Origin of the sequence: Pseudomonas moraviensis subsp. stanleyae (genome assembly GCF_036283065.1) — a bacterium.
In the GTDB taxonomy this organism is placed as follows: Bacteria; Pseudomonadota; Gammaproteobacteria; order Pseudomonadales; family Pseudomonadaceae; genus Aquipseudomonas; species Aquipseudomonas stanleyae.
Map to the genome: position 1 here is coordinate 1 of NZ_JAADJI010000019.1, position 56,508 is coordinate 56,508.

A 56,508-nucleotide genomic window follows, 5' to 3' on the forward strand; every position below is an offset into this window, starting at 1 on the left:
GTTGGAATGCTATCCCCTGTAGGAGCTGCCGAAGGCTGCGATCTTTTGCTCTTGCTGTTTAGCGACGACGTTCGAGCGAGTAAACAAACGGCGCAACAATTTCGATCGAGCCGTTGTTGAGCATGTCGGCCGGTGGCTTGGGCAGCGGTTGCGCGCGGCGGATCATGTCCAGGGTGGCCCGGTCCAGATCAGCGTTGCCGGAGCGGCCCACCAGTTCGAACGACAACACGTTACCTTCGCCATCAACCACGAAGCGCAGACGATTCAAACCTTCCTTGCCGCGCGACTGTGCACTTTGCGGGTACTTCTTGTACTTCTGCAGATGCGCGAGCAGGGTGCCTTGCCAACTGGCCTTCGCCGCGAGTTGAGCTGGCGAAGGGCCGGGTGCGGGCTGGGCGGATTTCTCCGTTGGTGCCTGGGTCGGTTGAGTGTCGGCCGGTTTCTCCTCGGAAGGTTTCTCCTTCGGCGGCTCGGGCAGCTTCTTCTCGACCGGCTTCGGCGGTTTCGGCTTGGGCTTCGGCTTGGGTTTCGGTACCGCGATTTCCGCTTTCGGTGCTTCAGCCAGTTTCGGAATCGGCAATTCTTCAACCGGAGCCGGTGGCTGCGGCGGTGTGACGACTTTCGGCGGAGCCGGCGGTGGCGGGGCGGGCAACGGAGCCAGCTCGACCATCATTGCCTGCGGCGGCAGTTCGATGGGCGGGCGGGCGGTCCAGTTCAGCGCCAGCGCGATGGCCAGCGCATGCACGCCCAGCACCACGGCCAGGCTACCGCTGTAACGCGTCAGCTTATGGCGCGTCGTGATCATTTCTTGGCTGCCGTCTCGAGACCGACCAGACCAACCTTCAGGTAACCGGCGGCGCGCAGGCTGTCCATCACGCTCATCAGGTCGCCGTAATCCACGCCTTTGTCGGCCTGGAAGAAGATGGTGGTGTCTTTCTTGCCCTGGGTCTTGGCGTCGAGGGTGGCGCCGAGGGTTTCGGCCTTCACTTCATCGTCACCGAGGAACAGGCGCTGGTCAGCTTTCACACTGAGGAACACCGGTTTCTCTGGCCGCGGCGCCGGTTTGGCGGTCGAGGCGGGCAGGTCGACTTTGATGTCCACGGTGGCCAACGGCGCGGCCACCATGAAGATGATCAACAGCACCAGCATCACGTCGATGAACGGCGTGACGTTGATTTCGTGGTTCTCGGCCAGATCGTCGTCTGCGCCTTCTTTCAAATGCAGGCCCATGGCCGATTACCCCACTTTAACCATGTGCGGCTGCGAGCTGCGCTCAGGCTGGTGGTCGAGATCGCGGCTGACCAGCAGCAGGACTTCTGCCGAGGCATCGGAGACCTGCGCCTTGTAACCGGCGATGGAACGGGCGAAGACGTTGTAGATCACCACCGCCGGAATCGCCGCGACCAGACCCAGTGCGGTGGCCAGCAGCGCTTCAGCGATACCTGGCGCAACGACGGCCAGGTTGGTGGTCTGGGTTTTGGCGATGCCGATGAAGGAGTTCATGATGCCCCAAACGGTACCGAACAGACCGACGAACGGCGCGGTGGAGCCGATGGTAGCGAGGACGCCAGTGCCGCTGCTCATGTTGCGGCCACAGGCAGCGACGAGGCGCTCGAGGCGGAAGCTGACGCGTTCCTTGATGCCTTCCTTCTCCCGGCTGTTGACCGACAGGCGCATCTCTTCGAGCGCGTCGTGCACCAGCAGGTTGGCGAGGGTGCCTTCCTTGCCGGCCGTGGCGCTGGCTTCTTTGAGGGTGGTGGCTTTTTTCAGTGCGGCGATTTCGCCTCGCAGACGACGCTTGGCGCCCATCAGCTCGAAGCCTTTGGCGATCCAGATGGTCCAGGTGATGATCGAAGCGATGGCCAGGCCGATCATCACGATTTTCACGATGATGTCGGCGTTCTGGTACATGCCCCACGGCGACAGGTCGTGGGCCATGCCCAGAGTGTTGTCGGCTTCGAGGACTTCAGGTGCGTCGGCCGCATCGACAGCCTGCACCGGATCGGTGGCGGCCGGTGCAGCCGGAGCGGCAGCGGGCGCGCTCTGCTCAGTGGCGGCCGGGGTGACTGGCGCTTGAGCGTCGGCGAAGGCGGCGGTCGGTGCCAGCATCAGGCTGAGCAACAGAGCCGCGACAGCGCTCCAGGCGCGAGGTCGAGTGGTTGGCGAAGCGGGAGTTTGATTACGTGTCATGCTGGCCGGACCTGAGATAGAAAAACGTTGTTGCTCTTCCAGGCCTCGTGAGGCCGAGAACAAAAGTGGCGTGCATTATTGCAAGTAATTCTTGTTAACAAAAGTAATAGAGTAACTTTTTTTCCTTCATTGCTAGCCGTTCGTCCTGTGCCAGAGCTAGTCTGTGCCTTTCCGAGGAGAGTTTTCTGATGTCCGCGCCTTCTGTTTTGATTGCCGGTTGTGGTGATGTCGGCAGTCGTCTGGCCAAGCAATTGCTGGCGGCTGGCTGGCAAGTCCATGGCCTGCGCCGGGATGTTTCCAAACTGCCGGAGGGTGTCATTGGCGTCGCTGGCGATCTGTTCAACGAAGAATGCCCGGCGACCTGGCCGGTGGGTGCCGTGGATTATCTGGTGTATTGCGCTGCGGCTACCGACCACGATGAAGACGGTTATCGCAAGGCCTACGTGCAAGGCTTGCAGAACGTGCTGAGCTGGCTGGACGACTATGGACAAGTGCCCGAGCGACTGATCTTCGTGTCCAGCAGCAGCGTGTATGGCCAGCAGGACGGAGCCTGGGTGGATGAGACCTCCGAGACTGTCGCGGCCGGCTATTCGGGGCGTTTGATGCTCGAAGCCGAGCAAATTGCGCTCAATAGCGGCATCCCGGCGAGCGTGCTGCGCCTGACCGGCATTTACGGCCCGGGTCGCGAATGGCTGCTGACCCAGGTGCGTCGCGGTTATCGCGTGGCGGTCGAGCCGCCGCTGTATGGCAATCGGATTCATGCCGATGATGCGGCGGGATTGCTGGCATTCCTGCTGGAAAAAGACCGCGAGGGCGTGGAGCTGGAGCACCTTTACATCGGTGTAGATGATGCGCCGGCGCCTTTGGCCGAGGTGGTGGGCTGGTTGCGCGAATATCTGGGTGTGACTGAATGGGCCGAAGACGCCAGCGTGCGCCGCACCGGCAGCAAGCGTTGCAGCAATGCGCGGGCGAAAGCGTTGGGCTGGGTGCCGAAGTACCCAAGCTACCGCGAAGGCTACGCAGCGATTCTTGAAGGTAAGTGCTGACTTTCTAACAACACAAAACAACTGTGGGAGCGAGCCTGCTCGCGAAAGCGGTGTATCAGGCAATATTACTTTGACTGACCCACCGCGTTCGCGAGCAGGCTCGCTCCCACATTTGATCTTCTGAGATTTCGGAGGCAGGTTACTGCTTCTCCAGCAACCACTTGCGCTCACCTGCGGCAAACTGCGGTTGCTCATCCGCCAGCGCAGCATTCACTGCCTGGAGAATCTCCAGTTCTTTGCCCTTGCGCACAAAGATCCAGTTGTTGCCCTGGCCATTGAGTTGCAGCCACATGCTGTCGTTGCCGTTGCTCATCGACGCGCAATCGCCGGCCAGGCACAAGGCATAACGATCAACGCCCGGCAGACCGGTCACCTGACCGTCAGCCTGAAACTGCACGGTGCCGCCTTCACCCTGACCGCTGGTGATGGTCCAGTTGCCGCCCAGATACGCCGAATACAGCGCGCGTTCGAAGCTCGCACCGATTGGCGCGCCTTCGGGCACCGGGATCTGCGCGCGATCGAAGACTTGTTCGGGTTCGTTGTCGCTGGCGGCTTGCTGCAAACGTCCGCCGTCGCGTTTCAGTTCACTGGCGGAGCTGCCATAGAAGTCGACTTTCCAGGCGCCGGACTCTTCGCCCAGCAGCCGTCCTTCGACATTTTCAAAACCGTTGGTGTAGCGGGCCTGACCGGCCTTGGTGTTGACGTCCCATTCCAGGTTCGGGCCGTAGGCCTGCAGCGCTTCACGCAGGGGGCCGCCCTTGGCGGCGGCATCGATCGCCACCTGGTTGATCCAGGTGCCGCTGATGTCACGGTCGGCAGGGTCGCTGGCACAGCCGCCGAGAAACAGGGCGAGCAGCGAGAGAGCTAGCGCTTTGCGCATGGTGGAATCCTTTCAAAACCTTTTTTGCGGCAGTCGGCGCGGCGTGAAGGCCGCGCCGTGCGCATCACTCGATGACCAGAATGGCATCCATTTCAACCTGCGCACCCTTCGGCAGGGCGGCCACGCCAATGGCGGCGCGGGCAGGGTAGGGCTGGTCGAAGTACTTGCCCATGATCTCGTTGACCTTGGCGAAGTGGCTCAGGTCAGTGAGGAAAATGTTCAGTTTGACGATGTCCTTGAACGAACCGCCGGCGGCTTCGGCTACGGCTTTGAGGTTCTCGAAGACCTGGACGGTCTGGGCTTCGAAGCCTTCGACCAGTTCCATGGTTTTCGGGTCCAGAGGGATCTGGCCCGACATGTAGACGGTATTGCCTGCCTTGATCGCCTGGGAGTAAGTGCCGATGGCGGCCGGGGCCTTGTCGCTGGTGATGACGGTTTTGGTCATGTAGGACTCCTTGTAATAGGCAGGTTTATGCACGCATGCGGGTGATGCGGATCACCCCGGTCAAGGCGCGCAGTTTCTTGATCACGCGGGCCAGGTGCACACGGTCGTGGACGCTGACCACCAACTGCACGACGCTGATGCGACCATCGCGTTCGTCCATGCTGATTTTCTCGATATTGCCGTCGGCGGCGTTGACGCTGCTGGCCAGCAGGGCGATCAAGCCGCGCTGGTGTTCCAGTTCGACGCGCAGCTCGACATTGAATTCGCCGGTGACATCCTTGGCCCACGAGAGCTGGATGCATTTTTCCGGGTTGTGGCGGATTTCGCTGATATTGCGGCAGTTGTCCAGGTGCACGACCATGCCTTTGCCCGCCGACAGGTGCCCGACGATAGGGTCGCCCGGGATCGGTGTGCAGCACTTGGCGTAGCTGAGCACCAGGCCTTCGGTGCCGCGAATGGCCAGTGGACCTTCCGGACTTGGCAACTGTTCGCCTTCGCCGAGCAGGCGGCGGGCGACCACGTAGGCCATGCGGTTGCCCAGGCCAATGTCTTCGAGCAGGTCTTCGATCAGTTCGAGACGATATTCGGTAAGCATGGCTTTGACGCGCTCGGCCGGAATCTTTTCCAGCGAGCTGTCGAAACCGTTGAGCACCTTGTTCAGCAGGCGCTCGCCGAGGCTGATGGACTCGGAGCGGCGTTGCAGTTTCAGCGCATGACGAATGTGCGTACGCGCCTTGCCGGTAACCACGAAGTTGAGCCACGCCGGGTTCGGCCGGGCGCCGGGAGCACTGACGATCTCGACCGTGGAGCCGCTCTGCAGCGGTTCGGACAGCGGTGCGAGACGACGGTTGATGCGGCAGGCGATGCAGCTGTTGCCGACGTCGGTGTGTACCGCGTAGGCAAAGTCGACCGCCGTGGAGCCTTTTGGCAGCTCCATGATCCGGCCCTTTGGCGTGAACACATAGACCTCGTCCGGGAACAGGTCGATCTTCACGCTTTCGATGAATTCCAGCGAGTTGCCAGCGCGTTGCTGCATTTCCAGCACGCCTTTGACCCACTGGCGGGCGCGGGCATGGGTGCCTTTGGGCTGTTCGTCACCGCTGGACTTGTACAGCCAATGGGCGGCGATGCCGTTGTTGGCCATCTCTTCCATTTCGCGGGTGCGGATCTGGATCTCGATCGGCACGCCATGCATGCCGAACAGCGTGGTGTGCAGCGACTGATAGCCGTTGGCCTTGGGAATCGCGATGTAATCCTTGAAGCGCCCCGGCAACGGTTTGTACAAATTATGCACAGCGCCCAGTACGCGGTAGCAGGTATCGACCTTGTCGACGATGATCCGGAACGCGTAGACGTCCATGATCTCGTTGAAGGCCCGACGCTTGCCGCGCATTTTCTTGTAGATGCCGTAAAGGTGTTTCTGTCGCCCGCTGACTTCGCCCTGGATGCCGTCGATGGCGAGGCAATGGCCGAGGGACTCTTCGATCTTGTTGACGATTTCCTTGCGGTTGCCCCGGGCGCGTTTGACCGCCTGGCAGATCCGCGCGGAACGCATCGGGTGCATGGCCTTGAAGCCGAGGTCTTCGAACTCGATGCGGATCGCGTGCATACCCAGGCGGTTGGCGATGGGCGCGTAGATCTCGAGGGTTTCCTTGGCGATGCGCCGGCGTTTTTCGCCGGACAGCACTTCCAGCGTGCGCATGTTGTGCAGGCGGTCGGCGAGCTTGACCAGGATCACGCGAATATCGCGCGCCATGGCCATGGCCATCTTCTGGAAGTTTTCCGCCTGGGCTTCGGCCTTGGTCTCGAAATTCATCTGGGTCAGTTTGCTGACCCCGTCGACCAGTTCGGCCACGGTTTCACCGAACTGCGCTTGCAGCGCTTCCTTGGCGATACCGGTGTCTTCGATCACGTCATGCAGCATCGCAGCCATCAGGCTCTGATGGTCCATGTGCATGTCGGCAAGAATATTCGCCACGGCAAGAGGATGCGTGACGTACGCCTCGCCACTGCGACGGCGTTGACCGTCATGGGCTTGTTCGGCGTAGAAATACGCTCGGCGGACCAGGTTGACCTGGTCATTGCCGAGGTAGGTCGATAAGCGATCGGCGAGGGCGTCTATGCTCGGCATGATGATTCCTGCCGAAAGCTGTGACCCCGCGCCGTGCTACGTCGACCAGGCATAGGCTTAGACGGCCTCGTTCGACTCGTCCTCGAACGCTGCGAACAGCGGTTCATCCTGGACGATTTCCTGCTCGGCGATGAACTCGTAGCTCATCAGACCTTCAGCAATTTCACGCAGCGCGACAACGGTCGGCTTGTCGTTTTCCCACTGCACCAATGGCTCTTTGCCGCCGGTGGCCAGTTGACGGGCACGCTTGGTAGAGAGCATGACCAGCTCAAAGCGGTTTTCCACGTGTTCTAGGCAGTCTTCAACGGTTACGCGGGCCATGGTATTCCTCGGAGCGAATGCAATATGCGCGCTGCCCGGTTGGGCGAGCGGACTGAGCAGTTTAAAAAATCACCAGCGATTAGGGAAGCGCTGATTTTTTGACCAGACCCTTCAACGCGCTGCAAGCACCAATGTAAAGCGCTTGCAGGCATTTTGGGAAGTGCTGTTTTAGCCGAGCAATTCAGCCAGCAATTTGCCGAAACGCACTTGCTGGCGTTTCTGTTGCAGCTGATTGGCGCGGAAAATCGCCTTTAGATCGTCCAGCGCGTGGGCAAAATCGTCGTTGATGATCAGGTAGTCGTAATCGACGTAGTGGCTCATCTCGCTGACTGCTTCGCGCATGCGGCCGTCGATGATCTCGTCGCTGTCCTGGCCGCGGTTGGTCAGGCGCTGGTGCAGGGCTTGCAGCGACGGCGGCAGGATGAAGATCGAGCGCGCTTGCGGCATCAACTTGCGCACCTGCTCGGCGCCTTGCCAGTCGATTTCCAGAATCAGGTCGTGACCTTCATCCAGCGTCTGTTGCAGGCGGCTTTGCGAAGTGCCGTAGAAGTTGCCGAAGACTTCGGCGCGCTCAAGGAAATCACCGTGCTCGCCCATTTTCACGAACTCTTCGCGGCTCACGAAGTGGTAGTTCACGCCGTCCACTTCGCCGGGACGCATGGCGCGGGTGGTGTGCGAAACCGAAACGCGGATCTCCGGATCGGCGTCGGTCAACGCCTTGACCAGACTGCTCTTGCCCGCGCCCGATGGCGCGGAAATGATGTACAGGGTGCCGGTGTGTTGGGTCATGTCGGGGTAGCCTTACTCAATGTTCTGCACTTGTTCGCGCATCTGCTCGATCAACACCTTGAGGTTGACGGCGGCCTGGGTGCTGCGCGGGTCGAAGGCTTTGGAGCCCAGTGTGTTGGCCTCGCGGTTGAGTTCCTGCATCAGGAAGTCCAGGCGCCGCCCGGCGGCACCGCCGGACTTGAGCACCCGGCGAACTTCGATGATGTGGGTGCTCAGGCGATCCAGCTCTTCGGCCACGTCGCTTTTTTGCGCGAGGATGACCATTTCCTGTTCCAGGCGCTGCGGGTCGAGCTCGGCCTTCATGTCGGCAAAGCGGTCGAGGACTTTCTGGCGCTGGGTGGCGAGCATCTGCGGCACCAGTTCGCGCAGGGTCACCACGTCTTCTTCGATGGACGTCAGGCGGTCGTTGATCAAGCGAGCCAACTCCGCGCCTTCGCGCTCGCGGCCAGCCTTCAGATCCTTCAAACCCTGATTGAACAGCGCCAGCGCTTCGGCGTTCAGCGCTTGCGGGTCCGTCGCATCGGCCACCAGCACGCCGGGCCAGGCCAGCACTTCCAGCGGATTCAGCGCAGCGGGATTCTTGATCAGCCCGGCCACGGTTTCCGCAGCGGCAACCAGCTGCGCGGCGCGCTCGCGGTCGACTTGCAGCGGTTTGTCGGTGCTTTCTTCGGTAAAGCGCAGCGTGCATTCCAGTTTGCCCCGCGACAGGCCCTGACGCAGCGCTTCACGCACGGCGCCTTCGAGGTCGCGAAACGACTCGGGCAAACGCAGGTGCGGTTCCAGATAGCGGCTGTTGACCGAGCGCAGTTCCCAGCTCAGGGTGCCCTGAACGCCGGCTTTCTCGACGCGGGCGAAGGCGGTCATGCTGTGCACCATGGCGGTGACCTCGCAATGCAGATCGGCGCGAAACGCTGTTTCGCAGGCGCGATTTCAATGAATTTAAGCCGACTGGCAGCAAAGGCGCAGGATTGTAGCGCAGTGCGGCGAATGCGCCCAAACACACGGTGTGACAAAGCGCTGCAGCCCGTCGGTTATGCGCGCTTGAGGGGCTTCGGTCGTCGGCCGGCGGTTTTAACCAGTGCCCACTCGCGGTGCAGCGCTCTATAATGCTCGGCAGTTTTCCGTCCTCAGTACAGGTATCCCTATGAAACGTCCAAGTGGTCGCGCTGCCGATCAGCTCCGCTCGATCCGCATCACCCGCAACTACACCAAACACGCCGAGGGATCCGTACTGGTCGAATTCGGTGATACCAAAGTCATCTGCACCGTCAGCGTCGAAAACGGCGTGCCGCGCTTCCTCAAAGGCCAGGGCCAGGGCTGGCTGACTGCCGAGTACGGCATGCTGCCGCGCGCCACCGGCGAGCGTAACCAGCGTGAAGCCAGCCGTGGCAAGCAGGGCGGGCGTACTCTGGAAATCCAGCGTCTGATCGGTCGTTCCCTGCGCGCGGCGCTGGACATGTCGAAGCTCGGCGACGTGACTCTGTACGTCGATTGCGACGTGATCCAGGCTGATGGGGGTACTCGCACCGCCTCCATCACCGGCGCCATGGTTGCGCTGGTCGATGCCCTGAAAGTGATCAAGAAGCGCGGCGGCCTGAAAGGCGGCGATCCGCTCAAGCAAATGATCGGCGCGGTCTCGGTGGGTATGTACCAGGGCGAGCCGGTGCTGGATCTGGACTATCTTGAAGATTCCGCAGCTGAAACCGACCTGAACGTCGTGATGACCAGCACCGGTGGTTTCATCGAAGTGCAGGGCACCGCCGAAGGCGCGCCGTTCCAGCCTGAAGACTTGAACGCCATGCTGGAACTGGCGAAGAAAGGCATGAACGAGATTTTCGAACTGCAGAAGGCTGCACTGGCCGACTGAGGTTCTCGACCACAAGGAGCACGTGATGAGTGACGAGCAAGAGTTGCTGCCCAAACCGAGCCAGCAGGTTCGCCAATGGGCGATGTTCTGTCACTTGTCCGCCTTGTTGGGGATCTGGATTCCGTTCGGCAATCTGATCGGGCCGCTGATTCTTTGGCAGATGAAGCGCGAGAAGGACCCTTTCATCGATGCGCAGGGCAAAGAGGCGCTGAATTTTCAGATCACGGTGGCGATTGCTTCAATGATCTGCTTCCTGCTCATGCTGCTGATCATTGGTTTCTTCCTGTTTGGCTTGCTGGCGATCGCGGCGCTGGTCCTGACGATCATTGCAGGTGTCAAAGCCAACGAAGGTTTCCCATACAGATATCCGTTCACCTGGCGACTGATCAAGTGAAAGTCTGTTGTATCGCAATATGAAAATGCCCCGACTTATCGGGGTATTTTTATTTGTGCAACTTAATAATTGGTTATTGTTGTAGGACTAGTCTGTTGTCGATGTGCGGTTTGGCATTTATTTACTGATATTTCTCTATTACATCTTTGGTCACAACTGAGCGGGCAAGTACATATTCCTGCCCTTGTTATTCGCGCGAGCCGGTTGTTAAAGTTGCCCGGTGTAATGTTTCGATTGAAACATTTCGATATGTTCAAGCCATCGATGGTACTTGAATTCCCCAGTAATCAGTGTTGAGAAAATCAGCCGGTCACCAGTCGGGCCCAGGTAAATGCTCGCCTCGTGAATACTTAGCCAAGAATAATTCACATGATTGAGCTCGACTTTTACGGCACGCTCGTGGCCGCTTCATTAGTGCTACTGCTCGGGCGCGGACTTGTTACCCGTGTTGGCTTTCTGCGAAGTTACAATATTCCTGAACCGGTAGCGGGTGGCCTCGTGGTTGCCGTGCTCCTGTTGATATTGCGCACTTTCGATATCCAGGTCCGCTTCGATACTTCATTGCAAACACCGTTGATGTTGGCTTTCTTTGCCACTATTGGCTTGAGTGCCGACCTTGCCAGTCTGAAGAAAGGTGGGCGCATTATCGGCATCTTCCTGCTGGCAGTCATTGGCTTGCTGGTGGTGCAAAACGCCATGGGAATAGGGTTGGCAACTTTGCTCGGGCTTGATCCTTTGATGGGCTTGCTGACGGGCTCGATCACGCTGGCCGGTGGCCACGGCACTGGCGCCGCATGGGGCGCGGTGTTCAGCGAGAAATATGGTCTGGCCTCGGCTTCGGAACTGGCGCTCGCCTCTGCGACGTTCGGTCTGGTGCTGGGCGGTCTGATCGGTGGCCCCGTCGCACGGTTGCTGATCAAGCGTGTGCAGGTGCCGGGTTGCGGTGCGCAACAAGCGCCGCGGCTGCCAAAAGGTTTTGAACAACCGAACAAGGAGCGCTCGATCACGCCTTTTTCGTTTGTCGAGACACTGGCGCTGATTGCCGTCAGCCTGCTCGCAGGCAATCTGTTGAATGGCTTGCTGCATGGCACTGCTTTCGAACTGCCGACGTTCGTTTGCGTGCTGTTCGTGGGTGTGGTTTTGCGCAACAGTCTGTCAGCGCTTGGCTTGTATCAGGTATTCGAACGCGAAGTTTCCGTGCTCGGCAATGTCAGCCTCTCGCTGTTTCTGGCAATCGCGCTGATGTCGCTGAAGTTGTGGGATCTGGCGGCGCTGGCGTTGCCGATCTTCATCATTCTGGCCGTGCAGGCGTTGGTCATGGCGCTGTTCGCGATTTTCGTGACGTTCCGCGTGATGGGCAGCAACTATGATGCCGCCGTGCTCGCTGCGGGACATTGCGGCTTTGGTCTGGGGGCCACGCCGACGGCCATTGCCAACATGCAAGCCGTGACCCAGCGCTATGGGCCGTCGCAGATCGCGTTTCTGGTGGTGCCGATGGTAGGAGCGTTCTTCATCGATATCATTAACGTCATCGTGATCAAGTTGTACCTGACCTTGCCATTCTTCGCTGCCGTCTAGAAAGCAGGCGCATAAAAAATGCCCGCATCTCACGATGCGGGCATTTTTTTGGCTGCGATAAAACGCTTAGATGGTCAGCGTCCAGTCGTAGTCGACGATCAACGGCGCGTGCTGCGAGAACCGAGGCTGACGCGGCAGACGTGCGCTGCGCACCGAGCGACGCAGGCCCGGGGTCAGGATCTGATAATCGAAACGCCAGCCCAGATTGAGCATCTCGGCCTGTTCGTTATCCGGCCACCAACTGTACTGGTCGCCTTCACGGCTGACTTCACGCAGCGCATCGACATAGCCCATGTTGCCGACAATCTCGTCCATCCAGGCGCGTTCCGGCGCCAGGAAGCCTGGAGATTGCTGGCTGTCGCGCCAGTTCTTGATGTCGAGCTTCTGCTGCGCAACGTACAGCGAGCCACAGTAAATGTACTCGCGACGTTTGCGTCGCTGTTTGTCCAGGTACTTGCCGAAATCGTCCATGAGCTTGAACTTCTGGTTCAAGTCCTCATCGCCGTTCATCCCCGAAGGAAACAGCAAGGTGGCAATACTGACTTTGTCGAAATCTGCTTGCAGGTAGCGCCCGTAGCGGTCGGCCGTCTCGAAACCGAGACCGCTGATGACAGCCTTCGGTTGCAACCGCGAATACAAAGCCACGCCGCCTTGGGCAGGGACTTCAGCATCGCAGGCATAAAGGAAGTAGCCATCCAGTTGGAAGGCTGGGTCATCCAGTTCAAAGGCGGAGGCACGGGTGTCCTGCAGGCAGATGACGTCGGCATTCTGGGCTTGCAGCCAACTGAGCAAACCGCGCTCGACTGCCGCCTGAATACCATTGACGTTCACACTGATGATCCGCATAAATGGCCCCAAAAATCGCGTGCGTGTATGATACACGGCGTCAAGCTAATTAGCTAAATCCGTGGTATTTGGGGTTTTTTTCATGCAAGCGTATCAGCGCGATTTCATTCGTTTTGCCATCGATCGCGGCGTTTTGCGCTTCGGTGAGTTCACCCTGAAGTCCGGGCGCACCAGTCCCTACTTCTTCAATGCCGGCTTGTTCAACTCGGGTTCGGCCCTGGCGCAGCTGGGGCGTTTTTATGCCGCCGCCATCGCCGAAAGCGGTATTGCGTTCGATGTTCTGTTTGGCCCGGCCTACAAAGGCATTCCGCTGGCGGCAACCACTGCCGTTGCGCTCGCCGAGCATCACGACCGTGACCTGCCATGGTGCTTCAACCGCAAGGAAGCCAAGGCCCACGGCGAAGGCGGCAGCCTGGTCGGCGCACCGCTGACTGGCGACGTCTTGATCATCGACGACGTGATCACCGCAGGCACTGCCATTCGCGAAGTGATGCAGATCATCGCTTCCCAGGACGGCGCCAAGGCTGCCGGTGTGCTGATCGCGCTGAACCGCCAGGAGCGTGGCAACGGCGAGTTGTCGGCCATCCAGGAAGTCGAGCGCGACTTCGGCATTCCGGTGATCAGCATCGTTTCGCTGAACCAGGTGCTGGAATTCCTCGCCGACGATCCGCAGCTCAAGCAACACTTGCCAGCCGTGGAAGCTTACCGCGCGCAGTTTGGCGTGTGACCAATGTGGGAGCGAGCCTGCTCGCGAATGGCCGTCACACTGAGCGATGTGAGGCGAATACCGCTTTCGCGAGCAGGCTCGCTCCCACGATAAAAAAGACCCAGTTCAGTCAGTTGAATTGGGTCTTTTTGTTGATGATTAACGCAGTTTTTGCCATTTGATCAGCAGTCTCAGCGCCAGTCCGACATTGACCAGCGCAAACACCAGCAGCGCAACAACCACCATCACATACAGCGTGCGATCCACATCGAAATCCCACAGGTCCAGCGTGCTGCTGCGCATGATCCCGACTGCTGCCGGCAAGTTAACGTAAAACAGCGCCACAAAAGCACATGTCAGTGGCAATGCTCGCCAGTAGAAAGCAGCCATCACGTTATCTCGACTGCGCTTTCGGCCCTGCGAACCCTTTTGAAACTCATCCTCAGCCAGCGCTGCATCGAGCGCCGGCCATGCCAGATTGAACATGAACGTAGTCAGGGTCAGCAGCAAGCCACTGACCGCGACGATGTCACCGAACGGCATTCAGACCCAGCGTTGTGCAAAGCAATGCGTGGGAGTCTTCGCTGATTTCAAACTGCCCGGCGCTGCCCTTGCGTTTGGTGATGGGCTTGAAGGTCGGCTCGTTTTGGGTGATGAGCATGTTCAACTCATCACGAATCACGTCCGAACTGATCACCACCAGAAACACGTTCTGCGCATGCTCGGCGGACTCGATCACCGCGCGCATGCTGTGCTGCAGGATGTCATCAAGCTGGTTGCGAAAGCGCGACACGGTGTTCTTCAACAGGGTTTTGCTTTGGCTCTGGGTCAGTTGAAAGATCGTCGATATCTGCGATTCGGTCGGCAGGGTTTGCCCGAAGTAACTCTGGATCAGATACAGCAGGCGATCCTGCTTGGCTTCGTCGGCCCGGCTGGGCATGCCGCCCTCGACCAGCATTTTCAGGTATTCGGTCAGGCTGGCTTTGGCGATGCGCTCCAGCGCATGGGCGATTTCGGCGTCGCCGATGCGCAAGGTCTTTTTCACCGGTTCCTTCTGTTCCTGCTCGAAAGCGTCGGCGTCGATCGTGAACGAGATCTGCATGAGTCGCCGCTCCGGTTATTTGTCGCTGGCGGCTGGATAGGGATCCTGGGGCGCATCTCCCTGGCCCGTGAGCACTTTCCAGCCCTTGAGTGGGTGAGAGGCTTCGGTGAAGTCAGGGCAGGGCGGCATCGAAGTCTGCGAGGGGGCTGAATACTCTCGGCCGCAGTCCACGCAAGCATAAGTACCTGCTGAAATGTCACTGCCGTAAGGAACGCTGTCTTTTTGCATGGGAAGATCTCCGCTGGATGAGAGGAAGATCCTAGGGAGATTTATTCTGAAGGGATGTCGGACGTTTCGCAGTGTGGAGTCAGGCTTTTCCTGCGCGCATAAAAAGATCGCAGTCTTCGTCAGTTCCTACAAAAGCGGTTTCCCGCATGTGCGAAATCCCTGTAGGAACTGCCGAAGGCTGCGATCTTTTGCTTCAGCGATTGGCGATCAAGGACGCTTGCGATTGCTGATCAGCGTACCCACACCGGTGTCAGTAAAGATCTCCAGCAGGATCGCATTCGGCACACGACCGTCGATGATCAACGAACTGCCAACCCCACCCTGAACCGCTTCCAGTGCACAACGGATCTTCGGCAGCATGCCGCCGTAGATCGTGCCGTCAGCGATCAAGTCATCGACCTGCTGCGTGCTCAGGCCGGTCAACACGGTGCCTGACTTGTCCATCAGGCCGGCGATGTTGGTCAGCAGCATCAGCTTTTCGGCTTTCAGCGCTTCGGCAACCTTGCCCGCCACCAGGTCGGCGTTGATGTTGTAGGACTCACCGTTTTCACCCACGCCGATCGGCGCGATGACCGGGATGAAGTTGCCTTTGACCAGCAGGTTCAGCAGTTCGGTGTTGATGCCGACGACTTCGCCGACGTGGCCGATGTCGATGATTTCCGGTTGGGTCATCTCCGGGGTCTGGCGGGAGACGGTGAGCTTCTTCGCCCGGATCAGCCCGGCATCCTTACCGGTCAGGCCGATGGCGCTGCCGCCATGGCGGTTGATCAGGTTGACGATGCTCTTGTTGACCTGACCGCCAAGGACCATTTCCACCACGTCCATGGTCGCCGCGTCGGTGACGCGCATGCCGTCGACAAAATGGCTTTCGATCGACAGGCGCTTGAGCAGATCACCGATCTGCGGGCCGCCACCGTGCACGACCACCGGGTTGATGCCCACGGCTTTCATCAGCACGATGTCGCGGGCGAAGCCGGTCTTCAGCTCCTCGCTTTCCATCGCGTTGCCGCCGTATTTGATCACCAGGGTCTTGCCGACGTAGCGTCGGATATAAGGCAGTGCTTCGGACAGGACCTTGGCAGTGTTGGCGGCGGCTTCGCGTTCGAGGGTCATTCAGGGCTCCGGGTGGATCAGAACGGTAGTTGGAGATCAGGTGCAACGCGTTTCAGTTGGGCGTGGAATACGTCCTTGATGCGCTGCAATTCAGCCTCGTCATCGGCCTCGAAGCGCAGCACCAGCACCGGTGTGGTGTTGGACGCGCGCACCAGGCCCCAGCCTTTGGCGTAATCGACCCGCACGCCGTCGATGGTGGTCAGGTCGGCGCCTTCGCCCCACTGAGCATCGTGCAGTGCATCAATGATGCTGAATTTGCTCTCTTCGGTCACATGGATATTGATTTCCGGCGTGGAAATATCGTTCGGGAAGGTCGCAAACAGCTCTTCCGCAGTGGATTTTTCCTTGCTGAGAATCTCCAGCAGACGCGCGGCGCTGTAGATGCCGTCGTCGAAACCGAACCAGCGTTCCTTGAAGAAGATGTGCCCGCTCATTTCGCCGGCCAGCAGCGCGCCGGATTGTTTCATTTTCTTTTTGATCAACGAGTGACCGGTCTTCCACATTAGCGGCCGACCGCCGTATTCCTTGATCAATGGCACCAGGCGACGGGTGCATTTGACGTCGAAGATGATTTCCGCGTCCGGGTTGCGCGCCACCACATCGCGGGCGAACAGCATCAGCAGACGATCCGGATAGACGATGCTGCCGGTGTTGGTCACCACGCCGACGCGGTCGCCGTCGCCGTCGAAGGCCAGGCCGATATCGGCGTTGGTTTCCTTGACCTTGGCGATCAGGTCGACGAGGTTTTCCGGTTTGCCCGGATCCGGGTGATGGTTCGGGAAGTTGCCGTCGACTTCGCAGAACAGCGGGATGACTTCGCAGTTCAGCGCTTCGATCAGTTGCGGGGCGATCACGCCGGCCGCGCCGTTGCCGCAGTCGACCACGACTTTCAGGCGTCGGGCCAGTTTGATGTCCTGGACGATTTCGGTGTTGTAACGATCGAGGATTTCGACCTGAGTGACGCTGCCCTGGCCAGTGCTCAGGTCATTGTTCTTGATGCGCTCGTGCAGCACCTGAATCTGTTCGTTGGCGAGTGTGTCGCCGGCGATCACGATCTTGAAGCCGTTGTAGTTCGACGGGTTATGGCTGCCGGTGAGCATCACCCCGGACTTGCCGGCCAGCACGTTGGCGGCGTAGTACAGCGCCGGCGTCGGCACCAGACCGACATCGCTGACGTGGCAACCGCTCTCGGCGATACCGCGAATGAGTTCCGCGACCAGCTCCGGGCCGGACAGGCGACCGTCGCGACCGACCGACACGTTCGGTTCGCCCTGGGCCAGGCTCTGCGAGCCGATGGCGCGACCGATCCAGTAGGCGGTTTCACCGTTGAGGAATTCCGGCACGGTGCCACGAATGTCGTAGGCGCGGAAAATGCTGTCAGGCAACTTCGGGGCGATCTTGGCGGGGGTGTTCATCTGCGGAAATGCTCCAACTCGAAAAGGGCGGGACAGACCGGCGAAATCTTCGACGGCAGGCTCAAACTGAAGGGTATGACGGCGTTTTCCACAGAGAGTTCGTGCTATGAAAGGGCCATGATGTCTCGGCGGACCGGTCTCGCGACCGGCAAAACCTTGATTTTGTGCGCTTAACCGTGCGCCACCCATTGCACAAATTTTGTGGCGAGGGAGCTTGCTCCCGCTTGGGTGCGCAGCGCCCACAAGATTTTGGGTCTGCTGCGCAGCCCCGCGGGAGCAAGCTCCCTCGCCACAATAGTATCTTTGCGTTATCTGGTGCCGGTATGCCCGAAGCCGCCGGTACCACGTTCGGTTTCGACGAACTCTTCAACCATTTCAAAATGCGCCTGCACCACCGGTACCAGCACCAATTGCGCGAGACGTTCGCCGACGGTCATGGTGAAGTCGCTCTGGCCGCGGTTCCAGCAGGAGACCATAAGCGGCCCCTGGTAATCGGAGTCGATCAGGCCCACCAGATTGCCCAGGACGATGCCGTGTTTGTGGCCCATGCCCGAGCGCGGCAGGATCAGTGCCGCGAGGTTCGGGTCACCGATGTACACCGACAGGCCAGTGGGGATCAGCACGGTTTCACCCGGTTTGATCACGATGTCCTGTTCCAGCATGGCGCGCAGGTCGAGGCCGGCTGAGCCCGGGGTGGCATATTGCGGCAGCGGGAATTCGGTACCGATGCGTGGATCGAGGATCTTGGCTTGCAAAGCGTGCATGTAAATTAAACCTGGTTCAGACGTTCGGCGATAAAAGTGACCAGTTGGCGAGCGATCTTGCTCTTGCTGGTCTGGGCGAAAACCGTGGCGTGCAGCTCACGGTCGATGACGCTGCAGGCGTTTTCCTCGCTGTTGAAGCCGATGCTCGGGTTGGCGACGTCGTTGGCGACGATCAGGTCGAGATTCTTGTCCTTCAGCTTGCGTGCAGCGTAGTCGAGCAGGTGTTCGGTCTCGGCGGCGAAGCCGACACTGAACGGACGGTCGGGACGGGTCGCGATGGTGGCAAGGATGTCCGGGTTGCGCACCATTTGCAGGACGAAGCCGTCACCGCTCGTAGGATCTTTCTTGAGTTTATGCGGCGCGACGACTTCCGGGCGGTAGTCCGCCACCGCTGCCGACGAAATGAACACATCGCAAGGCATGGCCGATTCGCAGGCGGCGAGCATGTCGCGGGCGCTGACCACATCGATACGGGTGACGCGATCCGGCGTCGGCAGGTGCACCGGGCCGCTGATCAGGGTGACGCGGGCGCCGGCTTCCACTGCCGCTTCGGCGAGGGCAAAACCCATTTTTCCGGAGCTGTGGTTGGTGATGTAGCGCACCGGGTCGATGTTTTCCTGGGTCGGGCCGGCAGTGATCACCACATGCTTGCCGGTCAGGGCCAGGCGCTGGAAGCAATCGGCGGCGAGCAGCGCCAGATCGGTGGCTTCCATCATGCGGCCCATGCCGACGTCGCCGCAGGCCTGACTGCCCGAGGCCGGGCCGAAAGTCTTCAGGCCTCGGCTTTCCAGCAGTTGCAGGTTGGCCTGGGTCGCCGGATCGCGCCACATCGCTTGGTTCATCGCTGGCGCGACGGCGACCACGGCGTCGGTGGCCAGCACCAGTGTGGTCAGCAGATCGTTGGCAATGCCCTGGGCCAGACGGGCGATCAGGTCGGCGGTGGCCGGGGCGATCAGTACCAGATCGGCCCATTTCGCCAGCTCGATATGGCCCATGGCGGCTTCGGCGGCGGGGTCTAGCAAGTCGAGGTGAACCGGGTGGCCCGACAGGGCCTGCATGGTCAGCGGGGTGATGAATTCGGCGCCGCCATGGGTCATGACCACGCGCACTTCGGCACCCTGGTCGATCAGGCGGCGAACCAGATCGGCGCTCTTGTAGGCCGCAATGCCGCCGCCGACGCCCAGAACGATGCGTTTCCGATACAGCCGCTGCATAGGTCTGCCTTTCATTTCGTTGATGACTGCGGTGCGATGCCCCTCCCCAGGGTTGAATCGACCGCCAAAAAGATGGGCTACGATATCACAGCGACCGCTACGGAACAGCGGCGCCCACAGACAAGGAGGTGCTATGAGTATTCGCGATTGGCCGGCGGCGGAACGGCCGCGGGAAAGGCTGTTGGAGCATGGGGCAGGGAGTCTTTCGGACGCTGAGTTACTGGCGATTTTTCTGCGCACCGGATTGCCCGGAAAGAGCGCCGTGGACCTCGCCAGACATCTGCTGACGCAATTCGGCAGCTTGCGTTTGTTGCTTGAGGCCGATCAGGACGCATTCAGCAAACAAATGGGCCTCGGCCCGGCCAAGTTCGCCCAGTTGCAAGCCGCTCAGGAGATGAGCAAGCGCCATCTGGCCGAGCGCTCACGGCAGAAACCGGCACTGGAAAACCCTCAGGTCGTTCGCGATTACCTCAAGGCGATGCTGCGGCATGAACCGCACGAGGTGTTCGGCTGCCTGTTTCTTGATTCAAAACATCAGGTGCTGAACTTCGAGGCACTGTTTCGCGGCTCTATCGATAACACCAGCGTACATCCTCGGGAGGTGGTCAAGCGCGCGCTGGCCAACAACGCAGCGGCGGTGATCCTGTGTCACAACCATCCGTCAGGGAATACCGATCCAAGCCAGGCGGATCGGCTGCTGACCAAGCGCCTGCAGAAGACCCTGGAGTTGATTGACGTGCGGGTGCTCGATCATTTCATCGTTGGTGACGGCGAACCGCTGTCGATGGCGGAGTGTGGCTGGATGTAAAAGAGCAGCGGCAAGCTTCTAGCTGCAAGCGGCAAGCTGGAGCTGCGCGCGGAGTGCTTTAGCTTGCCGCTTGCCGCTTGCCGCTTGCCGCTTGCCGCTTAGGGCTTGAAGCTGATTTTGGAATAGTCCTGCCGGCCAAACGGGCTCACCGAGTAACCGTGAACATCCTTGCGCGTCAGTGCGTAGGCCGTCGGGTGCGCCAGTGGCAGCCACAATGCCTGCTGCTGAATCTGCGCCTGGGCCTGTTCGTAGAGCTTGGTGCGCACACCTTGTTCGCTGGTGGTCTTGCCGGCGCTGATCAGCTTGTCCAGGTCGGCGTTGCAGTACCGCGCGAAGTTGGTCCCGGACTTCACCGCCGCGCAGGAAAACTGCGGGGTGAGGAAGTTGTCCGGGTCGCCGTTATCGCCGGCCCAGCCCATGAACAGCAAGTCATGTTCGCCGGCCTTGGCGCGTCGGATCAGTTCGCCCCATTCGATCACACGGATCTCAGCCTGAATGCCGATCTCGGCCAGATCCGATTGCAACATCTGCGCGCCGAGGCTCGGGTTCGGGTTGAGCAGGCTGCCCGACGGACGCGTCCAGATGGTGGTCTGGAAGCCATCCTTCAATCCGGCCTTGGCCAGCAGCGCCTTGGCCTTGGCTACGTCGTGCGGATAGCCCGGCAGGTTCTTCGCGTAGCTCCAGGTATTTGGTGGGTATGGGCCATTGGCTGCCTCGGCGGTGTCTTCGAACACGGCTTTGATGTAGTTGGCCTTGTCGAAAGCGAGGTTGATCGCCTGGCGCACTTCCGGCTTGTCCAGCGGCGGATGCTGGCTGTTGATGCCCACGAAAGCGGTCATGAACGCGTCAGTCTTTTCGACTTTCAGCGTCGGTTCCTTCAACGCGGCCTGTACGTCCAGCGGTTTCGGTGACAGGGCGATCTGACATTCATTGCGTCGCAGCTTTTGCAGGCGCACGTTGGCGTCAGGCGTGATGGCAAAGATCAGCGGGTCGACGGCAGGCTTGCCATGGAAGTAATCCGGGTTGGCCTTGTAGCGGATCGCCGCATCTTTCTGAAAGCGGCTGAACACAAACGGACCAGTGCCGATCGGTTGGCTGTTGAGTTTTTCGGTGGCGCCAGCCTTCATCAGTTTGTCGGCATATTCGGCGGAGTAGATCGAGGCGAAACCCATGCTCAGGGTCGCGAGGAAGGTCGAGTCCGGATGATCGAGAGTGAAGCGCACGGTCAGCGGGTCGAGGGCGTCGATCTTCTTGATCAGGGTCGGCAGCTGCATCGACTGCGCATGCGGGAAGCCGCTCTGGGCAACTTTGTGCCACGGGTTGGCCGGGTCGAGCATGCGGTCGAAGCTGAACTTGACGTCTTCGGCACTCAGCTCGCGGCTGGGCTTGAAGTAGTCGGTCGTATGAAATTTCACCTGTGGGTGCAGCTTGAACACATAGGTCAGGCCATCAGTACTGACTTCCCAATTGTCGGCGAGGCTCGGGATGACCTTGCCACTGGCAGTGTCGAAATCCACCAGACGGTTCATCAGTACGTCAGCCGAAGCATTGGTGGTGGTCAGCGAGTTGTACTGCACCACGTCGAACCCTTCAGGGCTGGCTTCGGTACACACGCTCAATGCGGCTGCCTGGGCGAGGGGGCTGAGCAGGAGCGGAGCGAGCAACAGGGGTAGGGCAGCGAGGCGCATGGTCGGTTTCCTTTACAGATCGAAGGCCCATCTGCAAGTGCAGTCTGGAAAAGTCCTACCCTAGAGCTCTGAATTGCAAATGACTATCCCCTTTTTGCATTTTCAGGCGCAGTCTTGCGCGGTTTTGCGCGCCGACGCCCGGATGAAAAGTCTGAATCGCCTGTAGGAGCGGATTTCTGCGACGAGTGGTCAAAACTGTTCGCAGCCTTTATCCAAAGCGCCTCAAGCGGAAAAAATCGCCCTTTTGCCGATTGATTGCACACCGCTTGTTGTTGCACCCCGGTCTTTCTGGTATAAAGCAGCGCTCTTTTCTAGGGGCCCGGTTCCTTCACTGTAGGTGTAGCCGGTAAGACCTCTAAAGAAACGCGGCGCCTGGCGCCAAATGACTGAGAGATTAAGCGGCCAACCCATGCCGGGTTGGGCATGTGGTTTTAGAGGGCTGAGGCATGTCGAGAGTATGTCAAGTTACCGGTAAGGGTCCGGTGACTGGGAATAACATTTCCCACGCAAACAACAAAACCCGTCGTCGTTTCCTGCCGAACCTGCAGCATCACCGCTTCTGGGTTGAAGAAGAGAAACGTTTTGTGCGTCTGCGCGTATCTGCCAAAGGCATGCGTATCATCGACAAGCGTGGCATCACTGTCGTGCTCGCCGAACTTCGCCGCGATGGCAAGATTTAAGGGAGCTAATCATGCGTGAATTGATTCGTTTGATCTCGAGCGCCGGTACTGGTCACTTCTACACTACCGACAAGAACAAGCGTACTACCCCGGACAAAATCGAGATCAAGAAATATGATCCGGTTGTTCGCAAGCACGTGATGTACAAGGAAGGCAAAATCAAGTAATTGATTTTTCCTGACTGCGAAAAAGGCCCGTATCGTGAGATACGGGCCTTTTTTGTTTGCCTTGGATTTGGCGTTGCCTGCCCTTGCGCCTTCGCGAGCAGGCTCGCTCCCACAATGGAATGCGTGGGAGCGAGCCTGCTCGCGAAGGGGCCGGTAAGGTCAGCGCAAAAATTCAAGCCTTCTGTTCAAAGATCACATAAACCTTGCGGCAAGCCTCAAGCACTTCCCAGGTGCCGCGGAACCCCGCCGGAATCACAAACCGGTCGCCAACACGCAACGTCTTCGCATTGCCATCGCTGTCACGCAATACCGAAACCCCCTGCAGAATCTCGCAGTATTCATGCTCGGTGTAATTGACCGTCCACTGACCCACCGCGCCTTCCCACACACCCACGCCCATTTGCCCACAAGGGCTGTCGTACTGATGGAACACCGCCTGCTCAGGGTCGCCCTTGAGCACTTTCGCCGGATCCGGGCGATAGCGCTCGGCTTCGCTGCTGGCGAGGCTGATGTCGACGACGTTCTGGATGTTCATTGTTGTTTTCTCCGCTAATGACGACGCGTGGGCTGGAAGCGCCAAAGTCTATGTTTATTAAAATGAACACCGCAAGGCCGTATGGCCAGCTTATGTCAAATATATTGAAACAAACCCGGCCGCTGGTTTAGGGTGGCGGGTGCCTCGGGCCGAAAGTGCAGGCTGGCCGGGCAGAATTCTTGAACGGCGCCGCAGCGCTTGCGGTGCTCGTATTCAATAAGAGGAGGACACCCGAATGACCACCCTGACTCGTGCCGACTGGGAACAACGCGCCCGCGATCTGCAAATCGAAGGCCGCGCCTTCCTGAACGGCGAATACACCGCCGCCGTCTCCGGCGAAACCTTCGAATGCATCAGCCCGGTCGATGGCCGCCTGCTCGGCAAGATCGCCAGCTGTGACGCCGCCGATGCTGACCGTGCCGTGGAAAACGCTCGCGCTACTTTCAATTCCGGCGTCTGGTCGCGCCTGGCGCCAACCAAACGCAAAGCCACCATGATCCGCTTCGCCAGCCTGCTTAAACAGCACGCCGAAGAACTGGCGCTGCTGGAAACCCTCGACATGGGCAAGCCGATCAGCGATTCGCTGTACATCGACGTGCCGGGCGCGGCGCAGGCGCTGAGCTGGAGCGGTGAAGCGATCGACAAGATCTACGATGAAGTCGCCGCGACCCCACATGATCAATTGGGTCTGGTGACCCGTGAGCCGGTGGGCGTGGTCGGCGCCATCGTACCGTGGAACTTTCCGCTGATGATGGCTTGCTGGAAACTCGGCCCGGCGCTGTCGACGGGTAACTCGGTGATCCTCAAGCCGTCGGAAAAATCGCCGCTGACTGCCATCCGCATCGCTGCGCTGGCCGTTGAGGCCGGTATTCCGAAAGGCGTGCTCAACGTGCTGCCGGGCTATGGCCATACCGTCGGCAAAGCGTTGGGTCTGCACAATGACGTCGACACGCTGGTGTTCACCGGTTCGACGAAGATCGCCAAGCAACTGATGGTCTACGCCGGCGAATCGAACATGAAACGCGTCTGGCTGGAAGCGGGCGGCAAGAGCCCGAATATCGTCTTCGCCGATGCGCCGGACCTGCAGGCCGCTGCCGAATCCGCCGCCAGCGCCATCGCCTTCAACCAGGGCGAAGTCTGCACCGCCGGTTCGCGGCTGCTGGTCGAGCGCTCGATCAAGGACAAATTCCTGCCGATGGTGATCGAGGCGTTGAAAACCTGGAAGCCGGGCAACCCGTTGGACCCGGCGACCAACGTCGGCGCACTGGTCGACACACAGCAGATGAACACCGTGCTGTCGTATATCGAATCCGGTCATAGCGATGGCGCCAAACTGGTCGCCGGCGGCAAGCGCATCCTCCAGGAAACCGGTGGCACTTACGTTGAGCCGACCATTTTCGACGGCGTGAGCAATGCGATGAAGATCGCCCAGGAAGAGATCTTCGGCCCGGTGTTGTCGGTCATCGCTTTCGACAGCGCCGAAGAAGCCATCCAGATCGCCAACGACACGCCATACGGCCTGGCCGCAGCGGTGTGGACCCAAGACATCTCCAAGGCACACCTCACCGCCAAGGCCTTGCGCGCCGGTAGCGTGTGGGTCAACCAGTACGACGGCGGCGACATGACTGCGCCGTTCGGTGGCTTCAAGCAGTCGGGTAACGGTCGCGACAAATCGCTGCACGCCTTCGACAAGTACACCGAGCTGAAGGCGACGTGGATCAAGCTGTAATGCATAAGGGGCCTGAGTAGATCAGGCTCCCGACCATACAGAGATCCCCTGTGGGAGCAAGTCTGCTCGCGGAGGCGGTGTATCAGTCAGCCCCTGTGCTGAGTGTGAAACCGCTTTCGCGTGCAGGCTCGCTCCCACACTGGTTTTGTGGTGCACATAAAAATATCCACAGGAGCGTGGAACATGCGGTGGGCGACGTATTTCGCCGTGTTGGCGTCTGTCTTGAGTGTCGGCCTGGCCCTGGGGGTCAGCATGCCGCTGGTGTCGTTGCGACTGGAGGGCTGGGGCTATGGCTCGTTCGCCATCGGTGTGATGGCGGCGATGCCAGCGATCGGCGTGCTGCTGGGGGCGAAGATTTCCAGCCATCTCGCCGCGTATTTCGGCACGGCGAACCTGATGCGGCTGTGCCTGTGGGCCGGGGCACTGTCGATCGGCCTGCTCGCGCTGTTGCCGAGTTATCCGATCTGGCTGCTGCTGCGGCTACTGATCGGGGTGATCCTGACCATCGTGTTCATTCTCGGCGAGAGCTGGATCAATCAACTGGTGGTCGAGCAGTGGCGCGGGCGTCTGGTGGCGCTGTATGGCAGCAGCTATGCGCTGAGCCAACTGTCTGGTCCATTGCTGCTAGGCGCGCTGGGCACCGAGCACGATTACGGTTTTTGGGTCGGGGTCGGTCTGCTGACGGTTTCGCCCTTTCTGCTGTTGGGTCGCAGTGGCGCGCCGAGCAGTGAGGCCAATAGCGTGACGTTTGGCGATCTGTGGGGCTTCGCTCGCGAGCTGCCGGCGATTGCCTGGGCGGTGTCGTTGTTTGCCGCGTTCGAGGCGATGATCCTGACGTTGCTGCCGGTGTACTGCCTGCAACAGGGGTTCACCGCCGAAATCGCGCTGGCCATGGTCAGCACCGTGGTGGTCGGCGATGCGCTGCTGCAATTGCCGATCGGCGCGTTGGCCGATTACCTGTCGCGGCGCACGCTGTTCGCCGGTTGCGCGGTGGTGTTGATGCTGTCGAGCCTGGCCATTCCAATGTTGCTCGACACGCTGCTGATCTGGCCGCTGTGGGTGCTGTTCGGCGCCAGTGCCGGGGGCTTGTTTACCTTGTCGCTGATCCTGATTGGCGAGCGTTACCGCGACGATGCGCTGGTGCGCGCCAATGCGCATATCGCGCAGTTGTGGGGTGTCGGTTGTCTGGTCGGGCCTTTGGCGGCGGGGGCAGGTAGTCAGTGGATCAATGGGCATGCACTGCCGCTGTTGATGGCGGCGGGGGCGTTTGGGTTGGTTATCCTGTTGTTGCGCCAGGGCGCTTTTGGCACAACGGCAGAAGCTGCTTGAGCGGACTCCTGTGGGAGCGAGCCTGCTCGCGAAAGCGGTGCATAAGTGAGCTCATTTGCTGGATTGAAACCGTTTCCGCGAGCAGGCTCGCTCCCACAAGGGATCTCCAACAGACGGACTTACAACATCCGCTCCAGGCCGACGCTGGTGCTGAACCATGAGTTGAAGCGCCGCCACCAGCTCCCCGGTTCCTTGGTCAGGGTGTGCATCTGGCCGTTGTCTTCGGTGATCCAGACAACCTTGCCGTCCTCAAGCTTCGCCTGATAACTCAGGGTCGGCGCCATGCCTTGCAGCGCCAGTGCGCGGACGTGCTCGGCCAGTTCCGGACTGTCGACCAGGACGCCGACTTCGGTGTTCCACAACACCGAGCGCGGGTCGAAATTGAACGAGCCGATAAACGATTTGCGCCGATCGAAGATCATCGCCTTGCTGTGCAGGCTGGAATCCGAGCCACGATACGAGCGGCTGTAAAACACTCGCGGACCGCTGCCGTAGTTATCCCCAGGCTGGCGCCGCAATTCATAGAGTTTCACCCCGTGTTCAAGCAACGCTTTGCGATAGGGCGCGTAACCACCATGCACCGCCGGCACGTCGGTGGCCTCCAGCGAATTGGTCAGCAGACTCACGGAGACTCCGGCATCGGCGCGCCCGGTCAGGTAGACCAGCCCCGGCTGACCCGGCACGAAATACGCGGAAATCATGATCAGCTCTTTGCTGACACCGGTCAGCTCCGGCGCCAGTTGCGTGGTCAGCAGCAGGTGCGGATCAGGTTCGCCCTTGGACAGGACCTTGCTCGGCGCATCCCACAACGCCTGGTTCCACGCCCAGATCAGCTCTTTGCGCCAGATGTCCATGCGCGGGTCGGTGGTGAACTTCATCAACTGCTGATACAGCGCGTGGTTCTGCTTGCGGGTTTCTTCCAGCGACTCCTCCAGGCGCGTGCGCGTGTTTTGCAGGTCGGCGGCGGTCGGCTGGCTGGAGAGGAATTCGTCGATCGGCTTGCTCAGCGCACTGTTCCAGTACTGATCGAAACTGTGCCCGAGCTGCTCGGCCACCGGGCCGATGCTAAGCATGTCGATGTCGGTGAAATTCAGGTTGGGTTCGGCGTCGAAATACTCGTCGCCCAGATTGCGCCCGCCGACGATGGCCGCGCTGTTGTCCGCCAGCCACAACTTGTTGTGCATGCGCCGGTGCTGCACGGACAGATTGAACAATCGCCCCGCCGCACGCGTGACGCCGGTGCTGCGCCCCAGGTGCAACGGATTGAACAAACGAATCTGGATCTGCGGATGCGCCGCCAGGGTGGCGATGATCTGGTCGAGGCCGTCGCTGGTGGTGTCGTCGAGCAGGATGCGCACGCGCACGCCACGGTCGGCAGCCTTGAGCACTTCCTCCACCAGCATCCGCGTGCTGATGCCGTCGTGGACGATGTAGTACTGCAAATCGAGGCTGACCTGGGCATGGCGAATCAGCTCGGCCCTGGCGGTAAAAGCCTCGCCGCTGTCGGACAACAGACGAAACCCTGATTGCCCTTTGTAGGGCGCGGCCTGCGCCTGGATCGAGCGGCCGAAACTGGATTGCGCCGCTGGCAAGGCTTGGCTCGGCTCGCGCGGCACATCAAGGCTGGCGCAACCGCTGAGGAACGAGGCGAGTATCAGTAAAGCGAATAGGGGCTGTCTGAAGCTCACGTAGGATCGTTCCGGTTGGCGGTTGAGGTCGGCATTTTGGACGCCGGGCTGGCGAAAAAGGTCAGTCGGTCTCAGCGAGTAATCTGATTGCCGCGGCGCCGACCTTGCGCACCGCTTCTTCGATCTGCGCTGTTGGTTTGGCAGCGTAGTTCATCCGCAGACAATTGCGGTATTTGCCCGAGGCGGAAAAGATGCTGCCGACGGCAATCTGTACGCCCTGATCGTGCAGCGCGCGATTCAGTTTCAGGGTGTCGAAACCTTCCGGCAGCTCCACCCAGAGCATGAAGCTGCCCTGCGGGCGACTGGCGCGGGTGCCGGCGGGAAAGTAGCGGGTCACCCAGTCGATCATCGCGTCACGGTTGCGCTGGTACTGCATGCGCATGCGCCGCAGGTGCGGCTCGAAATGGCCGGCCTTGATGAATTCGGCAATCGCGATCTGCGGCTGCGGCGCGGTGGATCCGGTGCTGATGTATTTCATGTGCAGCACCCGCTCGAGATATCGGCCGGGCGCCACCCAACCGATGCGCAGCCCCGGCGCCAGGGTCTTGGAGAACGAGCTGCAGAGCAACACGCGGCCGTCTTCGTCGAAGGATTTGATCGTGCGCGGGCGCGGGTAGGTGTAGGCCAGTTCGCCATACACATCGTCTTCGATGATCGCCACGTCGAACCGCTGCGCCAGCGTCAACAGCGCGCGTTTGCGCGATTCGGGCATGACGTAACCGAGGGGATTGTTGCAGTTGGGCGTGAGCTGAATGGCTTTGATCGGCCATTGTTCCAGGGCCAGTTCCAAGGCGTCGAGGCTGATGCCGGTGAGCGGATCGGTGGGGATTTCCAGGGCTTTCATGCCCAGACCTTTGAGAGTCTGCATGGCGCCGTGGAAGCTCGGCGAGTCCACCGCGACGATGTCGCCCGGCTCGCAGATCGCGTGGATGCTGGTGGACAGCGCTTCGTGGCAGCCAGTGGTGATGACCAGCTCGCTGGCGCTCAATTGGCAGCCGGAATCAAGCATCAAGCGTGCGATCTGTTCGCGCAGTTCGAGGTTGCCGTGGATGTTGTCGTAATACAGACCTGGCATGTCCTGCCGCCGACTGATCCGCGCCAGGCCGCGCAGCAACGGCTTCATGGTAGGTGAGCCGACATCGGGCATGCCGCGGCCCAACTGCACGACGTCCTTGCGCGGTACGGCGCGGATCAATTCCAGCACTTGGTCCCATTGCGAAATCTCCACCGGCCGCTGCGCCGGGCGGCCAATTGCGGGCAATTCCGGCAACTCGCGGCCGACCGGCACAAAATAGCCGGACTTGGGTTTTGGCGTGGCCAGACCGCTGTCTTCAAGCACTCGATAAGCCTGCTGCACCGTGCTCAGACTGACGCCGTGTTCGACGCTCAAGGCGCGCACCGAGGGCAAGCGATCGCCGGGGCGATAGAAGCCTTGTTCGATGCGGGTGCCGAGCAATTCGGCGAGGTTTACATACAGAGTCATGATGGCCTCGATGCAGGTTGGTGGAAACCAGTACAGATGCGGCAAAAAACAATCATTCAGTCAGCGAATCGGCAAATCTGTATGGAGTTAATACAGGTTCGTTGAGTCTGTAATGGTTTTTGCCGCCCGCGCATCATGGAATCTCTGGCTACCCAAGTAAACAGGAGCAATGAAAATGAACGGCTTGAGCGATGTGCGGCTGACGTTACACAGTCAGGAACTGGCGGCAGGGCAGAATGACAGCGCGCGCAATCTGCTGCGTAACGCGCCGTCCGGCCTCAGTCGCTGGGGTCTGTTCTGGCATCGTCTGCACACGCGCAAGGCGTTGCTCGGTTTGACGCCGGAGCAGCTCAAGGATGTCGGGCTGACACGGGAGCAGGCAAGGGAGGAGGGATTGAAGCCGTTCTGGCGGATATAAGATCTTTATTGTTCTTGCGGGCCTCATCGCGGGCAGGCTCGCTCCCACAGTGACCGCGTTCTGCCTGCATAAACGCGTTTACTGTGGGAGCGAGCCTGCTCGCGAAAGCGGATCAAGGGCCGCCGAAATACTCTCAGACCAACTCTTTCAGCCGGTGCCACAACATCCCCAACGCCAACAACGGCGAGCGCAAATGCTTGCCGCCGGGGAAGGTGATGTGCGGCACCTTGGCGAACAGATCAAAGCCGCCGCTGTGCTGCCCGCTGATCGCCTCGGCCAGCAGCTTGCCGGCCAGGTGTGTGGCATTCACCCCGTGACCGGAATAAGCCTGAGCGTAATACACGTTCGGCTGGTCAGTGAGTCGGCCGATTTGCGGCAAGCGGTTGGCGCCGATGCCGATCATCCCGCCCCATTGAAAATCGATCTTCACCCCGGTCAATTGTGGGAACACTTCGAGCATTTTCGGCTGCATATAGGCGCCGATGTCTTTCGGGTCGCGCCCTGAATAATGGCAGGCGCCGCCAAACAGCAAGCGTCGATCCGCCGAGAGCCGGTAGTAATCCAGCGCTACCCGCTGGTCGCAGACCGCCATGTTCTGCGGCAGCAGGTCGTGCGCCTGCTCTTCGCTGAGCGGTTCGGTGGCGATGATGTAGCTGCCGGCGGGCAGAACCTTGCCGCTCAGTTGCGGATTCAAGTCGTTGAGATAAGCATTGCAGCCCAGCACCAGAGTCTTCGCCCGCACCGAGCCCCGCGCCGTGTGCACTTTCACTTCGGGGCCGTAATCGATGCGCGTCACCGCCGATCGCTCGAACAACTGCACGCCCAGTTGCTGCGCAGCGGCCGCTTCGCCCAACGCCAGATTCAGTGGGTGCAGATGCCCGGAGCCCATGTCGATCAAGCCGCCCACGTAGCGCTTGGAGCCGACCACTGTGTGCATTTCGTTGGCTTGTAACAGGCGGGTTTCGTAGCGATAACCGAGGCCGCGCAGTTCTTCGGCGTCTTCGGCAAAACCCTCAAGATCGGAAGCTTTGTTGGCAAGGTCGCAATAGCCCCAGGTCAGGTCGCAGGCAATGCCGAAACGCTCGACGCGCTGGCGGACGATTTCCACAGCTTCCAGGCCCATGAGCTTCATCTCGCGCACGCCGTCGGCCCCGATGACATTGGCGAACTGATCGAGGCCGTGACCGACGCCGCGAATCAACTGCCCGCCGTTGCGACCGCTGGCGCCCCAGCCGATCCTGTGCGCTTCCAGCAACACTACGCTGAGGCCGCGCTCGGCCAGTTCCAGTGCCGTGTTCAACCCGGAAAAGCCGCCGCCGACCACGCAGACATCAGCCGCCACCTCGCCTTGCAGCATAGGATGGTCGGGCTGCGGCAAGCTGCTGGCGGCGTAATAAGAGGCAACGTGGGGTTGGCTCGCGGTGTTCTGAGCGCGGGCGGTCATGGGCATCATCCAACGGCTGAGTGTCGAGAAAATTTGACGGAGCATAAGCCGCACGCCCGAACGTGGGCAACATCGGTCGGCCTGCGGTGTCTGGATTCCAGCTTTTGCGGCACAATCATCAGCCCGCCACTTCGGTCACCGTTTCGATGAGCTGCAACAGCCAGAAAATCCGCGCCCTGCGTCAGCAGATCCCGACGTTCGAATGCGTGCCGGGCTGCCACGACTGCTGCGGGCCGGTGACCACTTCGCCCGAGGAAATGGCCCGGCTGCCGCGCAAGACCCGCGCCGAGCAGGATGCGGCCTTAGAGGAACTCAACTGTGTGCACCTGGGTCCGAACGGTTGCACGGTGTATGAAGAGCGGCCGCTGATCTGCCGCTTGTTTGGCACCACCAAGACGCTGCCATGCCCGAACGAGCGGCGGCCGCTGGAGTTGATTCATCCGCGGGTGGAGAAGCAGATATTCGAGTACATGGCGGCGAATCGGCAGGTATTAGTTTAAAAGATCGCAGCCTTCGGCAGCTCCTACAGGACCGCATTCCAATGTAGGAGCTGCCGAAGGCTGCGATCTTTTGATCTTCAAATGTCAGTCCGGAATCGGCAGGCACAGGCTCTCTTTCACCTCTTCCATGACGATGTAACTCTTCGATTCGCGCACATGCGGCAGCTTCAACAGAATGTCGCCGAGCAGTTTGCGGTAGGAGGCCATCTCGGAAATCCGCGCTTTCACCAGATAGTCGAAATCCCCTGAGACCAAATGACACTCCAGCACATGCGGCAGCTTCAGCACCGCGCGGCGGAACTCTTCAAACGTGTCGCCGGATTTGTAATCAAGGCTGATCTCGACGAACACCAGCAGGCTACCCTTCAAATGCTGCGGATTGAGCCGGGCGTTGTAGCCCATGATGATCCCTTCGCGCTCCAGACGCCGCACGCGCTCGGTGCAAGGCGTGGTCGAGAGGCCGACCTTTTCCCCAAGTTCGGTAAAGGAAATCCGCCCGTCCGCCTGCAGGATGCGCAGGATGTTGCGGTCGATCTTGTCCAGCTCTCGTTTGGTCTGAGTGTTGGTACGCATAGGGGATGCGCCTCCGTGAAAAGGGTTTTTGCCGAGAATTGTCGCCAAATATAGGCGCTTATATAGTGAAAAGCACTGGCATTTCTTTTTTACACTGCGCCCATCATTGCTCTAACAAACAGTTCGGCGAGAAGCCGCGATGAGGGATTGAAAATGCGCGTCATGGTCTTGGGTAGCGGCGTCATCGGTACCACCAGTGCTTACTATCTGGCCCGCGCCGGGTTTGAGGTAGTGGTGGTCGATCGGCAGCCTGCTGCGGCCATGGAAACCAGTTTCGCCAACGCCGGTCAGGTCTCGCCGGGCTATGCCTCGCCGTGGGCTGCGCCGGGCGTGCCGCTCAAGGCGATCAAGTGGCTGCTGCAGCGCCACGCGCCATTGGCGATCAAGGCCACCGCCGACATCGATCAATACCTGTGGATGGCGCAAATGCTGCGCAACTGTACCGCCAGCCGTTACGCGGTGAACAAGGAGCGCATGGTGCGTCTGTCCGAGTACAGCCGCGATTGCCTCGACGAACTGCGCGCCGAAACCGGCATCGCCTACGAAGGCCGCAGCCTCGGTACTACGCAATTGTTCCGGACTCAGGCGCAGCTGGATAACGCCGCCAAGGACATTGCTGTGCTGAAAGAATCCGGCGTGCCGTTTGAAGTCCTCGACCGCGCCGGCATCGCCCGCGTCGAACCGGCTCTGGCAGGCGTCACCGACATTCTCGCCGGCGCGTTGCGTCTGCCCAACGACCAGACCGGCGATTGCCAGATCTTCACCACCCGTCTCGCCGAAATGGCGCGCAAGCTCGGCGTGGAATTCCGTTTCGGCCAGGACATCCAGAAGCTCGACTACGCCGGTGATCGCATCAACGGCGTGTGGATCGACGGCAAGCTGGAAACCGCCGACCGCTACGTGCTGGCACTCGGCAGCTACTCGCCGCAACTGCTCAAGCCGCTGGGCATCAAGGCTCCGGTGTATCCGCTCAAGGGCTACTCGCTCACCGTGCCGATCACCGATCCGGCGATGGCGCCGACTTCAACCATTCTCGATGAGACCTACAAAGTCGCGATCACCCGTTTCGACAACCGCATCCGCGTCGGTGGTATGGCCGAGATCGCCGGTTTCGACCTGTCGCTGAACCCGCGTCGGCGCGAAACCCTGGAGATGATCGTCAACGACCTTTATCCTCAGGGCGGCAATCTGGCCGAGGCGAGTTTCTGGACCGGCCTGCGTCCGACCACGCCGGACGGCACGCCGATCGTTGGCGCCACGCCGTTCAGGAATCTGTTCCTCAACACCGGTCACGGTACGCTCGGCTGGACCATGGCCTGCGGTTCCGGCCGTTTGCTCGCGGACCTGATGGCGAAGAAAAAGCCGCAGATCAGCGCCGAAGGCCTCGATATTTCCCGTTACGGCAACCAGACCCAGGAGTCCGCAAAACATGTCAATCCAGCGCCAGCTCACCAATGAGCGCATGAGTCAGATCGTCAGCCACAACGGCACCGTGTATCTGGCCGGGCAGGTCGGCGACGACTTCGACGCCGGAATTGAACAGCAGACCCGCGACGTGCTCGCCAATATCGAGCGCCTGCTCGATCTGGCCGGGACGGACAAGCAGCATCTGTTGTCGGCGACGATCTACCTGAACGACATCGACGCCCACTTTGCCGGCATGAACGCAGTGTGGGACCAGTGGCTGCCGAAAGGCGCCGCGCCCGCCCGCGCCACCGTCGAAGCGAAGATGGCCAAGCCGAGCATTCTGGTGGAGATCTCCATCGTCGCCGCACTGCCATAACGTTTCAAAGATCCCTCTCCCGGCGCTGTTGGCGGTTTACGCCGTCAGTCAGCGCCGGTTTTTCTTTCCATGACCGCCCAGAAGTCTGCCGCCATGCGTCCTGCCCGTGCCCTGATCGATCTTCAAGCCCTGCGTCACAACTACCGAATTGCCCGTGAGGTCACCGGCGCCAAGGCGCTTGCGGTGATCAAGGCGGACGCCTACGGCCATGGCGCGGTGCGTTGCGCCCAGGCACTGGAGGCTGAAGCGGATGGTTTCGCCGTGGCCTGCATCGAAGAAGCACTGGAGCTGCGCGCTGCCGGGATTCGTGCGCCGGTACTGCTGCTGGAAGGCTTCTTCGAAGCAGACGAGCTGGCGTTGATCGTCGAGCATGATTTCTGGTGCGTGGTGCATTCGCTGTGGCAGCTCGAAGCAATCGAGCAGGCGGCACTGAGCAAGCCGATTACGGTGTGGCTCAAGCTCGATTCCGGTATGCACCGAGTCGGCTTGCACCCGAAAGATTATCCATCGGCCTATCAGCGCCTGTTGGCCAGCGGCAAAGTGGCCAAGATCGTTTTAATGAGCCACTTCGCCCGCGCCGATGAACTGCACGCGCAAAGCAGCGCCGAGCAGGTGGCGGTGTTCGAAGCGGCACGTCAGGGCCTGGCGGCGGAAGTCAGTCTGCGCAACTCACCCGCCGTGCTCGGTTGGCCCGAAATCAAAAGCGACTGGGTACGCCCGGGCATCATGCTCTACGGCGCGACGCCGTTCGAAGAAGCCAACGCCGTGGCTGAACGCCTGCAACCGGTGATGACCCTCGAATCGAAAGTCATCAGCGTGCGTGAATTGCCGGCCGGTGAACCGATCGGCTATGGCGCCAGGTTCATCACCGACAAACCGATGCGCATCGGCGTGGTCGCCCTGGGCTACGCCGACGGCTACCCGCGTCAGGCGCCGACCGGCACGCCGGTGCTGGTCGCCGGAAAACGCAGCCGCCTGCTGGGTCGCGTGTCGATGGACATGCTTTGCATCGACCTGACCGACGTGCCGGAAGCCGGCTTCGGTTCTACTGTCGAGCTGTGGGGTAAAAATGTCCTCGCCAGCGACGTGGCGAAGTGGGCCGAGACCATTCCGTATCAGATCTTCTGCAATCTGAAACGTGTGCCAAGGCTCTATTCCGAGGGTTGACGCCGCTACGGGGGCCAAGTGTTGTAAATACTGAACGCTGTCGCCATGATAACGCTCAATATTCTTACAACATCAGGAGGCTCGCGCCTTGGACGTCGGTGAACGACTGCAATCGATCCGCAAGCTCAAAGGGCTTTCCCAGCGTGAACTCGCCAAACGCGCGGGCGTCACCAACAGCACCATTTCGATGATCGAAAAGAACAGCGTCAGCCCTTCGATCAGTTCGCTGAGAAAGGTGCTCGGCGGCATTCCCATGTCCATGGTCGAGTTCTTTTCCGAAGAGATCCTGCAGGACCAACCGACCCAGATTGTTTACAAGGCCAATGAGCTGATCGACATCTCCGACGGCGCCGTGACCATGAAACTGGTCGGCCGCGCACACCCCAGCCGCGCCATCGCCTTCCTCAACGAAATCTACCCGCCGGGCGCCGACACCGGCGAAGAAATGCTCACCCATGAAGGAGAGGAAACCGGGATTCTGGTGGAGGGTCGCCTGGAGCTAGTCGTGGGGCTGGAAACTTTTATTCTCGAAGCTGGCGACAGCTACTATTTTGAAAGTACCAAGCCGCATCGTTTCCGTAATCCGTTCGACGTGCCGGCGCGACTAATCAGCGCAGCCACGCCAGCGAATTTCTAAGCAAGAGGTGCCAGGCCATGGCGGCGAAGGCGCCCGAACCGAGTTACCGATGCGCAACAAGACCCCTCTAACCATGGGGTTGTTTCAGTAAAGCGGCCTAGCCGCTATACTTGCGCCCGCCTGCGAACCGTGGCCGCAGGCGTGAATAGCCACCATTGAGGGTGAACGCGTGAACCTAATTATGAAAATGCTGGCTGCACCAGCAACCGTACTGGCCCTCTGGGCTGTCAGCGCTCAAGCTGCGACGAATGACGACATCGCCAAGCGCCTCGAGCCCGTCGGCCAGGTGTGTGTTCAAGGGCAGGAATGCAAGGGTATGGAAGTTGCTGCGACCGCTGGCGGTGGCGGAGGTGCGAAGGCACCTAAAGACGTGATCGCCAAGCATTGCAACGCTTGCCACGGCACGGGCCTGCTCGGCGCGCCGAAAATCGGCGACAAGGCCGCCTGGAAAGAGCGCGCCGATCATCAGGGTGGTCTGGACGGCATCCTCGCCAAGGCCATCACCGGCATCAACGCCATGCCGCCGAAAGGCACCTGCGCCGATTGCTCCGATGAAGAGCTCAAGGGCGCGATCAAAGAGATGTCCGGTCTGTAATCAGCGCCGGCTTTGAAAAAACCGTCTTCGGACGGTTTTTTTGCGCCTGCAATCTCACTGCATGTTTTTTCGTGATGTAGGCGCCGGCAGAATTGAGCACCGCTTTGTACACGGCGTAAGCATCGGTATCTTCAGGCGCTATTTGCTCGCAGCGCCCTCCTGATATCTGCCTAAGATCACATCCCGGGATCGACATGATGAGGGGAGAGTGAGTAGCGATGATGAACTGCGCGCCGCCGCGCGACAGCTCCATTATCCGGTTGATAAAAACCAATTGCCTCAACGGGGATAACGATGCTTCCGGCTCGTCGAGCACATACAGACCTTGGGCTTTGAATCGATGTTGAAACAACGCCTCCATGGCTTCACCGTGCGACAGGCAATGCATATCCACGCCGCCGTAATAGGTCTTTATTTCGGGATCAAAGCTCGCCTCTGCATCAAGCTTGCGAATTGCAGTATTCAAGTTGTAGAAGGTTTCTGCCCTGTAGAAAAAAACGTCCTTCTCCCTTCGGTAGCCTTTTGAGAGCGTCAGGCTTTCGTACAGTTTTGAATGAGTGTTCTCAGTCGAGAAATTGAAATTCTTCCCACCGCCTTCTGGATTGCAGCCTGCCTTGATAGCAATAGCTTCAAGTAATGTGGATTTCCCAGCACCATTTTCGCCAATAAAAACCGTTATCGAGTTGCGCAGTTCAAGGGGGAAGAGGTTTTGCAGCCGGTCACCCACCGTCACGTCTGGCTTCAGGCGTATTTGCTGGATAAACAGATCATTCATATCGATGCCCTCTCAAGATCCTATCAACGGATACCTTCACGCCAATCATCGTGATGCCGAGTCTTATCGAACCCGTGCTGGCCATGGTAAAAATTCCGATATAACCGAGACAGGCAATAAGACGCTCGCCAAATAATTCCGGCGTGGCAGCGGCGCTGAAGAATATGACTGAAATCGTACCTGCCGAGATAGCCATTTCCGGCCAGAAGGACTGTATGGCGCTTGCTTTCAGGTACTTGTAGCGTGCTCTTACCGTGTCCTTCAAATATCCATAGCTTCTAATGATTTGCATTTTACTTTGCTTGCCATCGCTGGAAGCGTTGAAAGCGCTGATAAGCGACTCCTTGTAAAAATCCTCCTTCGACATTTCCGCTGCATATAGCCGCTGAATTACAGGCTTGGCAAATCTCAACTGCACGCACGTCAACACAATGATTGAAGCGATGGGCAGGAAGAAATAGACGTTTTCCCGGAGCAGAATATAGGCTGCGGAAACCGTCAAAATGCAAGAGCCTATGAGATGGATTGCATCATGAATGACGGAAGCAATTTTTTCCGCGTCTTCTTTTATCATAGTCACCCGAGAACATAATGAAGAGGGGCGTTTATCATGCACAATGAAGTTGATAAGTAGAAAACGGGATCTTGCTTCCATGAGCGTTGACAAGGAGTTGCCCAGAGCTTGGGTTGATAGCTTGGTTAGAAAAATAGCGATAAGAGTGAAATAAAACTCAAAGTTAATGGCGCCAGTAGTAAGAGCCGCTAGGCTCTTTGCGACGACTGATGGTATTAACAATTGACATACAGCTGCTACGGCCAAGCAAATGACGGACAGCAAAAAAACGGTCAGGTTTTTTCTCAGGCACATAAACATAGTTCACTGCCCCTCGTGCCGTAGTCCGTAGCTACGAATTCGACTACGTCTGTAAGAGGCCTCTCTGCTTGAGTAGTAGATGGCTATCAGTGACATGGTGGGGCTCAGCACGCGTTCAAGATAGATGGCTGAGGCAAAAATTGAGCCTATAGTCGCTTCGCCAACGCTTAGCAGATGGGCCGATAGCAATAATAAAACCACTATCGCTATCGGATAACATGTACCTGACATTGATTCGAATGTTGTGGCTTTGAGGCTTGAGCGAAAAGCGAGGCGCTCGATATTTTTTATATCGATCTTGATCCTGTTGGTGTATGGCTTTGCATTAAGTAAAAGTTCACAGATGGCGCCTATTGTTACGGTGTTTTCTTGAACGTACTCAGCAAACAGTGAGTTGCTATTTTTTCGATTTAGAATATATGCTGCAATAGCATAAACGAGGCCGGCAAGTGGTGCGAGTGCCAGAAGTGGATGATAGTGGGCAGTCACCAAGAGCGCAGCGATAATGATGCTGCAGTTCAGCGATACATCCAGATAAATTGAGTGATATAAATATATCGAGCCATCAACGTCGCCATCGATGAGTTCGATCCGCTCGCCTGGTTTTTGCGTATGCCCGAAGCTTTCGCCAAGCAAATGATTCAGGATTGCTTTCTTCAGAATAAATCTTGTTTTGGACGCCGTTTTTTGTAGATAGATGTTGGCTGCCAGCTTTAATGGGGGCGTGGCGATGAGGGAGAACGAAGCGCCCGCGAGCGCGTATAAATATAAACTGTCACTTGCCAAGTACAGATTGATTGAATTGCCTATCAAATAGGGTGATGCGCTTGTAAGAATCGCAATGCCTACACCAAAGCAGCAGAGTTTTAGATTATTCTTCATGATTCTAGAAATTCCATTTGGTGGGGGAGGAATGGAAATTCATAGTCACGCTCGATTAGCCCAATTGAGCCGATTAGCGATCCCACTCGTCCAATCCACAAACCCAAAGGATCTGCAGTCTTTGTTCTAAGGTTTCGACTGCTTTGCTCACTGAGGTTGATGATGTTTGACCATAGAAATATCTTAGGGTTACTTAGCGAATCTGGTGAAAGCTTTTTAATTATATTAAGAATCCCAAAAGCGCCATGACATAAAGAGTCGTTAATAGGGCGCTTTCTTTTTTCTAGATCGTAGTAAGAAAATGCAGTTTTAGACGGATGTTTCTCCAAGAACTCTGTTGCCAGCTTCACTCCCTTTCTAGCGAAATAATCTATTGCCAAGAAGTTTCCTGGTAAGCCATGGCTCCATGAGAACTCGCCCGCACTTGATGCTGAACGTTTTCTATAGTCATGCCAGTTTTCAATCGTTCCATCATATTGGTCGAGCTCCCAAGATAGAAATCCTAAGAATAAATTCTTGACTGAGTCGTCCTTTGCGATCAGATCGTTGAAATAAAATAACGAATATGCGCACCCCATAATGCCATGGGACAATCCGCTCAATAGAGCATCGCTTCTAGTAGTGACTGCATTATCAAATGTCGCTAGTTTGCGGCCGGCTATAGGCGTGAGTTCTGTTTTTAATTTATCGTATAAGGATTTCGCTAAATCAGAAAAGCATTTGTCTTTCGTGAGGCTGAAGAGATGAGTCAGTACGTTTAAGGTTCCGAACATACCTGACAGAAAGTCCGAGCCCCAAAAGTATTTTTGCCACCAAGGCTCAATGAGTACCTCTTCAACATATCTCTTGTAGAGTTGTAGTAGTTCGTGTTCCCTTTCATCATCAAAATAGTCTAGGCTTATCAATAGCGGAATAATTGCAGAGGATAAGCCGAAGTGAAAACCACCTAAATGCGTACCTTTATTCGAAAGTTTTTGGATTACTCTGCTGTAACAAGTATTTAGCAGTTGGCTTACCAGCTTTTTATCTATAGCGCTGCTGCGGCTAGTAGCGACCACGCAGCCGTAGAGAATGCCGGACAGTCCGTAGTAGAAATCGTCCCCTAACTCTGAGAACTCCATGTAACCGCCAGGTGATGAATGAAATCCCAACCAAAGTCCATTGCTGGAAATTTCACTGCCTAACATCTCATTGATCAACTTCGCATTGATCTCTGATGATGACCTGAGTTTGTTAATGATCTCATCTACGTTTGAATACCGAGGGTCGTTCAGGTCGTCGTATTGTCTGAATGTGTGGTCCGTCAGCTTATCACCACGTTCATACATATTTTTCATTGCTAATAAAGTATTCGCAGTCAGTTTTTCTTCAAATGCGATTCTATTTTTGCTCATGGTTTGGACGTATTGGAGGCTGTTATCGATTCCGTTTATATAATCATTGCTATCCAGGTGCCCATTGCCATCGTATCTTGGTTCAAAGAATTCAAGGGCCCCAGTTTGTCCTTGAGCAAAAGGTACGTCTAAATCCAAGCAAGCGGCGATCTCTGCCTTGAGAAAGCCTATGGCAGGGGCGGTGTCGTTATTGAGAATGTTCTCTAGGAAGGCTCTACGTTTTTTAGTGCATCGCATTAAAGTCGCATGCAAGGAGCATTGGATAGCGTAGTGATATGTGGCGGTCGGCCTCGGAATATACCTATTTCTTCTTCCTCGGAGAGAACCAATAATTTCGATGATTGAAGCCTGATTACTATTCACAATGGAGAATAATTTGTTCAGGCCTTCAATTATTTCTTTTTCGTAGTGCCACGGCTGCGCCGCTTTTCCATCGATATACAAAACGTTTTGGTTTGGAAATATTTTCACTCCGTCCATGCCAAACTGGCTCTGTCCACTCTCGTCTTCCAGATGTTGATACAGATTTAAGCTGACATATTGCTCCGATAGTCCACCTAACGCACTCAGGTCTACACCTATGCCGTCGGTGCCTTTCCACGTCCAGTTTGGAAGTATGCTTGTTTGGGTGACATTCCAGCGTACTTCTTTTGGAATGGTTTCAATATTAAGAGTGCTGTAGAAAATAGTTTCGAGATCGATTGGAATAGGGCTTGGGCCGTGTGCAATCAAATTGTCAGAGGTAATATCGGCGGCCATAAAGGTGGTGCAGTAACCTAAAAGAAATCCAGCTCTTTTAAAATAAGAAGAAACTTCGGCTTCGCTTTCTGCCTGCGTTTGAGGTGTATGCTCTGACCAACCGTGTTCTTTTTTTACAAGATACCTTGGCAATTTCCAGTTTTCGTAACCATCTCCAGCAGCGTGGCTCAAATGCAGCAGTAAATCAGATGCTTCAGCTTCAAGTTCCAAATTTCTCGGTTTATAAACTATCTTGATAGAATCAAAAGAAAGTATGCAAACGGTTCTAGATCCATTGTGAGTTTCGCTGGATGAAACCTCAACGGAGGAAAGTTTGGAGCCGGTCGGTATATTAAATTTTTCGTTGATATCTTGTCTGTCTTCGATGAGGGCGAGGATTAACTGTGCCGTGAATTCAATAAAATTTTTTGAAAGTTTGGTCAGAACTCGATCCAGTTCGGGGTAGGCGCTAATGATGTCCAGGAGGTAGTTTTTGTTTTCACTAATCAATTTGAAATATGCGGAAGTCTCCATTTTGCTGTAGGTGGTTTTTTCAAATATTATTTTTTCCGTTACTAAGACATTGTTGGCGGCGTTAGTAAGTCTGGCTGCAAGGTTGGTTACAAAGCCATTGATAATAGTGGATTTCAATGTTTCGTCGTTTTCACATGATGTTGGAAATTGTTCTTCGACATGGAAAATGTAATAAGAGAGGTAGGGCCAGACCGGGCAGTCAGTAGTGTAGTCGCGTTTAAGTGGCGTTGTTCCACTTAAAAAATCTTTAGGATTTTTCAATGTTTTATCCTTGGCAAGTCAGGGCGGCCACTCGGTTCGAGTGCCGCCCAATTTTATTTACATATAGGTCGCGTAGCAGCATCCTTGCCAACACTGTGAGCAGCAGCTGGTACACGGTCGCGAACCGCTGCTTGCAGCGCTCAAGTTACTGAACGCTTGAATTGCCAGAGTTGAGATGGGCGTCGTTGAGTTTAAAACGCGTGCTCGGGCACGACGGAGTGCTAAGAAGTCGATTTCCATAGTTGAGCCTTGACGTGAATTAGTGTTTGCCTTGATGGCATAAGTTTTTGACGTGTTACGTTATGAATCCTAGCGAGGACGGAAATAACTTCAATTCAGACGCGTCCTGTAGTAGTGCGTGATTAAATTCGGGGCGATGTAGGAAAAATACCAAAAAGTTTGTGAGGCGATTCATAGGGCACGGACAATTCATTGTTATTGCTAAATATTTTTTGTAGGTATTCGCAACCTAGCCTCAGCTTCGGCCTATCGAAAAATTTAGCGGTTTTTTCTTTTTAATCGCCTTCCCTCGGAAGTAATTCCCCGTCAATCTCGGTCTACCCCTATCAACGGAACGGGCGGGAGGCTTCAGATGGTGCAGTTGTGTTCGATCGAACAGGCGGTGGACGACGTACTGGTGCGCTTGCCGGCGCACATCCACATGGGCCTGCCGCTGGGGCTGGGCAAGCCGAATCACTTCGTCAACGCGCTGTACCGGCGCATCAAGGATCTGCCTGAGCGGCAGCTGACGATCTACACCGCGCTGTGCCTCGGTCGGCCGAGTCTTGGCGACGGGTTGCAGAAGCGCTTTATCGAGCCCTTTGTCGAGCGGGTGTTCGGTGATTATCCGGAGTTCGATTTCCTCGCCGATCTGCAGCGCGACAGCCTGCCCGCCAACATCCGTATCCAACAGTTCTTCATGCAGCCCGGCAGTCTGCTCAACAGCGCGCCGGCGCAGCAGGATTACGTCAGCAGCAATTACAGCCATGCCGCCCGCGACATCAACGCAGCGGGCCTGAATCTGGTGGCGCAACTGCTGGCCAGCAACAGCGAACATCCCGATCGGCTGAGCCTGAGTTGCAACCCGGACATCACTCTCGACCTGTTGCCGATGATCGCCAAGCGCCGCGAGGCAGGCGAGACCATTGTGCTGGTCGGCCAGGTACATACGGATTTGCCGTACATGCCCGGCGATGCTGAAGTCGACATCGACACCTTTGACCTGCTGATCGACGAGAAGGACAGCAGCACGCTGTTTTCCACGCCGAACATGCCGGTGGGGTTCCAGGATCATTTCATTGGCTTGCACGCCAGTACGTTGGTGCGCGACGGCGGAACGCTGCAGATTGGTATCGGCTCGATGGGGGATGCGTTGACCGCAGCGCTGCTTGCCCGTCAGGCCGATAACGCCGGCTATCAGGCGTTGCTCGATGACATCAACCTCAGCCAATGGGCGCAATTGATCCAGCGCGAGGGCGGCACCGCGCCATTTGCCAAAGGCCTTTACGGTTGCAGCGAGATGTTCGTCAACGGTCTGCTGGTGCTGGCAGATGCCGGGATCATTCGGCGCAAGGTCTATCCAGATGTGCCGACCCAGGAACAGGCCAACGCCGGCACCCTCGACGAAGCTGCACAGCCTGACGGTATCTGCGTGCACGGCGGTTTCTTCCTCGGCCCGCGCAGCTTCTATGAACGGCTGCGCGAGTTGCCGCAAAGCAGGTTGCTTGAATTCAACATGACCCGCATCAGCTACATCAACGAGCTGTATGGGCAGGAAGAACTCAAACGTCTGCAGCGTCTTGATGCGCGCTTCATCAACACCGTGTTCAACATGACGTTGCTGGGTGCGGGTGTCGCGGATCAATTGGAAGACGGACGGGTGCTCAGCGGGGTCGGCGGGCAGTACAACTTCGTGGCGCAGGGACACGCGTTGCACAATGCGCGGTCGATTCTGATTCTGCGCAGCTGGCGCGAGTCCGCCGGCGAGGTCAGTTCCAACATCGTCTGGGAATACGGTCACTGCACGATTCCGCGGCATCTGCGCGACATCGTCGTCACCGAATACGGCATCGCCGACCTGCGTGGTAAATCCGACGCAGCGGTAATCGAAGCGCTGCTCAACATCAGCGACTCACGTTTTCAGCCAGGGCTCATCGAACAGGCGCAGAACGTCGGCAAGCTGCCGAAGGATTTCCGCATCGATCCACGGTTTGCCGACAACACACCGCAACTCTTGCAGGCGATTGCCGCGCGGCACCCGAACCTGTTTCCGGAGTATCCGCTGGGTTGTGATTTCACCGCGATCGAGCGGGATCTGCTGCGCGCGCTGAACTGGCTGAAGAGCAAGTTCAAGCTGACCGAAATTCTGGAATTGGGCAAGGCAGCGCTGGATGCGCCGGAGGCCTCAACGTTCCCGGAGCATCTTGAGCGGATGCAACTGACCCATCCGGAAGGCCTGAAGGAAGACCTGTTCCAGCGCTTGCTGCTCACAGGTCTGAAAGCGACCGCGCAGTAACTGCCCACCGCAATACCTGTAGGAGCTGCGGCACGCTGCGATCTTTTGATCTGTTTCAAGATCAAGATCAAAAGATCGCAGCCTCGTTTCACTCGACAGCTCCTACAGGGGAGCGGTGGTGTGGCCTTAATCGATGAAGGTTACGACGCCATCCTTCAGCGATTTCACTCGGGCCAGCGACTCGACGCGATAGCCCTGCGAGTCCAGTTCGGCGCGGCCGCCCTGGAACGACTTCTCGATGACGATGCCCAGACCGGCAACGGTGGCGCCGGCCTGTTTGATGATCGAAATCAGCGCTTGCGATGCCTTACCGTTGGCCAGGAAGTCATCGATGATCAGCACGCGGTCGCTGCTGGTCAGGTGGCGCGGGGAGATGGCCACGGTGCTTTCGGTCTTCTTGGTGAACGAGTAGACCGTCGCCGAGAGCAGGTTTTCGGTCAGGGTCAGCGACTGTTGCTTGCGGGCGAAGATCACCGGCACGCCGAGGTTAAGACCGGTCATGATCGCCGGGGCGATGCCCGAAGCTTCGATGGTGACGATCTTGGTGATTCCCGAATCCTTGAACAGCGCGGCGAATTCGTCACCGATCAGCTTCATCAGGGCCGGGTCGATCTGGTGGTTCAGAAAGGCGTCGACTTTCAGGACCTGATCGGAAAGCACGATGCCTTCTTCGCGGATTTTTTTGTGCAGTGCTTCCACAACAGCTTCCTCTGTTGGCGCGATGGGCGCCGAAGGTAGATTAAAAAGTAGTCGATTCTAGCGCTTTAACATCGCGCGTATATCGGCCAATGCGCTATTGCCGCGCACGGCTTTGACTTCAGTCGGGGTGTCGTCGTTGCCTTCCCAGGCCAGATCGTCCGGCGGCAGTTCATCGAGGAAGCGGCTGGGCGCGCAGTCGATGATCTCGCCGTACTGCTTGCGCTTGGCGGCGAAGGTGAACGCCAGGGTCTGGCGGGCGCGAGTGATGCCCACGTAGGCCAGGCGACGTTCTTCTTCGATGGTGTCGGCTTCGATGCTGGAGCGGTGCGGGAGGATTTCCTCTTCCATGCCCATGATGAACACGTAGGGAAATTCCAGGCCTTTGGAGGCGTGCAGCGTCATCATCTGCACACCTTCGGCACCGTCTTCTTCTTCCTGCTGGCGCTCGAGCATGTCGCGCAGCACCAGTTTGCCGATGGCGTCCTCTACGGTCATTTCGCCGTCTTCGTCCTTCTCGAGGGTGTTTTTCAACGCCTCGATGAGGAACCAGACGTTGCCCATGCGGTAGTCCGCGGCCTTGTCGCTGGAGCTGTTGGTGCGCAGCCAGTTCTCGTAGTCGATGTCCATGACCATGCTGCGCAACGCCGAAATCGGATCTTCGCCGGCGCACTGCTCACGGACCTTGTCCATGAAGCGCTTGAAGCGCGCCAGGCGATCGGTAAAGCGGCTGTCGAGATGTTCGCCGAGGCCGATCTCGTCGGTGGCGGCGTACATCGAGATCTTGCGTTCGGTGGCGTAGTTGCCGAGTTTTTCCAGTGTGGTCGAGCCGATCTCGCGACGCGGCACGTTGATCACGCGCAGGAAGGCGTTGTCGTCATCCGGATTGACGATCAGGCGGAAGTAGGCCATCAGGTCCTTCACTTCCTGGCGACCGAAGAAGCTGTTGCCGCCGCTCAGGCGGTACGGCACCTGGTGGTGCTGCAGCTTCAATTCGATCAGCTTGGCCTGGTAGTTGCCGCGATAAAGAATGGCGAAATCGCTGTACGGGCGGTCGGTGCGCAAGTGCAGGCTGAGGATTTCCATGGCCACGCGCTCGGCTTCGGCGTCCTCGTTGCGGCAGCGGATCACGCGGATCTCGTCGCCGTGGCCCATCTCGCTCCACAGCTGTTTTTCGAATTCGTGCGGGTTATTCGAGATCAGCACGTTGGCGCAGCGCAGGATACGGCTGGTGGAGCGGTAGTTCTGCTCGAGCATCACCACTTTCAAGGACGGATAGTCGTCCTTGAGCAGCATCAGGTTTTCCGGGCGCGCGCCACGCCAGGCATAGATCGACTGGTCATCGTCGCCGACCACGGTGAACTGGTTGCGCTTGCCGATGAGCATCTTCACCAACAGATACTGACTGGCGTTGGTGTCCTGGTATTCGTCGACCAGCAGGTAACGCACCTTGTTCTGCCACTTTTCGAGAATGTCGGCGTGCTCTTCGAAGAGCTTTACCGGCAGCAGGATCAGGTCATCGAAGTCCACCGCGTTGAACGCCTTGAGCGTGCGCTGATAGTGGGTGTAGACGATGGCAGCGGTCTGCTCTTTGGGGTTGCGCGCATTTTCCAGGGCCTGGGCAGGCAGGATCAGGTCGTTTTTCCAGGCGCCGATCATGTTCTTGATCTCGTCGACGCCGTCGTCGCCTGCGTATTCCTTCTGCATGATGTCGGTCATCAGGGCTTTGACGTCGGTCTCGTCGAAGATCGAGAAACCGGGTTTGTAGCCCAGCCGCGCATGTTCCTTGCGGATGATGTTCAGGCCCAGGTTGTGAAAGGTGCAGACGGTCAGGCCGCGACCTTCGCCGGCACGCAACAGAGTGCCGACCCGCTCTTTCATCTCGCGCGCGGCCTTGTTGGTAAAGGTCATGGCGACGATGTACTGGGCGCGGATGCCGCAGTTCTGGATCAGGTGCGCGATCTTGCGCGTGATCACGCTGGTCTTGCCGGAGCCAGCACCGGCGAGCACCAATAGAGGGCCGCCGACGTAGTTCACGGCTTCTTGCTGCCGGGGATTGAGTCGGGACATACGAAAATTCGGGAGTCGTTGACGAAATGGGCCGGCATTTTAACAGGCTCAGCGATTTGTGCTGCTCTGTCCGACTTGTGACGCAACACGTGATTCAGATTTGCCGGTTTTGTTACTTTCACGCAGGATACGCGGGGATTTTGCGGCTAATGTTCTCATTCGTGACACAAAATAACGTTCCACTGCCGTTGTCATCGGACAACGCATTGGTCATTGTTCAGCACATCGGCATAATGCCCCGCCTACATCATTGCAGAGTCTAGGGAGTCAGCTTGTCTACGCCTGTCGAACCCTTGCGTTTGCTGCTACTGGCCGAAGAGCCAGCGTGGACAGCGTTGTTGCGTGAGTGTCTGGCTCCGATGGGGAGCGCGGCGGTGCTGATCAGCGCGCCGAACTGGGATTCGGTCAGCCGCCTGTTCGAGGACAACCGCCACGCGGTGCTGCTGACCTTGCCAGCGTTGCAACCGGCGCCGGGGCGTTGCAGCCTGCCGACCGTTCTGCTGCTGGAGCATGAACCGGCCACCGCGCCCGTCGGTGTCAGCGACTGGCTGGTGTTCGACGCCCTCGACGCCGGCATGCTCCAGCGTTGCCTGCGCCATGTTCGCGAGCGTGGGGTCCTGGAAAACACCCTGCAGCGCCTCGCCGAACAGGATCCGCTGACCGGTATCGCCAATCGCCAGGGTTTCCAGACCCTGCTCACCGCGCGTCTTGCCGAAGGCGACGGTCGCGGCCTCGCTCTCGGGCATCTTGATCTCGATAACTTCCGCCATGCCAATGATGCTCTTGGTCATCAGGCTGGCGATCGTCTGATCCTGCAAGTCGTCGCTCGGCTGAAAAGTCAGCTGGAGGCCGGTGATCAACTGGCGCGGCTGGGCAGTGATGAATTTGCTTTGCTGATCGACACCCGCCGCGCGCCGCAACGCGCCGAGTGGATGGCCGAACGCATCACCGAAGCCTTGGCCGAGCCTTATTGGGTCGACGGCGAAAGCCTGCTGATCGGCTCCAGCCTCGGCATCGCTCACGCCCGCGCCAATGGCGGCGCAGATCCACTGATGTGGCACGCGCACATCGCCATGCAACAGGCCAAGAGTACCCAGGGCTGCACCTTTCATATCTTCAACGAACGCATCAACCGCAACGCGCGGAGCATGGCCGACCTGGAAAGCGAACTGCGCCGAGCCCTGCGCCGCGACGAGCTGGAGCTGCATTACCAGCCACGCCTGAATCTCGACGATGGCCAGATTGTCGGCCTCGAAGCGCTGGTGCGCTGGCGTCATGGTGAGCGCGGTCTGCTGCCACCTAGCGAATTTGTACCGCTGGCCGAACAAAGCGGTCTGATCGTGCCATTGGGTTACTGGGTGATTTCCCGCGCCTTGCGCGACATGCAGGCCTTGCGCGAGCAGGGTCTGCCGGCGCTGCACATGGCGATCAACCTGTCGTTCCGGCAGTTTCAGGACAGTCAGTTGCTGCCGACGCTCAGCCGCCTGATTGCCGAACGCGGCGTCGAGGCGCAGTGGCTGGAATTCGAACTGACCGAAACCGCAGTGATGCGGCGCAGCGATCTGGTCAAGCAGACCATGGACGCCCTCGGCCGTCTCGGCGTGCGCTTCTCGCTGGATGATTTCGGCACCGGTTTCTCCTCGTTCGTGCACCTCAACAGCCTGCCGATCACCTTGCTGAAGATCGACAAGAGTTTTGTCGGCGGCATGGAACAGCGCGAAGAAAACCGCAAACTGGTGCACGCAATGATCAACCTCGCCCACAACCTGCACCTGGAAGTAGTCGCCGAGGGCGTCGAGACACCGGAGCAGCTGGAATTGCTGCGCGGGTTCGGTTGCGATCAGGTGCAGGGCTATCTGATCAGCCGGCCGTTGCCGTTGGAGGAGCTGGTGGAATACCTGACTTTTGGAGCCAGTCAGCAGGCTTCGGTGGAAGCCATTTAAAAGATCGCAGCCTTCGGCAGCTCCTACCTTGGAATGTGTTCCCTTGTAGGAGCTGCCGAAGGCTGCGATCTTTTGATCTTAATCCGCGCCGATGGCCTCGAACCTCTCTGAAACCGGCTCGCGCCGAATCATCCGTTGCATCTTCCATTCGAATGCCAGCGTCAGGCTCACCGCCGCGAACGCCAACCCCAGCGCCAGACCCCACCAGACGCCGGTTGGCCCCCAATTGAGGTGGAACGCCATCCACCACGCCGCCGGTGCGCCAATCAGCCAATAGCAAGCGAGCCCCACGAGGAATGTGGTCTTGGCATCCTTGAGTCCACGAATGCAGCCCATGGCAATCGTCTGCGTGCCGTCGAACAACTCGAACCACGCCGCGACCGCCAGCAGGCTCACCGCCAGACGGATCACCTCGGCAAACGCCGGGTCGTTATGGTCGAGGAACAGACCGACCAACTGGTTCGGCCACAGCCAGAACACCAAAGCAAAGCCGAGCATCACCACCGCGCCGAAGGCGATGCCGACACGGCCCGACATCCGCGCATCAACCAGTTGTCCGGCGCCATAGTGCTGGCCGACGCGCATGGTGATGGCATAGGACATGCCGGCCGGGACCATGAACGCCACCGACACGATCTGCAGGGCAATCTGATGCGCGCCCATTTGCGTGCTGCCCATGGTGCCCATGCACAGAGCGGCAAAGGCAAACAGGCCGACTTCCACTGCGTAAGTGCCGCCAATGGGCAGGCCGAGGCGCCAGAGTTCTTTCAGGTATTGCCGATTCGGCCGCGACAGGCCAGTGCGCAGCGGATAAGCGTCATACGCCGGATGCCGGCGAATGTGCCAGGCCAGCGCCAATGCCATGCAATTGGCGACGATCGCGGTGACGAGACCGATGCCGGTCAGGCCCAAATGGGGCAGGCCGAACATGCCGGTGATCAGCGCGTAGTTGAGCAGGAAATTGGCCACGGTACCGGCGAGACTGATCACCATCACGGGCGTCGCCCGGCCAATGGCGCTGGTAAAGCCACGCAGGGCCATGAAGCTCAGATAACCGGGCAGGGCAAAGGGCAGGGCGATGAGGAATTGCCCGGCGGCGTGGACGTTGGTTTCGGTCTGGCCGAACAGCAGCAACACGGGTTTCAGGTTCCACAACAGCAGCCCGGCGCTCAGCGCCATCAGCCAGGCCAGCCACAACCCGGCCTGCGTCAGGCGCGCCGCACCGATGATGTCGCCAGCGCCCTGACGGATCGCTACCAGGGTGCCGACTGCAGCGATTACGCCGATGCAGAAAATCGACACGAACGAGTAACTCGCCGCACCGAGGCCGCCACCGGCCAACGCTTCGGGACTGAGGCGCGCCATCATCAAGGTGTCGGTCAGTACCATCAGCATGTGCGCCAACTGCGAAGCGATCAGCGGCCCCGCCAACCGCAGAATGGCCCAGAGTTCGGTACGCACAGGATGCTGCATGGTCAACCACCCAAAGATCATAGGGAATAGAAGAGCGTCGATTCTCGGCGCTTGGCAGGCTTTGCACAAAGGGATAAAAAGGATGGGTGGCATGATTAATACTCATGCTGAAACGTACCCGCCGAATTGGCCATATCCCCGCTACTGGAGCTTTTTGTATGTCCCGACGCCTTCCGCCGTTGTATGCCCTGCGCGCATTCGAAGCAGCAGCGCGACACAGCTCGTTCACTCGCGCGGCGGAAGAATTGTCGATTACCCAGAGCGCGGTCAGCCGGCACATGCGCACCCTCGAAGAACATTTCGCCTGCCGCTTGTTTCATCGCAGCGGGCGCAACTTGCAACTGACAGAATCGGCGCGGCTGCTGTTGCCCGGTATCCGCGAAGGCTTCGCCGCCCTTGAGCGCGCCTGCAACACCCTGCGCGCCGAAGACGACATCCTGCGCATGAAGGCGCCGTCGACCCTGACCATGCGTTGGTTGCTGGCGCGGCTGAGTCGCTTCCGCCATTTGCAGCCGGGCAACGAGGTGCAACTGACCAGCGCGTGGATGGACATCGATTCGGTGGACTTCAACAACGAACCTTTCGATTGCGCGGTGTTGCTCAGCGACGGACATTTCCCGCCGGACTGGGAAGCGAGCCTGCTGTTTCCCGAGGAACTGATTCCGGTCGGAGCGCCGAACCTTCTCAATGATCAGCCTTGGGACGTGGTGCGCCTGGCGAGCGCTGAACTGTTGCACCCGACCCCGGATCGCCGCGACTGGCGCAGTTGGCTGGAGCGCATGGGCCTGTCCGATCAGGTCTCGCTCAAGGGCGGGCAAGTGTTCGACACGCTGGAGCTGGGCATGATCGCGGCGGCGCGGGGCTACGGCGTGTCGATGGGTGATTTATTGATGGTTGCCGAAGATGTTGCACAAGGGCGCTTGAGCCTGCCCTGGCCGACCGCGGTCGCCAGTGGCCTGGATTATTACCTGGTGTGGCCAAAGACCCGTCCGGGAGGTGAACGTTTGCGCCGCCTCAGCGACTTCCTGCAAGGCGAAGTCCGCGCCATGCAACTGCCCGCAGTAGAGCGCTTGAGCTGAAACGTTCGAGCCGGCACAATGCCACCACTGCACCATACCCACGCATCGCGCTCAAGTATTCGGTTTTACCGCCGACTACGAGCATGTGGAACCGTCGTGCCGGTTTCGCGCTACACCCCCATTATTAGAATATTTTCCGGGCAATTACCGCGATCAAGGAGGATTCGGTGGCTCGGCCAGGAGCTGTTCATGTCTCAACCTCGTGCTCGGATCGCCTCGCAGCTGGGCCTCGCCCTTGCTGTGATACTGGCGATTGTCATCAGCGGCAGTACGGTTTTTGCTTTGCGTTCGCTGGATTCCGCCAACCTCGCCACCCGTGAAGAGCACCTGGCCAGTGAGGCCCGGCTGCTGGCCGACCAACTGAGTACTTTTCACGGTACGCTGCGCGAAAGCACTCTGCGCCTGAGCGGGCTGTTCGAAAAACGCTTTGGCAGCGGCTTGAGTGTGCACCCCGATCAGCCAGTGACCGTGGCCGGCGTGCAGACCCCGGGCCTGCACCTGGGCAGCGAAGTGCTGAACAACGACTTCAAGGAAGTTGACGAGTTCAAGCAGATGACCGCCGGCGTGGCCACGGTATTCGTGCGCAGCGGCGAAGACTTCATTCGCGTCAGCACCAACGTCAGCAAGCAGGACGGCACCCGTGCCATCGGCACTGTGCTCGATCACGCCAATCCGGCGTACGCGAAGTTGATGGCCGGGCAGAGTTATGTCGGCCGCTCGCTGTTGTTCGAGCGCTACTACATGTCGCAGTACACACCGGTGCGCGACGCGGGCGGCAAGATCATCGCCGTGTTGTACGTTGGCTTCGACTACACCGACGCGCAGAACGCGCAGTTCGCCAATCTCAAACGCTTCCGCATCGGCAAGACCGGCTCGCTGGCCCTGCTCGACGAGCAGAACAAATGGCTGGTGCCGATTGCCGGGGTCGAAAACCTGGATCAAGCCGCCCCGACGATCAATAACCTGGTGAAAACCCCGGGCAAGGGTGAGTTCTGGAGCGACAAGGGCGAAGACTTCTACAGCATCGCCGTGCCGTTCGAAGGTGGCCCGTGGTCGGTGGTGGCGAGCATGCCGAAAGCCGAGATCCGCGCGGTGACCTGGAGCGTCGGTACGCAACTGGCGATCGGCAGCCTGCTGGCGATGTTGCTCGCGGTCGGCTCTGTGGTCTGGCTGCTGCGCAGCAAACTCGCGCCGCTGGGCGATCTGGTGCGTCAGGCCGAAGCCCTCGGTGCCGGTGATCTGAGCGTGCGTCTGAACGTATCGAGCCACGACGAAATCGGTCAGCTGTCCCGCGCGTTCAACCAGATGAGCCAGGCCCTGTCGACCATGGTCGAGCACATCCGCCGCGCCTCGGAAGAGGTCAACAGCCGTGCACAGGCGTTGTCCGGCTTGTCCGGTGGTGCTTATGAGGGCATGGAGCAACAGTCGGGCGAAATCACCAGCATGGCCGGCGCCGTGGAAGAATTCAGCGCGACGTCGCTGAACATCGCCGACAACATGGGCGCGACGCAGCGCCTGGCACAGGAAAACGCTCAGCAGACGCAGATTGGCCGCAGCTCGATGGAAGAAGCGTCGTCGTCGCTGGAGCAGATCGCCGGTGCGCTGAACAGCACCGCCACGGTAATCAACACCCTCGGCCAGCGCTCGCAGGAAATCGGCGGCATTGTCGGCGTGATTACCTCGATCGCCGAGCAGACCAATCTGTTGGCGCTCAACGCTGCCATCGAAGCCGCCCGTGCCGGTGAGCAGGGTCGCGGTTTTGCTGTGGTCGCGGACGAAGTACGCAGCCTCGCCTCGCGTACCCGTCAGGCGACCGACGAAATCTCCAGCATGATCCACAGTATTCAGCAGGAAACCGGCAACGCGATCAGCACCATGGAGCAGGGCAATGTGCTGATGCAGGAAGGCCTGTCGCGCAACGCCAATGTCGCCACGGCACTGGCACGGATCGACGAGCAGAGCCGTTCGGCAGGCCAGCAGTTTGCTGCTATCACCACCGCCACTCAGGAGCAAAGCAGCACCGCGACGTTGCTGAGCAGCAATCTGCAAAGCATCGCCTTGGCTAATAGCGAGCAGCGTGAGGTTGTGTCGAACCTCGCCATCACCGCTAAAGAGCTGGAGAAACTGGCAGCGGATCTGCGTTCCGAGGTTGATCGCTTTCGTTGATGCGTTGTTGAAATAGCTATCGCGAGCAAGCTCGCTCCCACAGTTTTCGGTGTGATTCACAAACGTTGTGAAAGCCCGATTTCCCAGTGGGAGCGAGCCTGCTCGCGAATGCTTTTTTCCCACAGCTTCTTTGGACTTGCTGAAACGTTTCCGCAGCGCTATAAAAATGGCACAACTCCAATAAAGGCTGCTGCCATGACTCCGCTCAAACTCCTCGTCGCTCTCGGCGCATTCTCTGCCGCTTCCCACGCCATGGCCTGGGACTATGTCCTGCTCGACGCCAACACCCCGGCAAAAAACTGGACGATCACCAGCGAGCAGCTCGGTGTAAAAGTTACCAAACCGTTTTCCGTGACCCTGCGCACCCTGCACGGCGGTCGTCAGGAGGGCGTCAGCATCGTCGATATCGATAACGGCACGATGAAACTCTCGGTAGTGCCGACCCGTGGCATGAACGTGTTGCAAGCTTCGGTGGGCGACGTGCGCATGGGCTGGGATTCGCCGGTCAAGGACGTGGTCAACCCGGCGTTCATCGAGCTCAACGGGCGCGGTGGCCTGGGCTGGCTCGAAGGCTTCAATGAACTGGTCACCCGTTGCGGTTACGAGTGGGTTGGCCATCCCGGCATGGACAACGGTGAACTGCTGACCCTGCACGGTCGCGCCGCCAACATCCCGGCCAGCACCGTCACTCTGCACATTGATGAAAAACCACCGTATGCCATCACGCTGCGCGGCGAGCTGAAAGAGCAGGCATTCAAGAAAGTCGATTTCTCGGTGGCGACCGAACTGGTCACCGAACCGGGCAGCACAAGCTTCGCCCTCAACGACACCCTGACAAACAACGGCGATTATCCAAAGGAATACCAGGCGCTGTATCACAGCAACTTCAGCACGCCGTTTCTTGAGCAAGGGGCGAAATTCGCTGCGCCGGTGAGGCAGGTGTCGCCGTTCAACGACAAAGCCAAGGGTGATCTGCCCGACTGGCAGACCTATCGCGCGCCGACCAAGGATTACGACGAAACGGTGTACAACGTCGTGCCGTATGCGGACGCCAAGGGCGATACCTTGACCGTGCTGCACAACAAGGCCGGCAGTCTCGGCGTCGCGGTTGGCTTCAATACCGAGCAGTTGCCAGTGTTTTCGCTGTGGAAAAACACCGACACCCAAGGGCAGGGCTACGTCACCGGGCTGGAGCCGGGCACCAGTTTTTCCTACAACCGTCGCTATCAGCGGCCGTTGAATCTGGTGCCTACCATTGCGTCGAAAGAACACAAACAGTTCCAGATCAGCTACAGCCTGCTGGCCGATAAAGCTGCGGTGGATAACGCCCTGAAGCGCGTGATCGATATTCAGGCCGGGCGCGACACCGAAGTGCGCCAGACGCCGCTGGTTGATCTGACTGAGCATTAAGGTGTCGCCGGCCGGTATTGCAGTGCCTCCGCCAGATGCTCGCGGGTAATCGCATCGGCCTGTTCAAGATCCGCCAGGGTGCGCGCGACCTTGAGCAGGCGATGCGCCGAGCGCAGCGACAGGATCAATCGCTCACAGGCTGCCTCCAGCCATGTTTCGTCGGCTGTGGATAACTTGCAGTGACGCTTCAATCCCGGCAGATCGAGAAACGCATTGGCACAGCCTTGGCGTTTCTGCTGGCGCTCCCGCGCTTCCGCTACCAACGCTGCAGCGCTGGCGCTGTTTTCGCCGGGCTTGGCTGCCGGATTCAATGCTGTCGCTTCACGTGCCACGGTCAGGTGCAGATCGATGCGATCCAGCAGCGGCCCTGACAATTTGTTGCGATAGCGCTGGACCATGTCCGGCGTGCACGAACATTTGCCGCTGGGTTCGCCAAGATATCCACAGGGACACGGATTCATCGCTGCCACCAACTGAAACCGCGCGGGGAAGCGCACGCGATCCTTGGCCCGGGCGATGACGATATGCCCGGACTCCAAGGGCTCGCGCAGTACCTCGAGAACCTTGCGATCAAACTCCGGCAGTTCATCGAGAAACAGTACGCCGTGATGGGCGAGGGTAATTTCACCGGGTTGCGGCTTCGAGCTGCCACCGACCAGCGCAGGCCCGGAGGCCGAGTGGTGCGGTTGGCGGAAGGGGCGCTGCGGCCAGTGAGTCAGAGGCACACCGCTGGCGACCGATTGAATCGCCGCCACTTCCAGCGCCTCGCACTCGGAAAGCGGCGGCAGCAATCCCGGCAGACGACTGGCCAGCAGCGTCTTGCCCGTTCCCGGAGGCCCGCTGAATAACAGGTTGTGTGCCCCCGCTGCGGCAATCAGCAGTGCGCGCTTGGCGGCAGTCTGGCCTTGCACCTCGTTGAGATCAGGATAGGGTTTAGCGGCATGCATCAAGCCGTCGGAAACGTAAGGCTCCACCGGCGTATGCCCGTTGAAATGCGCCACCGCTTCCAGCAAGTGATCGACCGCAAACACCTTCAGCCCCGATGCCAGGCACGCCTCTTCCGCATTCGCCCGCGGCACCACCAACGCCCGTCCGGCCTTGCGCGCTGCCAACGCCGCGGGCAGCACGCCACGCACCGGTCGCACGGCCCCGGACAACGCCAGCTCACCCAGACACTCCACATCATCCAGCGTCAGACACGGCACCTGCACACTGGCCGACAAGATCCCCAAGGCAATTGCCAGATCGAAGCGCCCGCCATCCTTGGGCAGATCCGCTGGCGCCAGATTCAAGGTGATCCGCCGCGCTGGAAATTGCAGCCCGGAATTGATGATCGCACTGCGCACCCGATCCTTGCTCTCCTTCACTGCAGCTTCAGGCAGGCCGACCATGGTCAGCGACGGCAGACCGTTGGCCAGATGGACTTCGACAGTGACGGCTGGGGC

51 protein-coding genes and 1 pseudogene (1 of these 52 only partly in view) are annotated in these 56,508 nt (G+C 58.8%); 22 read left to right on the top strand and 30 right to left on the bottom strand.

Going from position 1 to position 56,508, the window contains the following annotated elements; translation table 11 throughout:
• Positions 1 to 58: 58 nt before the first annotated feature.
• Genes GXB78_RS27120 through exbB form a run of 3 tightly spaced genes read right to left on the bottom strand, consistent with a single transcriptional unit; the run spans position 59 to position 2,190 of the window.
• The gene (locus GXB78_RS27120; RefSeq protein ID WP_042608108.1) at positions 59 to 805 is read right to left on the bottom strand and encodes a TonB family protein; all 747 of its coding nucleotides are present in this window, start codon (positions 803 to 805) and stop codon (positions 59 to 61) included.
• Positions 802 to 1,230, bottom strand: coding sequence for a TonB system transport protein ExbD (exbD, locus tag GXB78_RS27125; protein WP_016772535.1), 429 nt, complete (start codon positions 1,228 to 1,230; stop codon positions 802 to 804). The genes GXB78_RS27120 and exbD overlap by 4 nt, the downstream gene beginning before the upstream one ends.
• 6 nt (positions 1,231 to 1,236) lie before the next feature.
• Positions 1,237 to 2,190 (bottom strand): tonB-system energizer ExbB, encoded by a 954-nt coding sequence (gene exbB, locus GXB78_RS27130; protein WP_329517731.1) that lies wholly within the window; start codon positions 2,188 to 2,190, stop codon positions 1,237 to 1,239.
• A 188-nt stretch (positions 2,191 to 2,378) separates the two neighbouring features.
• Between exbB and GXB78_RS27135 the strand changes: the two genes are divergently transcribed.
• Entirely contained in the window at positions 2,379 to 3,236 is an 858-nt protein-coding gene (locus GXB78_RS27135; protein ID WP_329517732.1) for an SDR family oxidoreductase, read from the top strand.
• A gap of 139 nt (positions 3,237 to 3,375) precedes the next feature.
• Here the strand turns inward: GXB78_RS27135 and GXB78_RS27140 are convergent, their stop codons facing one another.
• The 6 genes from GXB78_RS27140 to GXB78_RS27165 all read right to left on the bottom strand — a co-directional run bounded on the left by GXB78_RS27140 (position 3,376) and on the right by GXB78_RS27165 (position 8,678).
• The gene (locus GXB78_RS27140) at positions 3,376 to 4,116 is read right to left on the bottom strand and encodes a hypothetical protein (protein ID WP_329517733.1); all 741 of its coding nucleotides are present in this window, start codon (positions 4,114 to 4,116) and stop codon (positions 3,376 to 3,378) included.
• 64 nt (positions 4,117 to 4,180) lie between these two features.
• The gene (locus tag GXB78_RS27145; protein WP_014340863.1) at positions 4,181 to 4,561 is read right to left on the bottom strand and encodes a RidA family protein; all 381 of its coding nucleotides are present in this window, start codon (positions 4,559 to 4,561) and stop codon (positions 4,181 to 4,183) included.
• 25 nt (positions 4,562 to 4,586) lie between these two features.
• Entirely contained in the window at positions 4,587 to 6,692 is a 2,106-nt protein-coding gene (spoT, locus tag GXB78_RS27150; RefSeq protein ID WP_329517734.1) for a bifunctional GTP diphosphokinase/guanosine-3',5'-bis pyrophosphate 3'-pyrophosphohydrolase, read from the bottom strand.
• Between the two features lie 57 nt (positions 6,693 to 6,749).
• Positions 6,750 to 7,013, bottom strand: a complete 264-nt coding sequence (gene rpoZ, locus GXB78_RS27155) for a DNA-directed RNA polymerase subunit omega (RefSeq protein ID WP_008030604.1) — start codon at positions 7,011 to 7,013, stop codon at positions 6,750 to 6,752.
• A 168-nt stretch (positions 7,014 to 7,181) separates the two neighbouring features.
• The gene (gmk, locus tag GXB78_RS27160; RefSeq protein ID WP_129997939.1) at positions 7,182 to 7,802 is read right to left on the bottom strand and encodes a guanylate kinase; all 621 of its coding nucleotides are present in this window, start codon (positions 7,800 to 7,802) and stop codon (positions 7,182 to 7,184) included.
• Between the two features lie 12 nt (positions 7,803 to 7,814).
• Positions 7,815 to 8,678 (bottom strand): YicC/YloC family endoribonuclease, encoded by an 864-nt coding sequence (locus GXB78_RS27165; RefSeq protein ID WP_329517735.1) that lies wholly within the window; start codon positions 8,676 to 8,678, stop codon positions 7,815 to 7,817.
• A gap of 268 nt (positions 8,679 to 8,946) precedes the next feature.
• On the opposite strand from GXB78_RS27165, the gene rph reads away from it, so the two are divergent.
• From rph to gltS, 3 genes are all read left to right on the top strand, one after another.
• Positions 8,947 to 9,669, top strand: coding sequence for a ribonuclease PH (rph, locus tag GXB78_RS27170; RefSeq protein ID WP_027610407.1), 723 nt, complete (start codon positions 8,947 to 8,949; stop codon positions 9,667 to 9,669).
• Between the two features lie 25 nt (positions 9,670 to 9,694).
• Positions 9,695 to 10,063 carry a DUF4870 domain-containing protein gene (locus GXB78_RS27175; RefSeq protein ID WP_325718716.1) on the top strand — a complete coding sequence of 123 codons (369 nt, stop codon included), beginning with the start codon at positions 9,695 to 9,697 and terminating at the stop codon, positions 10,061 to 10,063.
• 369 nt (positions 10,064 to 10,432) lie between these two features.
• Positions 10,433 to 11,641, top strand: coding sequence for a sodium/glutamate symporter (gltS, locus tag GXB78_RS27180; protein WP_329517736.1), 1,209 nt, complete (start codon positions 10,433 to 10,435; stop codon positions 11,639 to 11,641).
• A 66-nt stretch (positions 11,642 to 11,707) separates the two neighbouring features.
• Here the strand turns inward: gltS and GXB78_RS27185 are convergent, their stop codons facing one another.
• A complete protein-coding gene (locus GXB78_RS27185) occupies positions 11,708 to 12,487 on the bottom strand; it encodes an exodeoxyribonuclease III (protein ID WP_016772543.1) in 780 nt (259 codons plus the stop codon).
• 82 nt (positions 12,488 to 12,569) lie between these two features.
• Between GXB78_RS27185 and pyrE the strand changes: the two genes are divergently transcribed.
• Complete coding sequence (pyrE, locus tag GXB78_RS27190) at positions 12,570 to 13,214, top strand: orotate phosphoribosyltransferase (RefSeq protein WP_095081295.1); 645 nt, start codon at positions 12,570 to 12,572, stop codon at positions 13,212 to 13,214.
• Between the two features lie 138 nt (positions 13,215 to 13,352).
• Here the strand turns inward: pyrE and GXB78_RS27195 are convergent, their stop codons facing one another.
• The 6 genes and pseudogenes from GXB78_RS27195 to coaBC all read right to left on the bottom strand — a co-directional run bounded on the left by GXB78_RS27195 (position 13,353) and on the right by coaBC (position 19,029).
• Positions 13,353 to 13,736 carry a hypothetical protein gene (locus tag GXB78_RS27195; RefSeq protein WP_329517737.1) on the bottom strand — a complete coding sequence of 128 codons (384 nt, stop codon included), beginning with the start codon at positions 13,734 to 13,736 and terminating at the stop codon, positions 13,353 to 13,355.
• The gene (locus tag GXB78_RS27200) at positions 13,723 to 14,295 is read right to left on the bottom strand and encodes a hypothetical protein (RefSeq protein WP_329517738.1); all 573 of its coding nucleotides are present in this window, start codon (positions 14,293 to 14,295) and stop codon (positions 13,723 to 13,725) included. The genes GXB78_RS27195 and GXB78_RS27200 overlap by 14 nt, the downstream gene beginning before the upstream one ends.
• A gap of 435 nt (positions 14,296 to 14,730) precedes the next feature.
• Entirely contained in the window at positions 14,731 to 15,636 is a 906-nt protein-coding gene (argB, locus tag GXB78_RS27205; protein ID WP_016772548.1) for an acetylglutamate kinase, read from the bottom strand.
• 17 nt (positions 15,637 to 15,653) lie between these two features.
• Positions 15,654 to 17,030 (bottom strand): annotated as a pseudogene (locus GXB78_RS27210) (phosphomannomutase/phosphoglucomutase); the annotation flags it as partial.
• A gap of 329 nt (positions 17,031 to 17,359) precedes the next feature.
• Positions 17,360 to 17,815, bottom strand: a complete 456-nt coding sequence (gene dut / locus GXB78_RS27215) for a dUTP diphosphatase (protein WP_329517739.1) — start codon at positions 17,813 to 17,815, stop codon at positions 17,360 to 17,362.
• Positions 17,816 to 17,820: 5 nt separating this feature from the next.
• Positions 17,821 to 19,029, bottom strand: coding sequence for a bifunctional phosphopantothenoylcysteine decarboxylase/phosphopantothenate--cysteine ligase CoaBC (gene coaBC, locus GXB78_RS27220; protein ID WP_039757372.1), 1,209 nt, complete (start codon positions 19,027 to 19,029; stop codon positions 17,821 to 17,823).
• A 133-nt stretch (positions 19,030 to 19,162) separates the two neighbouring features.
• On the opposite strand from coaBC, the gene radC reads away from it, so the two are divergent.
• Positions 19,163 to 19,837 carry a RadC family protein gene (gene radC, locus GXB78_RS27225; protein WP_329517740.1) on the top strand — a complete coding sequence of 225 codons (675 nt, stop codon included), beginning with the start codon at positions 19,163 to 19,165 and terminating at the stop codon, positions 19,835 to 19,837.
• Positions 19,838 to 19,935: 98 nt separating this feature from the next.
• Here the strand turns inward: radC and GXB78_RS27230 are convergent, their stop codons facing one another.
• A complete protein-coding gene (locus GXB78_RS27230) occupies positions 19,936 to 21,525 on the bottom strand; it encodes an ABC transporter substrate-binding protein (RefSeq protein ID WP_329517741.1) in 1,590 nt (529 codons plus the stop codon).
• 446 nt (positions 21,526 to 21,971) lie between these two features.
• Here GXB78_RS27230 and rpmB point away from each other — a divergent pair, with 446 nt between their 5' ends.
• Positions 21,972 to 22,205: a 50S ribosomal protein L28 gene (gene rpmB / locus GXB78_RS27235; protein ID WP_007920377.1), complete on the top strand. Its 234-nt coding sequence runs from the start codon at positions 21,972 to 21,974 to the stop codon at positions 22,203 to 22,205.
• 11 nt (positions 22,206 to 22,216) lie between these two features.
• Positions 22,217 to 22,372, top strand: a complete 156-nt coding sequence (gene rpmG / locus GXB78_RS27240) for a 50S ribosomal protein L33 (RefSeq protein ID WP_016772554.1) — start codon at positions 22,217 to 22,219, stop codon at positions 22,370 to 22,372.
• Positions 22,373 to 22,544: 172 nt separating this feature from the next.
• On the opposite strand, the gene GXB78_RS27245 is transcribed toward rpmG, so the two are convergent.
• Complete coding sequence (locus GXB78_RS27245; protein ID WP_016772555.1) at positions 22,545 to 22,907, bottom strand: cupin domain-containing protein; 363 nt, start codon at positions 22,905 to 22,907, stop codon at positions 22,545 to 22,547.
• Positions 22,908 to 23,142: 235 nt separating this feature from the next.
• On the opposite strand from GXB78_RS27245, the gene GXB78_RS27250 reads away from it, so the two are divergent.
• Both GXB78_RS27250 and GXB78_RS27255 read left to right on the top strand, forming a co-directional pair.
• Positions 23,143 to 24,636 carry an aldehyde dehydrogenase gene (locus tag GXB78_RS27250; protein WP_329517742.1) on the top strand — a complete coding sequence of 498 codons (1,494 nt, stop codon included), beginning with the start codon at positions 23,143 to 23,145 and terminating at the stop codon, positions 24,634 to 24,636.
• 183 nt (positions 24,637 to 24,819) lie between these two features.
• Positions 24,820 to 25,965 carry an MFS transporter gene (locus GXB78_RS27255; protein WP_329517743.1) on the top strand — a complete coding sequence of 382 codons (1,146 nt, stop codon included), beginning with the start codon at positions 24,820 to 24,822 and terminating at the stop codon, positions 25,963 to 25,965.
• Between the two features lie 119 nt (positions 25,966 to 26,084).
• Here GXB78_RS27255 and GXB78_RS27260 read toward each other — a convergent pair whose 3' ends face one another.
• Positions 26,085 to 27,653: a phospholipase D family protein gene (locus tag GXB78_RS27260; RefSeq protein ID WP_329517744.1), complete on the bottom strand. Its 1,569-nt coding sequence runs from the start codon at positions 27,651 to 27,653 to the stop codon at positions 26,085 to 26,087.
• A 61-nt stretch (positions 27,654 to 27,714) separates the two neighbouring features.
• Positions 27,715 to 29,136: an aminotransferase-like domain-containing protein gene (locus GXB78_RS27265; protein WP_329517745.1), complete on the bottom strand. Its 1,422-nt coding sequence runs from the start codon at positions 29,134 to 29,136 to the stop codon at positions 27,715 to 27,717.
• Positions 29,137 to 29,311: 175 nt separating this feature from the next.
• On the opposite strand from GXB78_RS27265, the gene GXB78_RS27270 reads away from it, so the two are divergent.
• Positions 29,312 to 29,554 carry a DUF1127 domain-containing protein gene (locus GXB78_RS27270; RefSeq protein ID WP_329517746.1) on the top strand — a complete coding sequence of 81 codons (243 nt, stop codon included), beginning with the start codon at positions 29,312 to 29,314 and terminating at the stop codon, positions 29,552 to 29,554.
• A gap of 133 nt (positions 29,555 to 29,687) precedes the next feature.
• On the opposite strand, the gene GXB78_RS27275 is transcribed toward GXB78_RS27270, so the two are convergent.
• On the bottom strand, positions 29,688 to 30,998 hold the full coding sequence (locus tag GXB78_RS27275) for an NAD(P)/FAD-dependent oxidoreductase (RefSeq protein WP_329517747.1): 1,311 nt from the start codon (positions 30,996 to 30,998) through the stop codon (positions 29,688 to 29,690).
• Between the two features lie 146 nt (positions 30,999 to 31,144).
• On the opposite strand from GXB78_RS27275, the gene GXB78_RS27280 reads away from it, so the two are divergent.
• Entirely contained in the window at positions 31,145 to 31,498 is a 354-nt protein-coding gene (locus GXB78_RS27280) for a YkgJ family cysteine cluster protein (protein ID WP_329517770.1), read from the top strand.
• A gap of 84 nt (positions 31,499 to 31,582) precedes the next feature.
• On the opposite strand, the gene GXB78_RS27285 is transcribed toward GXB78_RS27280, so the two are convergent.
• Positions 31,583 to 32,071 (bottom strand): Lrp/AsnC ligand binding domain-containing protein, encoded by a 489-nt coding sequence (locus GXB78_RS27285; RefSeq protein WP_010465173.1) that lies wholly within the window; start codon positions 32,069 to 32,071, stop codon positions 31,583 to 31,585.
• 153 nt (positions 32,072 to 32,224) lie between these two features.
• On the opposite strand from GXB78_RS27285, the gene dadA reads away from it, so the two are divergent.
• The 5 genes from dadA (at position 32,225) to GXB78_RS27310 (ending at position 36,253) form a co-directional block, all read left to right on the top strand.
• Positions 32,225 to 33,529, top strand: coding sequence for a D-amino acid dehydrogenase (gene dadA, locus GXB78_RS27290; protein WP_329517748.1), 1,305 nt, complete (start codon positions 32,225 to 32,227; stop codon positions 33,527 to 33,529).
• The gene (locus GXB78_RS27295) at positions 33,501 to 33,854 is read left to right on the top strand and encodes a RidA family protein (RefSeq protein WP_329517749.1); all 354 of its coding nucleotides are present in this window, start codon (positions 33,501 to 33,503) and stop codon (positions 33,852 to 33,854) included. Before dadA ends, GXB78_RS27295 begins: the two co-directional genes overlap by 29 nt.
• Before the next feature lie 93 nt (positions 33,855 to 33,947).
• Positions 33,948 to 35,021 carry an alanine racemase gene (gene alr / locus GXB78_RS27300; RefSeq protein ID WP_329517750.1) on the top strand — a complete coding sequence of 358 codons (1,074 nt, stop codon included), beginning with the start codon at positions 33,948 to 33,950 and terminating at the stop codon, positions 35,019 to 35,021.
• An 88-nt stretch (positions 35,022 to 35,109) separates the two neighbouring features.
• On the top strand, positions 35,110 to 35,658 hold the full coding sequence (locus tag GXB78_RS27305; RefSeq protein ID WP_016772566.1) for a cupin domain-containing protein: 549 nt from the start codon (positions 35,110 to 35,112) through the stop codon (positions 35,656 to 35,658).
• 181 nt (positions 35,659 to 35,839) lie between these two features.
• Positions 35,840 to 36,253 (top strand): c-type cytochrome, encoded by a 414-nt coding sequence (locus tag GXB78_RS27310; RefSeq protein WP_039757383.1) that lies wholly within the window; start codon positions 35,840 to 35,842, stop codon positions 36,251 to 36,253.
• Here GXB78_RS27310 and GXB78_RS27315 read toward each other — a convergent pair.
• From GXB78_RS27315 to lanM, 4 genes are read right to left on the bottom strand one after another with little or no spacing between them, the layout of a single operon-like run.
• Complete coding sequence (locus GXB78_RS27315; protein ID WP_329517751.1) at positions 36,231 to 37,028, bottom strand: AAA family ATPase; 798 nt, start codon at positions 37,026 to 37,028, stop codon at positions 36,231 to 36,233. The two genes, GXB78_RS27310 and GXB78_RS27315, sit on opposite strands and share 23 nt — an antisense overlap.
• A complete protein-coding gene (locus tag GXB78_RS27320) occupies positions 37,021 to 37,902 on the bottom strand; it encodes an ABC transporter ATP-binding protein (protein ID WP_329517752.1) in 882 nt (293 codons plus the stop codon). The genes GXB78_RS27315 and GXB78_RS27320 overlap by 8 nt, the downstream gene beginning before the upstream one ends.
• A 3-nt stretch (positions 37,903 to 37,905) precedes the next feature.
• A complete protein-coding gene (locus GXB78_RS27325) occupies positions 37,906 to 38,784 on the bottom strand; it encodes an ABC transporter transmembrane domain-containing protein (RefSeq protein ID WP_329517753.1) in 879 nt (292 codons plus the stop codon).
• Complete coding sequence (gene lanM / locus GXB78_RS27330; protein ID WP_329517754.1) at positions 38,781 to 41,711, bottom strand: type 2 lanthipeptide synthetase LanM; 2,931 nt, start codon at positions 41,709 to 41,711, stop codon at positions 38,781 to 38,783. The genes GXB78_RS27325 and lanM overlap by 4 nt, the downstream gene beginning before the upstream one ends.
• A 592-nt stretch (positions 41,712 to 42,303) precedes the next feature.
• Between lanM and GXB78_RS27335 the strand changes: the two genes are divergently transcribed.
• Entirely contained in the window at positions 42,304 to 44,226 is a 1,923-nt protein-coding gene (locus GXB78_RS27335; RefSeq protein ID WP_329517755.1) for an acetyl-CoA hydrolase/transferase C-terminal domain-containing protein, read from the top strand.
• A 126-nt stretch (positions 44,227 to 44,352) separates the two neighbouring features.
• Here GXB78_RS27335 and GXB78_RS27340 read toward each other — a convergent pair whose 3' ends face one another.
• Positions 44,353 to 44,925 carry a xanthine phosphoribosyltransferase gene (locus tag GXB78_RS27340; protein WP_253497145.1) on the bottom strand — a complete coding sequence of 191 codons (573 nt, stop codon included), beginning with the start codon at positions 44,923 to 44,925 and terminating at the stop codon, positions 44,353 to 44,355.
• A 57-nt stretch (positions 44,926 to 44,982) separates the two neighbouring features.
• The gene (gene rep, locus GXB78_RS27345; RefSeq protein WP_016772574.1) at positions 44,983 to 46,992 is read right to left on the bottom strand and encodes a DNA helicase Rep; all 2,010 of its coding nucleotides are present in this window, start codon (positions 46,990 to 46,992) and stop codon (positions 44,983 to 44,985) included.
• Between the two features lie 272 nt (positions 46,993 to 47,264).
• Between rep and GXB78_RS27350 the strand changes: the two genes are divergently transcribed.
• Positions 47,265 to 48,935, top strand: a complete 1,671-nt coding sequence (locus tag GXB78_RS27350) for a putative bifunctional diguanylate cyclase/phosphodiesterase (protein WP_329517756.1) — start codon at positions 47,265 to 47,267, stop codon at positions 48,933 to 48,935.
• Between the two features lie 78 nt (positions 48,936 to 49,013).
• On the opposite strand, the gene GXB78_RS27355 is transcribed toward GXB78_RS27350, so the two are convergent.
• Positions 49,014 to 50,408, bottom strand: coding sequence for a NorM family multidrug efflux MATE transporter (locus GXB78_RS27355; RefSeq protein ID WP_329517757.1), 1,395 nt, complete (start codon positions 50,406 to 50,408; stop codon positions 49,014 to 49,016).
• 158 nt (positions 50,409 to 50,566) lie between these two features.
• Between GXB78_RS27355 and GXB78_RS27360 the strand changes: the two genes are divergently transcribed.
• The 3 genes from GXB78_RS27360 (at position 50,567) to GXB78_RS27370 (ending at position 55,063) form a co-directional block, all read left to right on the top strand.
• Complete coding sequence (locus GXB78_RS27360) at positions 50,567 to 51,487, top strand: LysR substrate-binding domain-containing protein (RefSeq protein ID WP_329517758.1); 921 nt, start codon at positions 50,567 to 50,569, stop codon at positions 51,485 to 51,487.
• 189 nt (positions 51,488 to 51,676) lie between these two features.
• A complete protein-coding gene (locus GXB78_RS28315; RefSeq protein ID WP_329517759.1) occupies positions 51,677 to 53,653 on the top strand; it encodes a methyl-accepting chemotaxis protein in 1,977 nt (658 codons plus the stop codon).
• Between the two features lie 195 nt (positions 53,654 to 53,848).
• Positions 53,849 to 55,063 (top strand): aldose 1-epimerase family protein, encoded by a 1,215-nt coding sequence (locus tag GXB78_RS27370; RefSeq protein WP_329517760.1) that lies wholly within the window; start codon positions 53,849 to 53,851, stop codon positions 55,061 to 55,063.
• Here the strand turns inward: GXB78_RS27370 and GXB78_RS27375 are convergent.
• Positions 55,060 to 56,508 carry the 3' portion of a YifB family Mg chelatase-like AAA ATPase gene (locus GXB78_RS27375; protein ID WP_329517761.1) on the bottom strand. Its footprint extends 45 nt past the window's final position, so only the last 1,449 of its 1,494 coding nucleotides appear in the window; its start codon lies off the right edge, out of view; its stop codon occupies positions 55,060 to 55,062. The genes GXB78_RS27370 and GXB78_RS27375 overlap by 4 nt on opposite strands.

Bases quoted from the DNA above. Each gene is read 5' to 3' on its own strand.
- GXB78_RS27325 (WP_329517753.1), bottom strand. From the start codon at position 38,784: ATGAAGAATAATCTAAAACTCTGCTGCTTTGGTGTAGGCATTGCGATT.
- dadA (WP_329517748.1), top strand. From the start codon at position 32,225: ATGCGCGTCATGGTCTTGGGTAGCGGCGTCATCGGTACCACCAGTGCT.
- exbB (WP_329517731.1), bottom strand. From the start codon at position 2,190: ATGACACGTAATCAAACTCCCGCTTCGCCAACCACTCGACCTCGCGCC.
- GXB78_RS28315 (WP_329517759.1), top strand. From the start codon at position 51,677: ATGTCTCAACCTCGTGCTCGGATCGCCTCGCAGCTGGGCCTCGCCCTT.
- GXB78_RS27250 (WP_329517742.1), top strand. From the start codon at position 23,143: ATGACCACCCTGACTCGTGCCGACTGGGAACAACGCGCCCGCGATCTG.
- GXB78_RS27245 (WP_016772555.1), bottom strand. From the start codon at position 22,907: ATGAACATCCAGAACGTCGTCGACATCAGCCTCGCCAGCAGCGAAGCC.
- GXB78_RS27175 (WP_325718716.1), top strand. From the start codon at position 9,695: ATGAGTGACGAGCAAGAGTTGCTGCCCAAACCGAGCCAGCAGGTTCGC.
- GXB78_RS27120 (WP_042608108.1), bottom strand. From the start codon at position 805: ATGATCACGACGCGCCATAAGCTGACGCGTTACAGCGGTAGCCTGGCC.
- argB (WP_016772548.1), bottom strand. From the start codon at position 15,636: ATGACCCTCGAACGCGAAGCCGCCGCCAACACTGCCAAGGTCCTGTCC.
- rpmG (WP_016772554.1), top strand. From the start codon at position 22,217: ATGCGTGAATTGATTCGTTTGATCTCGAGCGCCGGTACTGGTCACTTC.
- GXB78_RS27320 (WP_329517752.1), bottom strand. From the start codon at position 37,902: ATGTTTATGTGCCTGAGAAAAAACCTGACCGTTTTTTTGCTGTCCGTC.
- alr (WP_329517750.1), top strand. From the start codon at position 33,948: ATGCGTCCTGCCCGTGCCCTGATCGATCTTCAAGCCCTGCGTCACAAC.
- GXB78_RS27310 (WP_039757383.1), top strand. From the start codon at position 35,840: ATGAAAATGCTGGCTGCACCAGCAACCGTACTGGCCCTCTGGGCTGTC.
- rph (WP_027610407.1), top strand. From the start codon at position 8,947: ATGAAACGTCCAAGTGGTCGCGCTGCCGATCAGCTCCGCTCGATCCGC.
- GXB78_RS27165 (WP_329517735.1), bottom strand. From the start codon at position 8,678: ATGGTGCACAGCATGACCGCCTTCGCCCGCGTCGAGAAAGCCGGCGTT.
- exbD (WP_016772535.1), bottom strand. From the start codon at position 1,230: ATGGGCCTGCATTTGAAAGAAGGCGCAGACGACGATCTGGCCGAGAAC.
- gmk (WP_129997939.1), bottom strand. From the start codon at position 7,802: ATGACCCAACACACCGGCACCCTGTACATCATTTCCGCGCCATCGGGC.
- dut (WP_329517739.1), bottom strand. From the start codon at position 17,815: ATGCACGCTTTGCAAGCCAAGATCCTCGATCCACGCATCGGTACCGAA.
- rep (WP_016772574.1), bottom strand. From the start codon at position 46,992: ATGTCCCGACTCAATCCCCGGCAGCAAGAAGCCGTGAACTACGTCGGC.
- GXB78_RS27200 (WP_329517738.1), bottom strand. From the start codon at position 14,295: ATGCAGATCTCGTTCACGATCGACGCCGACGCTTTCGAGCAGGAACAG.
- GXB78_RS27355 (WP_329517757.1), bottom strand. From the start codon at position 50,408: ATGCAGCATCCTGTGCGTACCGAACTCTGGGCCATTCTGCGGTTGGCG.
- GXB78_RS27135 (WP_329517732.1), top strand. From the start codon at position 2,379: ATGTCCGCGCCTTCTGTTTTGATTGCCGGTTGTGGTGATGTCGGCAGT.
- GXB78_RS27270 (WP_329517746.1), top strand. From the start codon at position 29,312: ATGAACGGCTTGAGCGATGTGCGGCTGACGTTACACAGTCAGGAACTG.
- GXB78_RS27145 (WP_014340863.1), bottom strand. From the start codon at position 4,561: ATGACCAAAACCGTCATCACCAGCGACAAGGCCCCGGCCGCCATCGGC.
- GXB78_RS27295 (WP_329517749.1), top strand. From the start codon at position 33,501: ATGTCAATCCAGCGCCAGCTCACCAATGAGCGCATGAGTCAGATCGTC.
- GXB78_RS27285 (WP_010465173.1), bottom strand. From the start codon at position 32,071: ATGCGTACCAACACTCAGACCAAACGAGAGCTGGACAAGATCGACCGC.
- gltS (WP_329517736.1), top strand. From the start codon at position 10,433: ATGATTGAGCTCGACTTTTACGGCACGCTCGTGGCCGCTTCATTAGTG.
- GXB78_RS27195 (WP_329517737.1), bottom strand. From the start codon at position 13,736: ATGCCGTTCGGTGACATCGTCGCGGTCAGTGGCTTGCTGCTGACCCTG.
- GXB78_RS27360 (WP_329517758.1), top strand. From the start codon at position 50,567: ATGTCCCGACGCCTTCCGCCGTTGTATGCCCTGCGCGCATTCGAAGCA.
- GXB78_RS27280 (WP_329517770.1), top strand. From the start codon at position 31,145: ATGAGCTGCAACAGCCAGAAAATCCGCGCCCTGCGTCAGCAGATCCCG.
- rpmB (WP_007920377.1), top strand. From the start codon at position 21,972: ATGTCGAGAGTATGTCAAGTTACCGGTAAGGGTCCGGTGACTGGGAAT.
- pyrE (WP_095081295.1), top strand. From the start codon at position 12,570: ATGCAAGCGTATCAGCGCGATTTCATTCGTTTTGCCATCGATCGCGGC.
- GXB78_RS27140 (WP_329517733.1), bottom strand. From the start codon at position 4,116: ATGCGCAAAGCGCTAGCTCTCTCGCTGCTCGCCCTGTTTCTCGGCGGC.
- GXB78_RS27265 (WP_329517745.1), bottom strand. From the start codon at position 29,136: ATGACTCTGTATGTAAACCTCGCCGAATTGCTCGGCACCCGCATCGAA.
- radC (WP_329517740.1), top strand. From the start codon at position 19,163: ATGAGTATTCGCGATTGGCCGGCGGCGGAACGGCCGCGGGAAAGGCTG.
- coaBC (WP_039757372.1), bottom strand. From the start codon at position 19,029: ATGCAGCGGCTGTATCGGAAACGCATCGTTCTGGGCGTCGGCGGCGGC.
- spoT (WP_329517734.1), bottom strand. From the start codon at position 6,692: ATGCCGAGCATAGACGCCCTCGCCGATCGCTTATCGACCTACCTCGGC.
- GXB78_RS27315 (WP_329517751.1), bottom strand. From the start codon at position 37,028: ATGAATGATCTGTTTATCCAGCAAATACGCCTGAAGCCAGACGTGACG.
- GXB78_RS27275 (WP_329517747.1), bottom strand. From the start codon at position 30,998: ATGACCGCCCGCGCTCAGAACACCGCGAGCCAACCCCACGTTGCCTCT.
- GXB78_RS27230 (WP_329517741.1), bottom strand. From the start codon at position 21,525: ATGCGCCTCGCTGCCCTACCCCTGTTGCTCGCTCCGCTCCTGCTCAGC.
- GXB78_RS27255 (WP_329517743.1), top strand. From the start codon at position 24,820: ATGCGGTGGGCGACGTATTTCGCCGTGTTGGCGTCTGTCTTGAGTGTC.
- rpoZ (WP_008030604.1), bottom strand. From the start codon at position 7,013: ATGGCCCGCGTAACCGTTGAAGACTGCCTAGAACACGTGGAAAACCGC.
- GXB78_RS27185 (WP_016772543.1), bottom strand. From the start codon at position 12,487: ATGCGGATCATCAGTGTGAACGTCAATGGTATTCAGGCGGCAGTCGAG.
- GXB78_RS27335 (WP_329517755.1), top strand. From the start codon at position 42,304: ATGGTGCAGTTGTGTTCGATCGAACAGGCGGTGGACGACGTACTGGTG.
- GXB78_RS27370 (WP_329517760.1), top strand. From the start codon at position 53,849: ATGACTCCGCTCAAACTCCTCGTCGCTCTCGGCGCATTCTCTGCCGCT.